Here is a 54506-nt window from a genome sequence, read left to right as displayed (position 1 = left end):
GGGACGGCAACAACAAGCCCCGGGACACGGCATGTCCTCGACATCCGCACCCCCACCGGACACCACTACCGATCAACAGCCCGGCCCCTGCCAGGCACCGAGTCATCTGCCACCGTGCCACCACATTCCAAACACCACCGGAGGCTACTACGCCACCAAGCCAAGGCGCTGAAATACGCCCACGTCACCGAACTCCGAGTCGCTTGAGACTCCAGGCCGCCGTTGCTGCCCGGCATCCCTGGCTTCCGGGTCCTGGTTAGCCGGCCGAAGTTTGCTGCGGACCATGCCCCCCAGCGCCAAAAGCACGGTGCCAAAAATATCCGCCAGGAAGGTGCGCGTCGGCTAAAAAGCCTGCGTCAAGAAGGGCCTAGTCCAGGGGCCAGTCAGGTCGGCGTGGACACATCTTCGTTCGCATCGGGCCCGGGCGGCCTCAAGCGCTCCTGGGGCGGCAATCCACCGGCCCGTGCCTACAACGGCTGCCAGTGTCCGGGCGCCATCAAACACCACTATGCGGCCTTAGGAACCCTGGGGTTTCATGCGCATCCTGCGCAGGGCGGCTACCGCGAACACGACGGCGAGGGGCAGGGCGACGACGACGGCGCTCAGCCACGCCCCCGTGCCCTGCCAACCCTGGACGGCAGCGTTGAGGGCCAGGACCCCGGTCCCCGCCGCGGCCAGCAGGAAAGCCGCGGCCGCGAGCGACGGCGCGAGGCCTTCCGGGAGCGCGGCGTCGCGCGGCAGGAGCCGCCAGATAAGCAAGAGGACCAGGCCAAGCACCCCGAGGACCACGCGGTATTCGACCACCTCGCCCCAGTGGTGTTCAGCAGCGGCCTGGGCACAGTCGAGGCCAGCGTAAGGAGCCTCCAGAACCGCACACCTCGCGGCCGTGTAGGCCACGCCCGGGAGATCGCCGGCCACGAAGCCTGCGCCCCAGATCCGGCCGAACAGCTCCGATACGACGCCGCTCACGCCCACGGCGATCGCGCCAACAGCCGCGAGGCCAACCAAGGGTCGCACGAACGCTCGCAAAGGCAGCCTGGCGACGTCGCGAAGTGACGGGCGCAGGACCGGCGTCACGGTGCCGACCGGGCCGAAGCGGCGGACGGCCTCGCGCTCAGCGTCCTCCGGGTCCAAGCCTTGCCCACGGAGCCGGGCTGCGCATTCGCGCAAATGCGCCTCGGTCTCAGCGAGGAGCCTGCGCGCCGCGGCGGGATCGCCGTCGCGCGCAGCCACGAACAGCTCGTCGAGGTATGCGTCGATGGGCCCCTCGTCGGCCCCGGCGCTGTTCCCCGCGTTCACGATGCCGCCCCAAGAACGCCCCGCACCGCCGCCGAGAAGCCTCTCCACTCCTCCACCTTGCGGGCAAGCTCGGCGTGCCCGGCCCCGGTGAGAGCATAGACGCGACGGCGGCCGCCGTCGTCGTCCGCCCAGCGGCTCGCGACGCACCCCGCCGCCTCGAGCTTGTGCAGCGCGGGGTAGACCGAGCCCTCCTGAAGCTCAATCCGTGCGCCGCTGCGCTCGTGAATGCGCGCGATGAGCGCATAGCCGTGTGCCTCGCCCGCTCCGAGCGAGCTGAGCAGAAGCAGGTCAAGCTGTCCGTTTACTGAACTTCGTCCCATACCTAGAGAGTCTAGGTATGGGACGAACTGCTGACAAGATCAGAGGACCGGGTTATCCGCGGCTGTGTACCCGGACCCCTGCTACCCCTTGAAGACCGGCGCCCGCTTCTCCTGGAACGCACGGAAACCTTCGGCATAGTCCTCGGTCTTGCACAGCCGGGCTTGTTCGTCGTTCTCTTCGGACATGGCAGTCCACAAGCCCAGGCGCTGGTCGCGGATATGGGCTACGAGCTCCTTGCTCGCGGTGAACGCGCCGGTGGCACCCGCCGCGACTCGCTCCACGATGATCCGGGTGGCCTCCAGCAGGGCGTCGTCGGGCATGACCCGGCTGAACATTCCCTGCGCCACGGCCTCTGCACCGCTGATCAGGTCCGCGGTGTAGATGAGGTCCAAGGTCCGGTGCATGCCCAGGCGTTCCGTGAAGTACCAGTGCCCGCCCGAATCCAAAGTGGCGCCCAGCTTGGCGAACGGCGAACCGAACTTGGCAGTCTCCGCCACGTACACCACGTCCGTGGCCAGCAACAGGCCGAGCCCGACGCCGAGGCACGCGCCGTGCGCTGCCGCGAAGGTCGGGGCCGGGAAGGCTGCCATCTTCTTGAGCAGCGGCTCGACGAGCCCGTTCAAGTACGCCTTCGCGTCGTCGCTCTCCGGGGTCACGCCGGCAATGTCACGTCCCGCGCAAAAGGCGCGGCCCTCTCCGCGGAGGAGCAGCGCCCGCACCATCCCGCGGGAGGCGGCGGCAGCGGCGTCGTCGTACGCTCGATCCAGTTCGGCAAGCGCCGCCTCGTCAAGCGAGTTCAGCTTTTCCGGGGCGTTGAGGACAATTTCTGCGATGCCGTTGGCGATGGAGAGCTCGATCATTCGTTTATTCCTTAGACGTCGAAATCGACCGTGACGGATTCACTGGTGGGGTGGGACTGGCAGGTCAGGACGTAGCCCTTGTCCAACTCATCCTGCTCCAAGGCGTAGTTCTCGTCCATGCTGACAGTCCCGGAAACCAGTTTGGCGCGGCACGTGCCGCATACGCCACCGGCGCACGCGAACGGAACATCCGGGCGGACCCGCAAGGCGGCGTTGAGGATGGATTCCCGTGCGTGGGTGGGGCTGGCGACGTCGCCGGTCAAACCATCCAGCGTGAAGGTGATCTTGAACGTGTCCTTCGAGTCGTCCTCCACAACGGGGCGCCCGGCGTTGCCCTCGGGGCGGTCCGGGCGGCCGGTGGTGAAGAGCTCGAAGCGGACATGCTCGGGCTCAACCCCGCGGGCTGCGAGGGTATCCCGGCACAGCTGGACCAGTTCAAACGGCCCGCACAGGAACCATTCGTCCACGTCCTGCGCGTGGATGGCGGTGCCCAACAGTTGCTGCAGCTTCTCGGCGTCGATACGGCCCGTCATGAGCGGCGCGATGCGCTGCTCGCGGGACAACACATGGTGCAGCGCCAGTCGCGAGGGGTACTTGTCCTTCAGGTCCGCCAGCTCCTCGAGGAACATGACGTCCATCGCGGCCTTGTTGGCGTAGATCAGGTCGAAGCGCGTCTCCGGGTTCGCGGCCAGCAGCGTGCGGGCGATCGCGATCACCGGGGTGATGCCCGAGCCGGCGGCGATGGCCACGAAAGAACCGGCGTCGCCGAACTCCCCTGCCATGTTCTCCGGATTGTTCATGGAATTCATGACATTCTGCTGGACAGTCTTGCCGTCCTTGCCATGCTTCGAAATGAACGCGCCCATCGGGCTCATGACATCCAGGGTGTCGCCGGCCTTGAGCTCCGCATTCGCCCAGGTGGAGAAGATGCCGCCCAGGTCCTTCTTGATCGCCACGCGGATCTCGCTGCTTCCGTCCGCGAAGCTGCGCGGCTCTGCGCAGATGGAGTAGCTGCGACGGACCTCGTGGGGCTCCCCGCTCTCGTCCGGAAGCGTGGTCCGGAGCGCCACATACTGGCCGGGAAGGTAGTCGTACTGGCCGGCGAGTTCCGACGGAACATCGAACGTGACCTCGATGGCGTCTTCAGTCAGGCGGCGGACTTCCGAGACGCTGAGGGAATGAAAAGACGCACGACGGCGGCCGGTGGCCTGCGCTTGTTCGGCTGCGGTCTGGCGGACAACGGGCATGTCGGATTCCTTACAGGACTTTGAAGTAGTCGAACGGTTCCTTGCAGTCCTGGCAGACGAAGAGCGCCTTGCAGGACGTGGAACCAAAGCGGGTGAGTTCCTTGGTGTTCAGCGACGAACACTGGGGGCATTTCACGGCGAGGTTGAGCCGCACTTTGCCGGCATGTCCCCCGGCTGCTGCCCTTCCGGACGGCGGCGCGATGCCGTATTCCTGCAGCTTGGCCTTGCCGCGCTCAGTCATCCAGTCCGTGGTCCAGGCCGGAGCCAGGACGAGCTCGACGTAGACGCTCGGGTAGCCCGCTTTGTGGAACGCGGTCTTGAGGTCGTCGCGGATGGCGTCCATCGCGGGGCAGCCCGAGTAGGTCGGCGTAATGGTGACCTGGACCGCGGGGACCAGGCCGCCGTCGTCGAACAGTTGGACGTTGCGGAGGATCCCCAGGTCCTCGATGGTGAGGACGGGAATCTCGGGATCGCAGACCGTGGCGGCAATCCCCCAGGCCTTTTGCTCGGCGGTCTGTTTGGCCTGGGTTGGTGTCTCGTGAACGAACATGTCCACCGTCACCAGCTTGCGCCGGGGTGTTCGCGGGCCAGCACCTGCATCTCGGCCAGCAAGTAACCCAAGTGCTCGGAATGCTTGCCCTGGCGGCCGCCGCCCAAGGACTGGGGAATGCGTTCGAGGGCGAGTTCGTCGTCGAGGCCGGCTTCGCTCAGGATTTCTCCGGTGAGCTGGTCGAAGTCCGCGCGGAGGCTGGAGGGCTGCACGCCTGCTCCGCTTTCCGCGAGGCGCCCCGTGAGCTCGTCGTCTTCGAAGAGTTCTTCGACGTAGGGCCAGACGAGCTTGAACGCCCGGACGATACGACGGCGGGACTCTTCCGTGCCGCCGGCAAGCCGGAGGACCCACTGTGCGCTGTGGTCGCGGTGGTAGTCGACCTCTTTGAGTGCCTTCGCGGCGATGGCCGCGATGGTGGCATCCGTGGAACCGGTCAGCCGCTTGTAGAGCTCGAACTGGTAGTGGCTCACGATGAATTGCCGGGCGATGGTGACCGCGAAGTCCCCGTTCGGCTGCTCGAACAGGTGCGCTGAGCGGAACTCGTGCTCCCGGCGGAAGTACGCCAGATCGTCCTCGGACTTGTCCCATGCCGCGCCGGCGTAGGTCAGGAAGGAACGGGCGTGGCCGAGCTGGTCGAGGGCGATGTTGCCCAGGGCGACGTCTTCCTCGAGCTCAGGAGCCCGGGATATCCAGTGCCCCAGGCGCTGGGCGAGGATCAGTCCGTCGTCGCCGATGCGCAGGGCGTATTCCGCGACGTCGTCGCTCGGCTTGACTTGTCCCTTGCGGATTTCGAGGGCGATGTCCTCGGGGCGCAAGGCGTTTCCGGGGGTGATGCGCGTGGCGCTTGCGGAACCGTCTCCGGAAGCACCTGCGCCCTTGACGCCGACGGAAATATCGCCGTGGCCTTCAATGGAGAAGTCTTTGTTTTCGTTTTCGTTTACGGGGGCGGTCACAGGTGCTTCACGCCTTCGCTCTTGGTGTAATACGTCGCATGGCGGTAGTCCTTGCCCTGCGGGGACTCGAAGAAGGAGCCCTTGGAGTCCGGGTCACTCGAGGAAATAGCGTCGGCCGGAACCACCCAGATGGACACGCCTTCGTTGCGGCGGGTGTACAGGTCGCGGGCGTTGCGCAGCGCCATCGCCGCGTCGGGTGCGTGCAAGGATCCAGCGTGGACGTGGGACAGGCCGCGGCTGGAGCGGACGAAGACTTCCCAGAGGCTCCAGGGAGTTTCGTGGGGTTCGTTGGCCTGGTTCGCCTCTGGCGTGGCTGGGGTGCTCATGCTGCGTATTCCTTCTCTGCTTGCTTGCGGGCGTACTCGGCGGCCGCTTCGCGGACCCAGGCGCCGTCGTCGTGCGCTTCACGGCGGCGCTCAAGCCGCTGCGCGTTGCAGGGACCCTTCCCGGCGAGAACGTCTTTGAACTCGTTCCAGTCGAGGGGGCCGTGCTCCCATTTCTTGGTTTCTTCGTTGAAACGGATGTCCTTGTCCGGGAGCGTGAGGCCCAGGACCTTGACCTGTTCCACCATCATGCCGACGAAGCGGCTGCGGAGCTCGTCGTTGCTGAACCGCTTGATGTTCCAGGCCATGGACTGCTTGGAGTTGGGCGAATCATCGTCGGGTGGGCCGAACATCATCAGCGCCGGCGCGTACCAGCGGTTGACGGCATCCTGGGCCATCGCCTTCTGGGCGGGCGTCCCGTTGGACAGTTCAAGGAGGATCTCGAAACCCTGGCGCTGGTGGAACGACTCTTCCTTGCAGATGCGCACCATTGCGCGCCCGTAGGGGCCGTAAGAAGCACGGCACAGGGGAACCTGGTTGCAGATCGCGGCACCGTCCACCAACCAGCCGATCGCACCCATGTCCGCCCAGGAAACCGCGGGGTAGTTGAAGATGGACGAGTACCGGGCCCTGCCGGCGATCAAGTCGCTGGTCATCTTGTCCCTGCTCTGGCCAAGGGTCTCCGCGGCCGAGTAGAGATACAGGCCGTGGCCCGCCTCATCCTGGACCTTGGCCATGAGGATGGCCTTGCGCTTGAGGCTCGGAGCCCTGGTGATCCAGTTGGCTTCCGGCTGCATGCCGATGATCTCCGAGTGCGCGTGCTGCGAGATCTGGCGGAGCAGGGTCTTACGGTAGGCCTCCGGCATCCAGTCGCGGGGTTCGATGCGCGAATCCTCGGAGATGATGCGGTCAAAGTACGCCTGACCGGCCTGTTCCCGCTCAAGCTCTTCTGGGGACAGCTCAGCGGGCACAGACTGCAGATTCTGCGATGCCATGGTTGCTCCTAAATATTTACCGACCGTTCGTTCAGAATATGCGGAAGGCGCGAGATGCGTCAAGCGTTCGGGTCGCTTGGGGGCGTCAACCGAACGCTCGCTCACCTATACGGCCCTCTCCCCCAACGCCCGCTCACATATATGGCTCACTTCCCCGACGCCCGCTCACCTATACGGCCAAACGCCGGAACGCCCGCTCACATCAAGTGAGCGAGCGTCGGCAGAAAACGCCTCAAAGGTGAGCGAGCGTCTGAGGGGAACGGCACACAAGGCGTGACGACGGCGAAACGGGACTGCCGCCGTCGGGCGCCAAGGCATTGTTCCCAGCGCATCAGCCCGGACGCTCGCTCAGATATGGGGCCAAATGCCTGAACGCCCGCTCACATCAAGTGAGCGAGCGTCCGGGGAAAACAGCCTAAAGGTGAGCGAGCGTCCGGGGAGGCTAGGCGCTTAGGCTGACGCCGACGCCGGGACGAAGGCGGGTCGCGGCGTCAGTTGCTTCCGCGCCCAGCGGGCCAGCTTCTTGCCTTTGCCTTTCCACCAGCTGTCCTCGTCCTTGTCCTGGTGCCAGCGGAAGATGATCATCACGATCACGAAAACGCCCATGACCACGTCGGTCCAATTCCATTGGATTGCCTTCGCCAGGACGCTGACGCCCATGACGAGAATCGACGGCACCGCCAGGGTCCTGAAGATGGTGTTGGCGACGTAACGTCGATGCGATCGAGGCACGGACACGGCACGGACCATGTCGAAACACACGCACACCACCACCATTGCCTGGCCGAAGTCCATCAGGATCAGCCCGGGCAACGACCCGGCGAACATCGCTGCCGCGCTCAACGGACTGCCTCCGTCGCTGTGGAACTGACTGTGAGACGCGGGAAGGGCACAACGGAATTGCAGAAAGCACACATACGGATAACCCCCAGAGACCAGGAACTGCGTTTGAGACCAACTGAGTTCCATTGAATCGGCTGCCTCTAGGGCCGGTCACGAGTAGTGGGTACTCTAATTTGCCCGGTCGGCTACTTGCACGGCTGGCCGCTACCCGGTCCGGGATCCGGTCTTGCGGTGCCGGACTAATACAGCGCCGGCATGTCTGTCTGGGACGGCTCCTGGGGCGGTCCAGCCGGCAGTGCCACCGTGAAAGTGCTTCCGCTGCCGGGCTCGCTGCGGCAGGAGATGCTGCCTCCGTGTCGCTCGACGATGGACTTGGTGATGGACAGCCCGAGGCCGACGCCGGGAATCGCGGCCTGACGGGCGGCGTTTGTCCGGAAGAACCGGGTGAAGATCCTGGCGGACTCGTCAGTGGTCATGCCCATTCCCGTATCTTTCACTTCAAGCCGGACCCAACCGTCGTTCCGCTCCGCCCTGACGGTCACCAGTCCGCCACCGGGCGAATACTTGATGGCGTTGGACACCAGATTGTCCAAGGCCTGTCCCAGCCTCAAGGGGTCGGCGTTTGCCCACAGGGGTGCAGGAACGTCGGCGACGAGGCCCACGTGGGCGGCGTCGGCCTGTGCGCGTGCAGAAACCAGGCTATTTTCGACCAACCCTGCCAAATCCGTGCGCCTCAGATGTACGCTCTCTACTGCCGCGGCCGACGAGAGCAGGTCCTCCACCAGGGCCCGGAGCCGCTCGGCATTCCGCTCCGCAATTTCCAATCCAAGCCTTGTTGCTGGTTGGAGTTCCTGGGCGCCGCGCAGCACAAGATCGATGTTGCCCAAGATCGATGTGAGCGGAGAACCGAATTCGTGCGAAACGTTGGCAACCAATTCGTCTTTGGCGGCAAGGGCATCGACAACATCCGTCACGTCTTTGAATACGATCACCGCACCGCCAAACCCGTCGTCGACGTCGCTCTTCATACCCCGCGCGGCGGTTGAGATGACCCGTTGGTCGGTTCCGGCGCCGAACCAAAGGAGATAGTCGGAGAATGTTTCCCCTTGAACGGCTCTCCGAACGGGGCCCTTTTCAAGCGGAATCGGCGTCCGCCTGTCCTGGCCAAAAACGAGCCAGTCGCGTTCCGCGGGACCCCGTGAGCCTCCCGCGGGCATCGCCATCTTGAGGAACGCCTTTTGTTGATTGTTGATCAGGAGGGTTTCGCCCTTCGAATCGACGGCGACAATTCCGACGTCGATCGTGTCCAGGATCGTCTTGAGCAGCGTTTCCCGCTCCCGGCTGGCAGCCAACAATTGCCGCAGGGACTGGTCGCGCTGGCTTACCCGCCGTTGCTGGAGACGGGCATTGGAGCCAGCCAAGCGAATGGACACTGCCATTGCGAACATCATCAGCGGTAATAGCAGTACGGAAGAAATGTCCGACGGCGTGGGACGTGGCAAGTGGGTAACCACTGGCGGAAACGCAATGACAAAAGGACCCACAAAACTGAGGACCAGGCTTGTCTTCGAAAGCATGCCTGAGGCAGACAACCAGATCACGGGAAAGATAGCCAAAGTGATGAGGCCCGGTATTGCGCTGAAAGCGCCGTTTCGGGTGAACCAGAGGGCGACAAAATCCAAAACGGGGATTGCCAGGCCCGCGCTCGGCGACAACCCCTCCCAGGGAACCAGCAGGCAGCCAAGGAACAGCGCCCCATGAAGGAAAACCCCGGTAACAAACAGCCAATTCTGGATTAACCCTGGCCAAACAGTTGGGGCTGCGATCGCAAGGCCGGCGACGATGAGCGTTAGTGGTAATTCGCAGACAGCCAGGCGGGCACGAGGTGTGAGTTTTCGGAAGAAACGGGCGGCCGCGCGGAAAAATGGCTGCTCACTCAAAGTCAAGACCCTTCCTTGGAGAATCGCGAACCAATTACCGCTCCACGCGCTTCCCGAAGGAAGCACCCGGAGCCCACTATTCCCCCAAGGAACCACAATACGACGGCCCAAACCATCCAACTGGAAGTTCGAAGCATGCGCTTAATCCACATATTAGATGCCAGATGGCTTCAATGCTTGTATCGTGAGTATTTGGGTGGCATTTACCGCATTGCGCTGGGCTGTGCGGCGATGTGCACCCTCGAGGATGTTCTATGAGCGAGCCTGGGGTAGCTGTAGTCATTGAGGATGACGAAGACGTGCGAAATCTGGTCGATGCCATCCTTAAAGAAGCTGGATTTGTGGTGCACTCTGCCGCCACCGGACGCGAAGGCGTGGAGGTCGTGCGGGACCACCACGCCACCGTGGTGACGCTCGACGTCGGGCTTCCCGATATGGACGGCCACGAGGTCCTCCGTCGGATTCGGCAATTCAGCGACGCATATGTGGTGATGCTGACGGCCAGGCGCGACGAGCCGGACACGTTAACCGCGTTCCTGACCGGCGCAGACGACTACGTCAAGAAGCCGTTCCTGCCGCGTGAATTGCGGGCCCGGGTCACGGCCATGATGCGGCGGCCCCGCGCGGACGGCAGGCTTGCGTTGCTGGAGGAGGATCGCTCTGGTTCGGTGCCCGACGGCGGTGCTAACGCCGGCGCTGTTTCGAGAGGCGCCGACGGCGGCTCTGCCGGCGTCGACCATGCAGTGATCAAGCACAATGGCTTGGCACTGAACCACAAATCACGCACGGTGACGCTTCAAGGTTCAGCCGTGACGTTGACGCGAAGCGAGTTCGATCTGCTTCTCGACTTGCTTCGGGCCAATGGCGAGGTGCGCACCCGGGCTGACCTGGTGCGGGCGGCGCGCGGTGAGTACTACGACGACGATGCGTACATCAGCGACGCCGATGAACGGGCCGTTGAGACCCACATCGGGAACCTCCGCCGAAAGCTTCGTGAAGATCCACAATCGCCGCGCTTTTTACAGACTGTCCGAGGAGTCGGCTATCGCCTGACGCCGAAAAGTTCGGATTAGGCTGCGGCCGTCAATCGTTCCTGAGTACGTAGCTGTCCTTGAGTTCCTGGACCGTTAGGTGCCCGCATTCTGCAACTTTCTTCAGGAGCGGCCTGGCTTCACGCAGTTCGCTCTTTCGAATGCGTTCCTCCAGTTGCGCAGCAAGTACCGCGAGGCGGACGCCGCCAACCATGATGGAAGACGTCCTGAGGCTAAGGACTGCGTTCAGGGCTGCGGCCATGTCGCCGCGCTCGACGGCGGTTGCCAGGATTTCGTATCGCTTCGCCCAGAGTTTCGCGAAGTCGCCAGCGAACGTTCGCGCGATCAGCGGATTGTCCACTTGATCTTCCAGGAGTTGGAATTCAGCCAGGTCCAGAATGGGAAGTTCGATAAGCGGGACGACTGGCAGCGCAGCGGAGTCCCCGACGGAACCCGTATGGCTGGGGTCTGAATCCTCGTTGACCTCGCTTGAACCTGAACTGAACATAGCCCAATGCTACTTTCTGAATTCCGGAAAAACCGAACTTATGCCTATCTTAAGGAAATCTTAGGCCTTTCTTGATTTAACTTCTTTTCATCCAGCACACCCATTCGGAGAATGTGATATTGCGCTTACCCTCCGCTGAAGGTGGCTATAGCGTTGATGACGGCCGGTCCCAGGATGGCGATGAACAACACAGGGAAGATGAAGAGCAGAAGAGGGAAGAGAACCATCACCGGAAGCTTCATCGCCTTCTCTTCTGCACGTTGCCGGCGCTTAACCCTCATAACCTTCGCTTGGACCCTGAGGACCCGGCTGATGGCAATGCCGTAAGTGTCCGCCTGGATCACGGCCTGTACAAAGCTTCGGAGCTCCGGAACGTTGGTTCGTTCGGCGAGGGCGAGATAGGACTCGCGGCGGCTCCTTCCGACCTGCATGTCCTGCAGCGTCCGTACCAACTCCTCGGCCAACGGCCCCCTCCCGTTTTCTCCGGCCCGGGCCATTGCTCCTTCAAAACCGAGGCCAGCTTCCACCGAAATCAGCATTTGGTCCATGGTATTTGCGAGTTCCAATTGCATGGCCTTTTGGCGCTCTTGCCCTTTGCTGTACAGCATTAGGTCCGGGATAAAGTATCCGAGTAATACGACAAATATCCCTACGAGCTTAAGGATTCCGCTTGAGCTGTTGGCACTGATGAGAAACCCGAAAAGTGCGCCGAACAATCCGAGCAGGGGTTTGGCAGCGAGGACGCGCCCCAAAGGGAGCGACGGCGGGCGGCCGGCCAGCGAGAGCAGCCGGTCCAGTTTCTGGACGTAGCCGCCGGGGGTCAAACGGTAGCCAATGAGCTCGAGTGCACTGCCACGACTTTGTGGACCAGCTTCGGCAATGGCTGCGCCTTGGGTCAAAAGATCCCGGACGGCACGTTGGGCTTTGCGGTCAACCGACAGGAATGACCAGGCGAGGTAGGCGATAGGCAGAGGAACCAGGACGAGGGAGATTAGAAGAGAGGGATTCACTCGTCACCTCAAAACTTCAAGTCGATGATCTTGCGCATCCAGAGACCGCCGATCGTCATGAGAATGACTGACAAGCCGATCATTCCCCACCCAAGCGGCTGGGTGAACATCACGTTCATGTAGCCGGGGTTGACAAGCAAGAGCATGGTGACGATGCCGAAGGGAAGCGCCATCAGGATGTATCCCGAGAACTTCCCTTCCGCGGCCAAGGATTTGATGTGTCCCTTGATCTCGCTGCGTTCGCGTATGGTCTCGTTGACTTGGTCCAGGACCTCCGCAAGGTTTCCACCCACCTCGCGGTTGATTTGGATGGCTTGCGCTATCCACACGAAGTCCTCGCTCCGCATCCGCTCCGCTGTGTCGTTCAGCGATGCCTCAAGATCGCGGCCAAGGCTTGTCTCTGTAATGATCCGGCGCATTTCCTCGGACGTCGGGCTGGCAGATTCCGTGGCGGCGGCATCGATGGCGCGGAGGATGCTGTGCCCGGCCCGCAGGCCGCCAGCCAGTAGTTGGAGCGTGTCCCCCAGCTGCTCATCGAATTTGGCGCGCCTTTTGCCGGCCAAGGAGCTCAAGATGACCCGCGCTACGAGGGGCGCCGGGAGAAAGAACAGGAAGGCCACCAACGGACCGCCGATGACCAGACCGATCAGGGCACCCACGAATGCACCGGCAATGACAAGGATGAAGAAATCCGCCTGGCTCATTCGCAGCCCGGCATTCTCCAGTTGTTCACGGTTGAAGAGCCGGACATTGCGCCTGGTCAACACCCCGTGGACTGCGTCGGCGGCAGAGCCTGCAAAACGCGTCAGCTGGGAGCCCGAACCTATGTGGTAGGGCCGGCGTCGATCGAACGGAACTTCCGGAGTTTTCGGCAGGATCACGGCCACGCCGAGGAGCAGGATGGCTGAAAACATCAGGGCCATTCCGGTCAAGAGCATCATTTTCCGCTCACGTCCTTGCTGCTGTTGCTGTTGCCAGGGGCGCGGCGAATACTCCGGGAGACACATGGATACCGAAGTCATCGAAGCGATCGATGAAGCGCGGACGGATACCCGTGGGGACCGGCCGTCCCAGGAACCTTCCGTGGGCGTCGACGCCTGCCGAGTAATCGAAAACAAAGGCGTCTTGAAGGGTGACAATGTCGCCTTCCATGCCCTGGACCTCAGTCACGTGGGTGATGCGGCGCGTTCCGTCCCGCAACCGGGAGATCTGGATGATGAGGTTCACCGCGGACGCTATTTGCTCGCGGATTGCCCGCAATGGCAGGTCCATACCGGCCATGAGCACAAGGGTTTCGAGGCGCGCCACGGCGTCGCGAGGGGAATTCGAGTGCACCGTGGAGAGGGAACCGTCGTGGCCGGTGTTCATGGCCTGCAGCATGTCGAGGGACTCTCCACCGCGGACCTCGCCGACGACGATCCTGTCCGGCCGCATACGAAGCGAGTTCCTGAGCAGTTCCCTGATGGTCACGGCACCCTTGCCCTCGGTGTTCGGTGGCCTGCTCTCAAGCCTGACCACGTGTTGCTGCTGGATCTGCAGTTCCACGGCATCTTCGATGGTGACAATCCGGTTGTCTTCCGGGATGAAAGACGAGAGGACGTTCAACAGTGTCGTCTTTCCGGTTCCGGTACCTCCGGAAACAATGATGTTCAGCTTCGCCTTGACGCACGCATTGAGCAGTTCCGCCATTTCGGGCGTGAGCGTTCCGAAATCGATCAGGTTCCTGATGGTCAACGGTATTTTGCTGAATTTTCGGATGGTCAGCGACGAACCGCCCACCGCAAGCGGAGGGATCACCGCATTGACTCGGGACCCGTCCTCAAGCCGCGCGTCAACAAGCGGGGACGACTCATCGATCCGGCGGCCCACTTTCGAAACAATGCGTTCGATGACTCTCCGGAGGTGCTCCTCTGAGCTGAATCCGGAGTCCGTGAGGGTCAGCTTTCCTTTTCGTTCGACGTAGATCTGGTCCATCCTGTTGACCATGATTTCGGTGACTTCCGGGTCGTCCAGCAAGCGTTGAAGCGGCCCATAGCCAAGGACGTCATCCGCCACGTCCGCGACCAGCCGGCTGCGCTCGTCCGCGGACAGCGGGACCTGTTCGGCGTCGATGATCCGGATGAGTTCTTCCCGGGCAGTTGACCGCAACTCGTGTTCGCTGACACCCGAGTCATTGAACCTCGCGCCCAGCCGTTCGAACAACGCGGTGGCGGCGCGCACCTTGAGGGCAGCGAAAGCGTCCACGGGTTGCTGGGCCCTGAGCTTCGGCGAGTCAGGGACGTCGGACAGCTTGACCGAAGTGTGGGGTTTCAGGGCGCCGCCGGGCTTCCCCGAGGGAAGTGGCCTGACCTGCTGCGTCGAGTCAGCGAATGTCGGTTTAGGGGTAGAGGGTGCGCTCGCGCCAAGATCCACCCCGGAGCCGGGAGACGCTTCGGTCTTGTCCTCGGCGGCATGCAGCCGTTCAGACAGCTTCATTAGACGACGACCCTTCTGTGCAGTTTTCGCTGTGCTGTGGCACGCCACGTGGGGTTGAAGCGGTCCACAAGTTGCTTGAGACCTTTGACGGCAGGGTCCTTCACTGAGTCCTGGAGCACGGGAATGCCGCGGTTGGTGGAGAACGCTACGGCCTTCGATCGGGGGATGCTCACGTCAACCGGGGCGCCGACTGTCGATTCGACGTCCTGGACCGACAGCCCCGACTTGGAATCAGCCATGTTCAGCACCACGTGGCGGGTTTCGGGAAGGAGGTTCAACCTGCGGAGGATGTCCAGCCCGGAGCGAAGGCCCCGGACGCTTGGAACGTCCATGCCGGTCACCCAGACCGCGTCCGAGCACTGCTCGAGGGCAGCGAGCCCGATTTCTGGCAGTCCAGGAGCCGTGTCGACAACCACGTACTGGAACTCATGAGCGAGCTGCTCGAGCAGCCTGCCCACTTGTTCCGGCGAGATTTCATCAGCTTCGACGGGGTCCTTCGGCGCGCACAACGCATAGATGCTCGCCGGGTGGACGGTGAGAAAGGCCTTGAGCACCAGCGAATCCTGGCTGGCCGACGGCGTGACGGCATCCGTAACGGTGTGCTCCGGGTTGAGGTAGAGCCCGGAGGCAACGTCACCGAATTGCAGGTCGAGATCCACGATCACCACGCTCATCGGCGCGATCTTGCCCAGGCCCACTGCGATGTTCGTGGCAATGGTTGTCTTGCCCACGCCACCCTTGGGCGAAAAGACGCCGATCACCAGGCCCTTCGGCGAACCCGATTGCTTTGGTTCCCCGGTGCGCTGTCGGCTGGCGAAAGACTGGCACGCGCGCTCAAGCATGACCCTTATCTGGGCCAGGTCAGCATCCGGGCTCATGATGTCGCGGATTCCCGAGCGCATGGCTTGGAGGACAAACGCGGGATCCAGTTCACTGACGAGGATCACGCTCAGTTCCGGCAACTGCACATCGAAGACCGTGGCCAGGCGAAGGGCGTCCTCCACGGGCACGTCGGGCCCGAGAATCAGCACTTCGAGTTGTTCCTGGTTGAGCGCACCGAACAGTTCTGCCGGATCGGCCGGCAAAATGCTCGTGAAGAAGGTCTGTACGCTTCCCGGCAGGCCACCTGCAACAGCTTGGCGCAACCGCTGGTCAAATTCGGTGTTGGGAGTTATGAGGACAAAACGGCTCACCTGTACACCCCGCTCTGCTGTATGACGATCGGTCCGCTGTCTTTGGCATCCAACGGCTCTTTGCTCAACCAGATCTTGGCGTACTCGGCAGCGAAGACAATCTTGGCTGCGTCCACATCACTTACCGCAACGGTGAGCAAGAGGGAACCGGTGGGAAGGCTCGTATCGCCCGGGTTGGCAGCGGCACCAGACCCGGGAGCCGGCGTCGGCTGCGCGCTTGAGGTCGCTTGGGGAGCGCGCTGCACCGCGGTCAGCAGAACTTTGGGGATAGTCAGTTGGGTGGTCCCTTTGTCCGACTTCGAGTCACTTCCGCCGCTGGATATCGAGATGAAGATGCCAACATGGTCTCCAGGGACGAGTCGTCCACCGACCACCCGCTGGGGTTCCAACTGGAACGAGACCTCCTGAAGCCCTGCGGGCACCTTGACGTCCCCGGGGGACTTGAGCGCGTCGGGGGCCACCAGTCTTTCCGACACCAGTGTCTCGCCGGGGACGAGGTCGACGGCGGCAACCTTGCCTGCTGCGTCCGCCAAGGTGTGTAGCGCCGTCTTGGGAACCGCCGATCCGGGGAGTTGCTGGGTGACCAGGGAATCCTTCATGGCATCGACTGAGGTGCCGGCCGGGATGGCCGTCTTGACCACCAACACGTCAACAGGGGCCAAGTTCTGGACTGCCCGTTGATCCGCTCCTTGCGCATAGGAAAAGACGAGAATCACCCCGACGAGTGCCAGCACTGCCGCTGCCGACCCGGCCAACAAGCGTGACTTCACTTACAACTCCTGTGCTCAAAGAACGGATGAAAACTAGGGGGTGAGACGGACAATGGTGGCCCCGTAGGCATCTACGGGCCCCAGCGAGTAGCCGTCCGCCAGCGAGACGTATTTGACGAAGCTCCCGATGATTCCGCGGCAACCTCCGGAGCAGGACACCGCTGGAGACACGTAGGGACTGATGTTATGGAAGCTGTCCGGGGGAGTGTTGTTGCCGCCGCTGAACTTCCACCCCGTCACTTTGAAAGCGGCGAAGGACACCAAATGGTAGATGGCGCCGGCTCCGACTCCTGTACCCGTTATGGCGTCGAAGACAGGGAGCAAGACGACGACATCCCGCCCGGCGTTGATGGTATCGGCCCACTTTTGGAGCGGACAGTTAGGCGGACTGTTCCCCTGGGAGCTGCCGGCTTCGCTCGTGGCGAGGTTGATCGTGGCGCCACACACCCCGGCATCCTGAGCGAGCCAGCCGAAACCCCCCGGCGCGACAGCGCCGGAAGGGCCGTAGTTGCAGCTGGGGTTGGCGCCTGAGCTGTGGTCCTGAAGAAGCTGGAGTGCTCCGCCGATGTATCCCTGCACTTGGCAGATGGAGAACGCGAGAGGGAACGCGGTCGTGCCCGCGACCGGGCTACCCCATTGAACGCTGGAGCTGGTCACAACGCTGGTGGAGTTGACGCCCAGCACACGCGCGAAGAAGAGCGAGACGGCGTTCGGCGCCCCGCCTGCTTGCTGGGCTCCGGCGGTCACGGTGACTTTCCGGTTTGTCAGGTCCAGATTGATCGACTTGATGTTGTTCAGGCCATCGTTAGCATTTTTGTTTGCGATGTCGCTGGCGATCTGGGAGGTGGTGGAGCAATTCGGATCGCTCGTATTCGCGGCGCATTTCTGGGCTACCGCGAGTGCCGCGGCGTCGGATCCGTTCTGAACTTGCGCCCGTTCCGAGTACAGCATGCCCGCATCCACGGCGAGGGCGGCAAAACCGAGCAGCACCACCAACAAGAGCGCGACGAGGACGGCAATCGCGCCGCGCTCGCCGTCGTCGTTTTTGGGGACCATCAGCCGCCGCATACCATGACTCCTACTCCTTGCATGGGGAAAGGCCCCGCGATTCCCGTGAGGGTGCTGAGGGTGTACTTGATCGTCACGGACATCTGGGCTCCGGCCGTGCAGCTGGCCGGGCTGAAGGTGAAGTTCGTGTCTGCCAGCCCTGGATTCAACGCCACCGCTGCGTTTTTTGCCGCTGTCTTCGCGGCCGTCTGGTCGTTTGAGATCGCCATGACCCGGACACCTTCGCGGGCCGCGTTCGAGAGCGACACCTGCACGTTGTAAGCCCTGCCGAATTCCATGATGCCCAGGAGCAGCATGATCAGGAGGGGCGCCAGGATGGCGAACTCGACTGCCACGGCACCGCGCTCTGAAGACCTCGGCATTGTGTTGCCCTTCCAGAGAACAGATGGTTCGGATCAAGCAGAGTGGCGGCCGCGTGAATGCCGCCGCCACTCGGTAATTGCCTTGCGTGCCGGTAGTGCCTCCCGGGCACTACCGGCGCGGCTCCTAGGAGCAGGTGGCAGCGGTGTGGACGCCACCTGTGGTGGTGCCAGCCGTGAAATGTCCGTTGCTGACGGAGCACTGGACCTGGGTGAACGTGTCGTTCAAGGTTCCGCCGAGAAGTGTGACGGCGGCGATGATGACCACAGCGATAAGGGCAACCATGATGCCGTATTCGACGGCGGTAGCACCCTTCTCGTCATGGCGGACGCGGGATGCGGACTTACGGAAAATCGAAAGCATTTAGGCTCCTGACTGAACGCAGACAAAGAAAATGGCCGGATGCGGGCTAAGTAGTGCCGCGTTGCACCTAGCTACAGGTGGCAGCGGTGTGGACGCCGCCAGTGGTGGTGCCAGCCGTGAAGTGTCCGCTGCTCACGGAGCACTGGATCTGAGTGAACGTGTCTTTCAAGGTACCGCCGAGAAGGGTGACGGCGGCGATGATGACAACAGCGATGAGGGCAACCATGATGCCGTATTCGACGGCGGTGGCGCCCTTTTCATCACGGCGGATCCGGGATGCGGCATTGGAGAAGAAAGCAAACATGTGAAACTCCTGAGCGAGTTGGGGTGGGCTGGTCCAGCACCAGCTCACAAGCAACTTAGCAACGCCCGATACCCCGTGGAGCAGTCCTTGGGACATCCTGTGTCAAGACTCGCGATCCTGCGCATTTCTTGGGTTAAACCTAGGGAAACCCGGCGATCTTGGGCATTCCCGCCGCCCCCGGCCATGGCCGGAAAACAGCGCAACCCGACTCCCGCCGTCGGGCTCTAACCGACCGGTCCGCGGTCCCTCCAGGACGCTCGCTCACATATACGTCCAAATCCCAAAACCCTCGCTCACATCAACCGAGCGCGCGTCCGCCGGAAACCCCACATACGTGAGCGAGCGTCTGTGGGGAGCACCCCCTGAGGGGCCGGAAACAGCGCAACCCGACTGCCGCCGTCGGGCCCTAACCGACCTGTCCGCGGTCCCTCCAGGACGCTCGCTCACATATACGCCCAAATCCCAAAACCCTCGCTCACATCAACCGAGCGCGCGTCCGCCGGAAACCCCACATACGTGAGCGAGCGTCGGCCGGAAACCCCACATACGTGAGCGAGCGTCCGTCGGAAACACCACATACGTGAGCGGGCGTCTGTGGGGAGCACCCCCGAGAGGCCAGAAAACAACCGCAAGCGGCCTGCCGCCGTCGGGCCCTAACCGACCTGTCCGCGGTCCCTCCAGGACGCTCGCTCACATATACGCACAAATCCCAGAACCCTCGCTCAGATCAACCGAGCGCGCGTCGGCCAAAAACCCGACATACGTGAGCGAGCGTCTGTGGGGAGCACCCCCGAGAGGCCAGAAAACAGCGCAACCCGACTCCCGCCGTCGGGCCCTAACGGACCTGTCCGCGGTCCCTCCAGGACGCTCGCTCACATATACGCCCAAATCCCAAAACCCTCGCTCACCTCAATCGAGCGAGCGTCCGCCGGAAACACCACATACGTGAGCGGGCGTCCGGGGAGGGGGCGCTCAGTTAGCCGGCCGGGTGTTCGACGGTCACGGTGCCGGCGTCGCCGTCGACGGTGATCTGTTGGCCGCTCGTGAGCCGCTGGGTCGCGACTCCGGTGCCGAGCACGGCGGGTATGCCGTACTCCCGGGCCACGATGGAGCTGTGGCTCAACGGGCCTCCGACGTCGGTGACCACGGCGGAGGCCATGGCGAACAGCGAGGTCCACGCGGGAGTGGTGATGCGCGCAACCAGGACATCCCCGGGCGCCATCTGGCCGAAATCCTGTGGCCCGGTCAGGACGCGCGCAGGAGCAGTGACCCGGCCCGCGCTGGCGCCGACCCCTTTGATGACGTCGCTCGGCTGGTCCTGGGAGCGCGCCGGCATCATTGATTCGAAGACGCCCTTCATCCAACGGGTCTCCGGCAGCAGTTGCGGGGCAGCCGCCTTGGCCTGGCCACGCCAAAGCATCTTGCGCTCCTCGACGACGTCGGCCCGGACGGGTCGGGCCGCGCCGGTAATCGCTACCGCCACCGGTGCTAGCGGCTCGGTCGTGCCCGGCGGTTGCGGCGCGGCGAGGCCGAACTCGACGGCGCTTTGCAGCTCCTGCTGCCGCAGCCAGAACACGTCGGCGGGACTGGCGATGATGCCGGAGTAGACCAGCCGTTTTCCCAGTTCGAGCAGCATCCGCCGGATCAGCGGCCAGGCCAGCCCGACGTCGGCGAGCGCGTCTTCGCGGACTGGCGCGGACTTCTGCGCCCAGCGGAGCAGGCGGATGAACGGGGCCCTCCGACTCCGCCCGAGCCGGGTCCGACCCAGCCGTGCGAGGATCCGATCGGTCTGGTCCTCTCGTCGGGCGGCCGAGAGACGCTGGCGCTCGTGCGGGTCATTTCCGTGCCCCCGCAGGTAGAACTTCACCGTATCCAGCAGCACCGAAGGATCGTCTGCCGGTACCGGGCTGAGGAAATCCAGGTTGTAGACCGCATGGCCGAAGCGATCGAGATGGGCCTGGAAACGCGGCCGCCACTGCTGCCAAAGGGCCGCGTCCATCCCGGCAGGCGGGAGCCAGTTTCTCTGCGACTCGGCCAGCGCCGCCGTCGGTTGATTGAGGATCGCCGGGGCCAGCCCCTCAACCTCCCGGGCCCATGCCGCGAGGTCGTACAACGACTTCTCCGCACGGATGGGTTCACTGTCATAGCCCAGGAGGAATGTCTCGGCTGGAGGATCTCCCGCACGCCGGATGAGTTTGTCGTAGAACGCCCGGAAGGAGATTTCGCTCGTGGCGGCGATCGGAATGACTGATTCCACGGCTGTGTAGTACACGGTTCCGGCGTCGAGCAACGTCCGGACACCCCCAAGCAGTTCCTCTCCCGAAAGCTCCCCCGCGGACTTCGCCGACCAGTCTTTGAGCACCTCCTTGTAGCGCGGATGCGAGAATTCCCGCCAACCGGTCATGCCCATGTGGGCCTTGCCGCGGGCCAGGGCGACCACAGCTCCAGGCGCCTTGCCCATCACTCGCCACAGTGCCATGGTGCGGTAGTAGTAATAGGCGTAACCGTTGATGGTGGGCAGTCCGACGTCGCCGTCCCTGACGACTTCGCTGCCCACGGCTTCGTTCATCAGGGCCTTGAGCGAGCGGGTCACCGAGCCGTCAATGAGGTCGGCGAAGAGGGGCGAGAGCGGATCCGGCAGTTGTTCCACGATGCTCGCTCGGAAATAGAGCCCCTTCGGGTAAGGCAGCGGCCAGGTGTCCGGAATGTCAGCCACGGGTTCAGGCAGTGCCGTGATGGGCCGGGATTGCAGCATGAAGAAATCACCGTCTGCCCGTGCCCATTCGATGTCCTGCGGAGTTCCGAAGTAGTCCGCAATCCGCGTTCCGTAACGCGCCAGCGCGGCGGCAGCTCCGTCGTCGAGCACGGCCCGGTTCCGAAGCGCCGCCGGGACCGGCTGCTCGGTCGTCCCTCCTTGAACCGGGACGCCCTGATCCGGGACGCCTTGGTCCGGGACGACGCCGGAGCCGCGGTCTGCCGCGTGCTCCGCGTAGACGGTCATGACCTCCTTGTCTGCTGTCCGGCGCGAGAGTACGCGGCCGGTTCCCGCTTCCACAACAAGGTCATCCGTGGTGACGGTTCCGCTGACCACGGACTCCCCCAGGCCCCACGCGGCACTGATCGCGATCTGGTCCCGCCGCCCGTTGGCCGGATTGGCGGTGAACATGACCCCGGCCGCCTCGGCCTCGACCATCCGCTGGACGACGACGGCGAGCCGGACATCGCCCGGTGCGATGCCTTCGCGGTCCCGGTAGGCCATGGCACGCGCCGTCCACAGGGAAGACCAGCAGTCAATGACGGCCGCATCCAGTGCTTCCGCGCCGCGGACGTTGAGGTAGGTTTCCTGTTGCCCGGCGAAGCTGGCCGAGGCAAGGTCCTCCGCCGTGGCGGACGAGCGCACCGCGACGGGCGCACCGGCGGACTCGCCGTCGCCGTCGCCGGGCCGGTCACCGGCGGACTCGCCCCCGTCGCGAAGGCGCTCATAAGCGGCGGCGAGCTCGTAGGCGATGGCGGCAGGCATGGTGCCGCCGGTGAAAAGGGCCCGGATTGCGGCTGAGGCGTCCTCGTAATCCTGCGGCGCAGGCTCGGACGTGAGCGCCGCCAACTCCTGGATGCGCGCCTGAATCCCATTGGCATCCACGAAGGCCCCATACGCCGCAGTGGCCAGCACGAAACCCGGAGGAACCGGCAGCCCGGCCCGAACCAGGTTCCCCAGCCCGACGCCCTTGCCGCCCGCCACGGCGACGTCGGCCGCTTGGACATCGGCGAAGTTGTAGATGTAGGTCATGACTGTCGCTCCTTATCGCGGAGACACCCTCATCGAGCCTGACTCACAACATACTGCCACGCTGCCGGGCGGGAGGCGATGGCTGCGCTGGCCGGCTTCCTACTCCGGGTCCAACTCCTACTGCGGGTCCAGGGCGCGGTTTATCGCCGCCTGGTCGCAAGCCTGGAGAACGCCGATGAACTCATCCATTGCTTCCGGCCCCTGATCTGTGTCCGCCACGCGCACAAGATGCGAGGCCAGGACTGCGACCTTGACGTTCGTCATGCTGCTGCAATTCACGAGCAGTTTGAAGGCGGCGTCGGAGTCAAGGAGCAACCGCCCCATCAGGATGCCGCGCGCCTGGTTGATGACGCCCCGCGTGGCGTTGGCGCCCGCGACGGCGTCACGCGCCGCTTGCTCGGTTTCCCGGCGCAGCGTGGACGTCAGGTCGATCACGGTTCCCTCGACCGCGACGGTCCCCGACGGACCCAGCTGCGCGTTCCCGGCCGTCAACACGCGACGGACATGTCCCTGCGCGTCAATGATCCGGTGGTAGATACAGAAGTGCCCGCCGTCGCGGAAGACTTGAGCTAGTATCTCCATAGCCCGTGGCCTGTCATCCGGGTGTTTGTGCGACATCAGCAGCTCAAGTGTGGGAACTACTTCCCCCCGCTGGTAGCCGTGGAGATTGAAGAGCCCGTCGGACCATTCCGCTTTCCCCGAGGGCGGGTCAAAGAGGAAGGTTCCGGCCAGAAAGCCGGGGGCGCCCAGTGCACTCGAGTACGTATGAGGGCTGTCCAACATGGCGCAAAGACTCACTTCCTAAGTGTGCTTACTAATTTAGCTAAGCGTACAGAATACAGCGGGCGCACGACGCTGGCGGCCCAACAAGCCCCTCTCTGCGTTCACAATAGGGGGTCAGTCCTTCACCACCACCTTGCCGGCCATTCCAAAATAATCATGCAGTGCGCAGATGTAGTCATACACCCCTGCCTTGTTGAATGTCACGGTGAATGTCACGCCCGGCGGCAAAAGGCCAGAATTGAGCTGCCCGCCCGTGTAATTCGTCGGATCGCCCAGCGGCGGGAACGGGTTGGCGGGCTCGTCGCCGAAGGTGATCGTGTGCGGCTCGCCCATGCCGTTGTTGACGAAGCTCACTTTTTCGCCAACGTGGATGACCACTTTGGGTTCGATGAACCGCATGACCATGGCGACGCCGTCGTCGGTTCCGGAAATGACCGTGTGATCGTTGGCTTGGTCGCGGGCGTCGCTCCATTGCTTGTAGCCGTCACGGATGATGGCCCGTTCAGCCCGATCTACCCGGTTGTTGTATTGCTCCTGGGTGTACGGGTAGTCCGTACCTTTGGCCCGCACATGTACGGTGCCCTTCTGGGCCGCGCCATGCACCAGGCAGTAATACGTGAAATCGCCGGCATCCGGGAACTTCAGGGTGTAGGAATCAACCTCGGCGAACCCGCTGTCCGAGACATTCGACATCACGCCGGAGTTGTAATAGGAGTGCCCGTCGTAGGACGTGCCGCCCTGCGCCGAGATATAGAGGGGGCTGAAAGGATCAAAAGGTTGCGTGGACTCGATGGTTTGCCCTGCGGCAAGGAACGTGACCGTGTGGATTTCGGCCGAGTTGGCCTCCCAGGTGACCTTGTCACCGGCATTGATGAAGATGTTATTCGGCAGGAAGGACATCCCCTGGATGGCCTGGTCCGACGATTCGGAGCCGACCTGGACAGTCCAGGTCCTTGCGGATTTGCCACTGTCCGCTGCTGCCGTGCCGCTGAGTGCCACCGGCAGGACCAAGGCAAGGAGCAAAATCATGAGCGCTCGAAGGCGCGGCAATAGAAGGGGTTTTGGATGAGTAGCCATAAGACTCATTCCTTAGGAAAATCATTGCTGACCGGCTGTTATCAGCCTGGAAATTTTGAGGCGCCGGAGACCATGGCGTCGTTTGACGGTGACTCGGATTCCTTGAACTTCCCTATGAACTTCAGCTCGCAGCTGCTGCCCCTCCCCCCGCATACGGTGCGGCGCCACGACGTTGGGGCCATGCAGGGTCCTCCTTTGCTCGGAGGGATAACGTCCGGTTCCGTGGGCAAAAGAGCCCCCCATTGCGGAACGGATAGGACACGGCAAAGCCGGCCCAGGTGAAGGCGAGAGATTTACCTCTCATCGTGCTCCTGGAATGTTATTTTGTCGAGATATAAGGACTACATTCGGGCTGTCTTTGTGCCCGAATTGAGGCTTTCCCGCAGGCGTTTTTAACCCAACTGAGTGGTATTTTCCGGACATGGACAGACGACGGCGACTGTGGCTATCGGCGGGGCTCGCAGTCCTGCTGGCGCTCGTCGTGGTCCTGGCGGCAGTCATCGCCGGCTCCGTCAGGACATCGTCCGGGCCATCGCCCTCAAGCGCCTCCGCCGGCGCCACGGCTACCCGTGCCCCGTCCCCCACTACGTCCCCCGCGCCAACCGCTGCAGCACCCGCACCGCCGATAATCCCCGAGCTGCCCGCGACACCCATGAACATCCTGGTGATTGGCAGCGACAGCCGGGCAAATGCGAGGGACCAAAACAACCAGACCGTCACAACAGGCCAGTCAGCGGACCAACGTTCGGATTGCCTGATGCTGATCCACGTTCCAGCGGACCGGCAAAAGGTCTACGGCATTTCGATCATGCGCGACAACTGGGTGAACATCCCGGGCTATGGCGCAGCCAAAATCAACGCCAGCCTGGAGGTGGGAGGCATCCCCCTGGTGGTCCGGACCGTTGAGACGCTGTTGGGCACGCACATCGACCACACCGTCATGCTGGATTTCCAGGGCTTCAAGGTCCTCACGGATGCCCTCGGCGGAATCGACGTCAATGTCACGCTGCCCTTCACCGCGAGCTTTGACACCCATCACACCTTTATTGCGGGCGTCAACCATTTGGACGGGGAAGCTGCCTTGGAGTTCGTCCGCGAGCGCTACTCGTTCGTGGACGGAGACTACCAGCGCGTCCGCAACCAGCAAACGTTCCTCCGGGCACTCCTGGGCAAGCTCAGGAGCGGAATCCAGTCTCCGGCCGCCGTCCTTGGCCTGGTCAACTTCGCCACAAACTATCTCACGGTGGACCAAGGATACGATCCGGCTTCCGTCGCGAGACTGGCCTACGCCCTCCGGACGGTGGATCCCGCCGCTTCCGTCTTCTTCACCCTGCCCACGGCAGGCACAGGTACTTCCCCGGACGGGCAGTCCATCGTGGTGCCTGACTACGCCGGGATCGGGCAAGTGGCCGGGGCACTGCGGGACGGAACCTTGCCGGAGTATGTGGCCGCACATGGTTACTGAGCTCCCGCTCAACACTCGCAAAGATCTTGATTGAATATTTAACTAATCTTGAAGGGAAGCTTGGGGAATCCTTGCGCCTTCCTAAAATTCCTGCCGGAAAGTAGAGGTCATCGGGCAGCAAAGTCCGTGAAATCCCGGTCTCAACGGGCTTCAAGAAACGGAAATCATCATGGGTCTCAACCTGAAAACCACCTCCGGTAAAGTCATTGCTTCCCTGGCCCTGGTCGGCACTGCTGCCGGCGTGGCGGGACTGGGAACCTACGGTGCCTTCACCTCCAGCACCTCGGCCAGCAACACCGTCGCCTCCGGCAGCGTGAGCATCGCCCTCGGCGCCACAGGCACCGCGAACCGGCTCAGCGTCGCCGCTTCCGGCCTGGTCCCGGGCGACACCGTCCAGCGCGTGGCCACCCTGAGCAACGCAGCCAGCAACCAGAACCTCTCCGCAATCACCCTGACCACCGCGGCCTCGCCCACCTCCTTGCTGGACACCAACACGACGATGGGCCTGCAGGTTGTTGTCGATGCCTGCTCCGTCCCCTGGACCGAAGCCGGCACCGCCCCCGCGTACACCTACACCTGCACCGGAACCACCACCAGCGTCCTCGCTTCCCGGCCCGTCATCGGCGCCAACGTTGCCTTGGCCAACCTGACCTCGGTCACCGCCGGACACGCCGACAACCTGCGCGTCACCCTGACCCTCCCCGCTACCGCGGACAACACCCTCCAGAGCCAGAGCAGCACCATCGCGTTCACCTTCACGGGCACCCAGCGCACCGCCACCGCCCAGTAACGCCGCCCCACCCCAGCCAGCCCTCCGCCGTCGAGCCCCCCTGAAAAACGACGGCGGAGGGCCTTCCACAGGAACGGAGACCCAACCATGACCGCACCACTGGTCCGCCGCCGGCGGGTCTCGACGTTTGTCCGGGCCATGGTCAACGTCATCACGACCACGGTGATGGTCGCCGCCGTCGCCGCGTTCCTGTTCCTCGCCGTCGGGCCCCGCGTCCTCGGCTACCAGACCAGCACGATGCTCACCGGCTCAATGGCTCCGCTGATCAATCCGGGAGACGTGGTTGTCACGGTTCCCGTCGCAGTCAAAGACCTGAAGGTCGGAGACATCATCACGTACCACATTCCGGTGGAGGACCAAAGGGTGGAAACCCACCGGATCATCGACCTGGCAGTGAACAGCCAAGGCACCGCCACCGTCCGCACCAAGGGCGATGCCAACAACGGCGCCGACCCCTGGACAGCGACATTGGCCGGCGGTCAGGTCGACCGCCAGGTCTTCACCGTTCCCTACCTTGGCAACGCGATCCGCACTCTTCGTGATCCCGTGGTCCTGAAGGTCCTGATGTACGGCGCTCCGGCCGCACTGGTGGTCATGGTGCTCGTCTCCATCTGGCGGAAAAAGCCCGAGGGCGACGACGCGGACGCCGGCGCTGCCCAACGCCCCCTGCCGGCCTTCGACCGACGCCCCCTCAAGCGCCTGGCCAGGGAGATGAAGAGCAAGGAGGCCGCCGAGAAGTTCGCGGCCGCCTACGCCAGGCTGTTGCCCCAGCGGGTGGACAAGATCAGCCACGCCCTGAGCAGCGGCGACAGCGACCTCGCGATGGACGCGGTGCTCAGCCTGAAAACCAGCTCCTCAATGGTCGGGGCGCTCCGGATGGAACAGCACTGCGTCCGCCTCGAACACGCCCTGGTCATGACCGACCACACCGCGGCAATCCAAGCCGGCGAACTTGTCCGCGAACACCAGCCGCAGTTGGAAAAAGCCCTGGGCGGCCACACCATGCGCCGCGTTGCATGAAAACCCCTTCAAAGAACCGAACCGGATCCGCTGCCCTTACCGTGTGAAAGTCGTAAGAATGGAATGGACCACCGGGCCCGACAGAAAGCCGCCGACCTTGCGTAGAAGCCGGAGCACCGCCGACGCCGGGCGGACGCCTGCGTCCGGACGCGTCGCCGCGGTCCTGGCGGCGGCTGCGGTATTGATCTTCGCTCCCGGTATCGCGCAGGCTGCGTTCAATGGGTCCGTCAGCGCTTCACTCCCCGTCTCCTCCGCCATGATCCCGGCATCCACGGCAACCGTCACCGCGAACTGCCAAGGTTCGAACCTCACCATCACCGTCACGTCCTGGGCGATAACAGATCCGCGATTCACAGGAGTCTTCACCGTTTCCAGCGGCGGAAGCACCGTATTCACGGGCACCAGCAAACAAAGCGGCGGCGCAAGCTACAAAGCGTCCATCTCGCCCCACACGGGCACCTGGACCTGGACCGTCCAGAACCAGTACCCGGTCCCCGGCACCAGCAACACCTGGACAGGTACAGCCACGACGGGCCAGTTCACCTGCACCTAAGCCGACGGCCACCCGCACGCCGCTACCCCCGCAGCGAACGCGGGCGCCGATGTCGCACTCCCTCTATATATTGAGAGGATGACGCAGACTTCCGGTTCCGCCCAGCCATCCCACGTCGACAGCCCAACGGCCCCGGTCGCCAAGAAGGTGCCGCACACCCGCGAGCACCACGGCGATGTTTTCGTGGACAACTACGAATGGCTGCGGGACAAGGAATCCACCGAGGTCATTGAGCACTTGAAGGCTGAAAATGCCTACCAGGAAGCCATCACCGCACACCAGGAACCGCTGCGCGAGGCGATCTTCCAGGAAATCAAGGGGCGTACCCAGGAGACCGACCTTTCGGTCCCCAGCCGCAAGGACGGTTGGTGGTACTACACCCGCTCCGTCGAAGGCAAGGAGTACGGCATCCAGTGCCGCGTCCGGGCTGCGAACTCCGGCAATCCCGTAGCGGACTGGACCCCGCCGGCGGTGGAACCCGGCGTCGAACTCCAGGGTGAAGAAGTGTTGCTGGACGGCAACACCGAGGCGGAAGGCAAGCCGTTCTTCTCCGTTGGCGGCACTGCCGTGACGCTGGACGGCAACCTTTATGCCTACGCCGTGGACAACTCCGGCGAGGAACGCTTCACGCTCCGCATCAAGGACCTGCGCACGGGTGAACCGCTGCCCGACGTCATTGAGAACATCTTCTATGGCGTGGCCTTCTCCCCCGACGGCACCCGGATCTTCTACACCGTGGTGGACGATTCCTGGCGCCCCTACCAAGTGAAGTCGCACGTCCTGGGCACGCCCGTCAGCGAGGACGAGGTCATCTACCAAGAGGACGACGTCGCCATGTGGCTCGGGTTCGAGCTCTCCTCCGACCGGAGGTACCTCGTGCTGAGCATCGGCTGCTCGGAATTCAGCGAGACGCGCCTGCTCCGCTTCGACGACTTCGACGCCGGCCTGTCCACCGTGCTTTCCCGGGACGAGCACATCCTTTACGAGGCCGAGCCGTTCCTCCTCGAGGGTGTCGAGACCATCCTGCTGACCCACAACAAGGACGCCATCAACTCGATGGTGTCCATCGCGGACCCGGCCGAGTTCGCCAAGCCGCTGGCCGAGCAGCACTGGCGCACCGTCGTCGGGCATTCCGACGCCGTTCGCGTCAACGGCGCGGGCGTCACCTCGACGCATCTGGTGGTGTCTGTACGGCAGGACACGATCGAACGCGTGCAGGTGCTCCCGCTCGCCGGGCTGGGCACCGCCGCCCAGGGTGCCGCCGTGGAGCCAGCCTTCGATGAGGAGCTGTACACGGCTGGTGTGGGCGGAACCGACTATGAAGCGCCGGTGATCCGCATCGGATACACCTCCTACTTCACGCCGTCGCGGGTGTACGACTTCGTGCTGCCCACCGCCGCGCTGCCGCAAGGCGAATTGCTGCTGCGGAAGGAAAGCCCCGTGCTGGGCGGGTACACCGCGTCCGACTACGTGGCCACCCGGGAATGGGCGACGGCGGCGGACGGCACGCGCGTGCCGCTGTCCGTTCTGCGGCACGCCTCCCTTGCGCAGGATTCGAGCGCCGCGGGCCTGGTCTACGGCTACGGCTCGTACGAGGTCAGCATGGATCCCGGCTTCGGTGTGGCCCGGCTGTCACTCCTCGACCGCGGGATCGTCATGGTGATCGCCCACATCCGCGGCGGCGGCGAGCTCGGCCGGCGCTGGTACGACGACGGCAAGAAGCTCAACAAGAAGAACACCTTCACGGACTTCATCGCGGCAACGGACTGGCTCTCGTCCTCCGGTTGGGTGGCGCCGGAGCGGATCGCCGCGATGGGTGGCTCCGCGGGCGGCCTGCTGATGGGCGCCGTGGCCAACCTTGCGCCGGAAAAGTATGCGGCAATCGTGGCAGCCGTGCCGTTCGTGGACGCGCTCAACACCATCCTGGACCCGGAGCTGCCGCTCTCCGCACTCGAATGGGAAGAATGGGGCAACCCCATCACCGATCCTGAGGTGTACCAATACATGAAGTCGTACACCCCGTACGAGAACATCCGCGCCGTGTCGTACCCGCGGATCGCAGCCGTCACGTCCTTCAACGACACCCGTGTGCTCTACGTCGAACCCGCCAAATGGGTCCAGGTATTGCGTTCCGAGACCACCGGCACGGCGCCGATCGTCATGAAGATCGAGATGGACGGCGGACACGGTGGAGCCTCGGGACGATACGTGCAGTGGCGCGAGCGCGCGTGGGACTATGCCTTCGTCGCGGACTCGCTCGGCGCCGTCGAACTCCTGCCTGGAGCAGGGCTTAAGTAGCGCCCTCGATAGTAGGCTCTCCCATGGGGGCCGAACCGAAACAGTAGGAGCGTAGTGGACAGTCGATTGACTAACGACGCATCGGCACCAAACCGCGCCTTGGTGGCTGACCCTGATCCCGGACGCCTTGCCGAGACGGTGGCGGCGCTCACCGCAGCAGGGTTCATGGTTCGTTCAGCGCACGACGCCGGTTCACTTGCTGCCGCGCTGAAAAGCGAACAGAGCGACGTGCTGGTGGTGGACAACGACCTCCGCGAGTTCCTTCCCCGGAATGACGCTCCGGTCTTGCTCCTGCTGGATCCCGAAGACGAGCTGGATGTTACGGCTCTGGAAGGGTGGACGATTGCTGATTTCACCTATCGGGGCCAGCCTCCCGCATTTCGGGTGCACCGGGCCTTGGTACTGATAGCCCGGGCCGCCGAACGCACGCGCCGCCGTTCGGAAGCCGAGTCGCTGCGGGAGAGCCTGCGGAAGGTGTCCGCGGCGATCCGGTCCACCATTGACCCGGACCGGATAGCGCAGCATCTGGTGAAGGGCATCGGCGAGGCCCTGGGCGCGGAACACGTCTGGTTCACGACGTTCCCGGACACGCGGGTTCCGCAAGTCAGCGCCGAATGGAACGCTCCGGGACTGGTACCGGGAGTCCTGCCGGGCGAACTCACCGGCGACATCGCCACGTTCGAACTCGCGGAACGGTTGTGGGCGGAAGCGGAGGTGCAGCCGCTGCCGAAACGGGCTCCCGCGGGTGAATCCGGTGGCGCGGGTGTACCGGGTGGTGCGGGGGCGCCGTCGGCGTCGGTTGTGGTGCCGGTAGGCGAGGGAGATCTCGTTCTGGGGGTCATCTGGATCGCGCGCCCGGACACGGCGCAGGAATGGACCCGCGCCGAAATAGGCCTGATCCAGCACGTCTCGGGGAACTTGGCGTATGGCCTGATGCAGAGCCACCTGATCGGCGCGCAACAGCAGGTCATGTACAAGCTCCAGGAGCTCGACCAGGCCAAGACAGACTTCCTCACCACAGTGAACCACGAACTTCGAACTCCCTTGACGTCCATCACGGCCTATCTGGACATGATGCGCAGCGGCGCCGGCGGACCTCTTCCCGCAGGTGTCGAGCGTATGGTCGACGTCATTTCACGAAATGCCGAGCGGCTCCGACGGCTGATCGAAGACATGCTCACCGTCTCGCACCAGGACACTTCCGGCGATCTCCAGTTGAGCCGTGTGAATGTGGGCACCTTGCTCAGGCTTGTTGTCTCGACGTTGCAGCCGCTCGCTGACTCCCGTTCACTGTCCCTCACCGTGATGCACGCGCCGGGAACCGTGATTGTCCAGGCCGATGAAGCCAAGCTCGAGCAGGTCTTCGCCAACATCATCAGCAACGCGATCAAGTTCACGCCCGACGGCGGCCACGTGGCGGTCAGCAGCGGGATCACCTCGGACCCAGGCACGGTTCCCAGCGTCGTGGTCAGCGTGGAGGACACCGGCGTCGGGATCCCGGAAACGGAAATCGAGCAAGTATTCACGCGGTTCTTCCGCGCCTCAAACGCCTCCACCGCGGCCATCCCCGGGAGCGGGCTTGGCTTGGCGATAGCCCACGACATTGTGGAACGCCATTCCGGCCGGCTCGATGTCGAATCCGCCCTTGGCGTGGGAACCACGGTTTCAGTCCGGCTCCCCCTGGATGCAGAGAGCTAAGGCGCGCCGCTGACTCCGGGGCGGTGTTCTATGTGCGTCTACCCAAGTAACTGGCAGTAGATGCCGTTATGAGGCGCCAAAACGGCATCTACTGTGAGTTAGTTGGGCCACCAACCGATCGAGGCGTAGTGGACAACAGTGCCGGTGTTAACCGTCGTTACTGTGGAGCTCGTGGTGCTCGTGGTGCTCGTGGTGTCGTGCTTCGGGGCGGCGTTGGCGGGGGTGACAAATCCACCAATAGCGAGCACGCCCGTCATGAGAAGTGTTGCGGCGAATTTTTTCATGCAGTGCTCCTTTGAGCCGTAAAAATCCGAAGTTGACTTTCCCAGCGTAAAGAGGCTCGTTAAAGGTTCGCTTAAGATTGGCTCAGTTTTCGGACGTCTTTGCTGCCAGCCGGTAACCGACGCCGCGCACGGTTTCAACCCAACGCGGCGACTGCGCCGAATCGCCGAGTTTCCGTCGCAGATTGGCGATGTGTACCTGGATCGCACGCTCTTCGGATTCGCTGACGTAGCCTCCGGTTTCGTACTCCCTGGCATGGAGCCAGCGGGCAAGCCCAGTAGTGCTTCGGACAACGCGTCCAGCCTCCATCAGGGCCTGAAGGAGGTCGAACTCGGTGCGGGTCAATTGCACCTCTTCGTTATCCACCCGGGTAGTCCGCGTGGCCACGTCAAGGAAGAGGCCGTTGTGTTCCAGCCCTGAGGGCTCAGCCCCCGAAATCACGGTTGTGGGTGCGGTTGGCGAGTTCAGCGCCTGGGCCGGCGGCAGCTCCGCCGTCGTGCTCCCCGCGGAACCGCTCAAAAGCTTGCTGCCGCGGGGCCGGCGGAGGAGCGTCTCAACCCGGGCCAGGAGCTCGCGGGGGCGGAAGGGCTTGGTGACAAAGTCGTCGGCGCCGACGGACAGCCCTTGCAGGGTGTCCACTTCGCGCGCGCGGGCAGTGAGCATGATGATGTAGGCGTCGCTGAACTCCCGGACGCGACGGGTGACCTCGATCCCGTCAATGTCCGGCAGGCCAAGGTCCAAGGTGATCACGTCGGGGTTGTGACGGCGGACGGCATCCACGCCATCGATGCCGTTTCCGGCCGCGTAAACCTCCAGGCCCGATGCCTCGAGGACGGCATGGACTACCTCACGGATGTCATCGTCATCCTCGATTACTACAGCCACGCCCGATGCGCCCACGTCAAGATCCCCATCTCTCTTATGCTCAGCCCACCTTAACACCGGCGGTACCGCTATTCTCGCGCATGTCGGCGTAAGTCCGCTTTGTCCGGGTAGCGAACGCTATTTCCGCGCGCGCCACTCCGAGTCGAGCATCGCGTAGATGACTTCAGTGGACCATTGGCCCTTGTAATGCCAGTTGTCCACAAGCTCCGCTTCCCGGCGCATCCCAAGTCGCTCGCACAATCCCGACGACGAGGTGTTCAGGGCATCCAATTTGGCGTCGATCCGGTGGAACATCAGCTTCTCAAAACCCAGGCGGAGGACGGCCTCGGCCGCCTCGGCGGCGTAGCCCTGGCCCCGGCTTTCCGGAGCGAGGATCCAGCCGATTTCGGCCTGCCCCGTGCCCGGCAGCCACTTGAGGACCACTTCGCCAAGCAGCCCCGGCGAGTCCGCGCGCTCTATGGCGAGGCACACCCAGTCACCCTCTTGCTCGAAGGTGAAGTTGGCGTAACGGCCGAGCGCTTCCATGGACTGCGTGAGGGTCAATTCCTGCCGGAGCAGGAACCTGGCAGTCCCGGGCAGTGACTGGTAGCCGTGGAATCGCTCCAGGTCAGTGGCCTCGAATCGGCGAAGCACGAGCCTCGCAGTCCGGATGGGCAGTTCGATGAGCGGCATGACTCGAGGCTACTACGTCGGGTTTCTTGGGGTCCGGATCGGGCCCGCCGGGCGGTCACCTCTTGACAGTTCAAGCAAACTGGGATTACCTAATGAACATTCGGTAAATAAAGCTGGAGGCAATGACGCATGGTTGAGACCACCCTTTCTGGCGCAGCGCAGCACCAGATCCTCAAGAACGACTACGCCTCCGAGTGGATGGGCCTGGAGGTGCTCAAGGTCGACGACGGCCACGCCACCGTCCGCATGAAGCTCCGGCAGGAAATGCTCAACGGCTTCGGAATGGCCCACGGCGGAATGATCTTCGCCTTCGCTGATTCAGCGTTTGCCCTGGCATGCAACCCGGCCAACCCCTCGCCGTCGGAAGCCGAGACCATCACCGTCGCCGCCGGCGTCGACATCAACTTCCTGAAGCCGGCCTATCAAGGCCAGGTGATCACCGCCGTCGCGAACCGCCGCGCCAACAACGGCCGCAGCGGCCTGTACGACATCCAAATCTTCGCGGCCGACGCAAGCCAAGCTGCCGCAGCCGGGTCGTCCGAGGATCCGGGCAGCTATGGCGAGCTCATCGCCGAGTTCCGTGGCCGCAGCCGCACCATCTCCAAGAAGTAGGAAGACCATGACACAGAACACCGTCGCCGCTCCCGACGCACCGCTTCACACCGCACAGCTGGATCGCGAAGAAACCATCTCCCGCGACGAGCTCGAGGCCCTGCAGCTCAGCCGCCTCCAGCACACCGTGGCCTACGCCTACGATCGCGTCCCGCTGTACAAGCGCAAGTTCGACGACGCCGGCGTCCACCCCTCCGATCTCCGCGAACTGTCCGATCTCGGCAAGTTCCCGTACACCACCAAAGAAGACCTCCGCCAGGAATACCCCTTCGGCATGTTCGCCGTGCCCCAGGACGAAGTAGCCCGCATCCACGCGAGCTCGGGTACCACGGGCCGGCCGACCGTCGTCGGGTACACCAAAAACGACCTCGCCAACTGGGCCACCCTGGTCGCCCGCTCGCTCCGGGCGTCAGGAGTCCGCCCCGGCATGAAGGTCCACAACGCCTACGGCTACGGCCTGTTCACCGGCGGCCTCGGCGCCCACGCGGGTGCCGAAGCGTTGGGGTGCACCGTCATCCCGATGTCCGGCGGCCAGACCGAACGCCAGATCCAGCTGATCCAGGACTTCAAGCCGGATGCCATCCTGGCAACGCCCACCTACCTGCTCACGATCGCCGACGCGATGGTCCACATGGGTGTCGATCCGGCGTCGACCTCGCTCAAATACGCGGTGCTCGGAGCCGAACCGTGGACCGAGGAAATGCGGCACGAGCTCGAAACCACCATGAACATCAAAGCGTGCGACATCTACGGGCTCTCTGAGGTCATGGGCCCGGGCGTAGCGGGCGAGGCCGTGGAGACCCAGGATGGCTGCCACATCTGGGAGGACCACTTCCGGCCGGAGATCATCGATCCGTTCGATCCCTCGCGCGGGGAAAGTGCCGTGCTGGCCGACGGCGAACCGGGCGAACTCGTCTTCACCTCGCTCACCAAGGAAGCGCTGCCGATCATCCGGTACCGCACCAAGGACCTCACCCGCCTGCTGCCCGGCACCGCCCGCCCCGCGCACCGCCGCATGGGCCGCATCACCGGCCGCAGCGACGACATGATCATCCTGCGCGGCGTGAACCTCTTCCCCTCGCAGATCGAGGAAATCGCCCTGCGCATCCCCGAGCTCAGCCCGCACTTCCAGCTCGAGCTCACCCGCCCCGAAGGCAAGCGTATGGATTCGCTCACGGTCAAGATTGAGCGCCGCGAGAACGTCTCCGTCGAGGCGGGCACGACGGCGGCACACGCCTTGCGCGAGCAGATCAAGATCCACGTGGGTTCTTCGTGCGTCGTCGACGTCGTGGAGCCGGGTTCGCTCGAGCGTTCCAACGGCAAACTGCGCCGCGTCTACGACATGCGACCCAAGAGGTAACGTGGCCCGGCGGATACACGGATCAACCGAACGTTCATGAGAAAATGGCCAGCATGCCTAGTGAAACAGTAACCAAGCGGGGACGCCCCGGATACGACCAGCAATCAGTGCTGCTCATCGCCGTCGACGTCTTCAACCGCCACGGCTACGACGCCACGTCCATGGGCATTCTGGCCGAAAACCTCGGAATCTCAAAGTCGGCCATCTACCACCATGTGCCGTCCAAGGGTGACCTCCTGAAGCTCGCGCTTGAGCACGCCCTCGGTGGGCTCGAGGCCATCCTGGAACAGCCCGAGGCTGTGACGGGGGCAGCGGATGCCCGTTTGGAATTTGTCCTCCGGCAGACCATCGCCGTATTGGTGGACCGGCTGCCTTTCGTCACGTTGCTCCTGAGGCTCCGCGGCAACACCGACATTGAGCGCGACGCCCTGGAACGGCGTCGTGCCTTCGACCACAAGGTGGCCGCGCTGATCTCGGCCGCCCGAGAAGAAGGCACGCTGCGCCAGGACATCGATCCCCGCACCGTGACCCGGCTCCTGTTCGGCACCATCAACTCGATCGTGGAGTGGTACAAACCGGGCGGCTCGCTCTCCCCGCAGCGCCTGGCCGACGACGTCATCACCATGGCGTTCGACGGCCTGCACGCCTCGGCGTAGGACGGTTCCGGGGCACCCCTCCGTCCCTCTCCCTGCAGCCCCCGGACGCCCGCTCACATATACGGCCCTTTCAACCGACGCCCGCTCACATATATCCCCAATTGGCAGAACGCTCGCTCACTAAAAAGTGAGCGAGCGTTCTGCGTGGTGCGGTGATGCTTTTCAGAGCTGGTATTCGGCCTGGATACCCAAGCTTTCGTGGACGCAGAGGACATTGTTTTCCGTGTCCATGAACCAGGCGCAACGATCGGCGTCGGTAGTACAAATGTGGTGTTCGGTCTTGAGCTCGGGGAGATCATAATCCCGGAATTCGACGCCGCTCGCCTCCATTTCGTCGACTGTCCGCTCGATGTCGCTGACTTCAAAGGAAAGGGCAGTGTGCGATGAATGCATGCCGTCCTTGATGGGCATCAACTGCAGCATGGGACCACCATCGATGCCGAACAAATCATTTCCATCCCAGGTCATGCCGCGATGAGGGAGGCCGAGTTTCTCTGCGTAGAAGCTGCGGGCTCGGTCCACGTCGTCGACGGGCAAGACGGTTGTGGCTGTTCTCAGTGCTAGGTTCACTTCGCCACCTCCTACGCAAAAAATCTTACGCCGCACGCGATCGGAAAGACCTCGTGAGCAAACTTTGGTCTGGCCCGTTGTCAGGGCGGCAGCCTCGGCCTACGATGTGCAAAGCCCCCTCGCAGGGGAACAACTCCGGGACCTTCCCTCAACGGGTGATGGGAGCACCGCAGGAGGCCCGAGTCCTGGACATCACGGGACGGGAAGACAATGACGAAATATCTGTTCGAAGCAAACTACGTCGGCGACGGAATCAACGGGCTGTTGCGCGAGGGCGGCACCAAGCGCCGCGATGCTGTGGTCGATGCACTCAAATCCGTAGACGGATCGCTCGAATGTTTCTACTACGCTTTCGGCGAGACCGACGTCGTCGGGGTCTTCGAAATCCCTGACGCGGCTAGCGCCGCCGCCCTGTCACTCATGATCAATGCGACTGGCGCAGTGCGCCTGCATTTGAAGCCGCTCATGACGGTTGAGGATCTCGACGAAGCGGCCAAGAAGACCCCGGCATACCGCGCCCCAGGGCAATAGAACTCCTCAGACACGGAACGCTCCCCAGTGCTGGGGAGCGTTCCACGTATGCAGGCACAGTGAGCGAGCGTCCGGCCAAACACCCCCATACGTGAGCGGGCGTCGGAAGGGGGTTACTTCTCGACGAGGGTCAGGACGTCGTAGGTGGCTACGATTTCGTCATTCTGGTTGGTCAGCACAGCGTCCCAGGCTACCTCGCCGTATTCGTCGGTCTCGCGGGGGGTGATCTTCTTGGCCGTGAGCGTGACGCGGATCGAATCCCCTGCGGCCACGGGCGTGATGAAGCGCAGGTTCTCCAGGCCGTAGTTGGCCAGGACCGGGCCCGGCGCCGGCTCCACGAACAATCCGGCGGCCCAGCTGAGCAGCAGGTAGCCGTGCGCCACGATTCCCGGGAAGAACGGGTTGGCTTCGGCCGCTTCCTGGTTGGTGTGGGCGTAGAAGGTGTCGCCGGTGGAGTTGGCGAAGGCGGTGATGTCGTCCAGGGTGACCTGCCGCAGTTCGGACCGCACGGCGTCACCGATCCGCAGAGTAGCAAGCGACTTCCGGAACGGGTGCGTACCTTCCGTCTCCACTGTGAAGTTGCGGTCCGCGCCTGCGTGCCAGACTCCGGTCACTGCGGTGAGCATGTTCGGCGAGCCCTGGATAGCGGTGCGCTGCATGTGGTGCATGACGGAGCGGATACCACCGAGTTCCTCGCCGCCACCGGCGCGGCCCGGTCCGCCGTGGACCAGGTGCGGCACAGGCGAACCATGCCCGGTGGACGAACGGGCGTCCTCGCGGTTGAGCATCAGGACGCGGCCGTGGTGCGCCGCGATTCCGGTCACCAATTCGCGGGCGACCGCAGGATCGTTGGTGCACACGGAGGCCACGAGGGAGCCGCCACCGCGGGCGGCGAGGCGGACGGCGTCGTCGAGGTCCGAGTACCCGATCACGGAAGACACCGGACCGAATGCCTCGAGCGAGTGGACTGCTTCCGAGTCCACGTCGGCCCAGCTCAGGACGACCGGAGACATGAACGCTCCACCCTCCACGACACCGACGGTGCCGTCGAGCGAGGTGACCGACGGCGAATCGAGCGTCCCGTACGCAAGCTCACCACCGGCGTCGAGCATTGACTGCACTGCGGCGCGGACGTCGGCGAGCTGCTCGAGGGACGCGAGGGCGCCCATTGTGACGCCCTCTGCGCGGGGGTCGCCGACCACGACGCGCTCGTCCACCCGCGCACCGATGGCGGCGACGACGTCGGACACCAGGGCCTGGGGCACAATGGTGCGGCGGATCGAGGTGCACTTCTGGCCGGCTTTGACCGTCATTTCGGTGACGACCGACTTGATGAACGCGTCGAACTCCGGGGTGCCGGGCACGGCGTCGGGGCCGAGGATGGCGGCGTTGAGGGAGTCGGTTTCCGAGGTGAAGCGGACGCCGCCCTGGACCACGTTGACGTGGGACTTCAGCGAGTTGGCGGTGGAGGCGGAGCCGGTGAAGGCGAGAATGTCGCGGTAGTCGAGGTGGTCCAGCAGGGTGCGGGCGGATCCCGAGATGAGCTGCAGCGAGCCTTCCGGGAGGATGCCCGACTCGACGATTGCCTTGACCACGACGGCGGCAACGTAACCGGTGGGGGTGGCTGGCTTGACGATGGTGGGGACGCCGGCGATGAACGCGGGCGCGAACTTCTCGAGCATTCCCCACACGGGGAAGTTGAAGGCGTTGATCTGCGCCGCGACGCCCGGGATGCGGGTGTAAATGTGCTCGCCGGCAAAGGAACCGTCCCTGGACAGGACTTCCATGGGACCGTCCACCACGACCTGCGAGTTCGGCAGTTCGCGACGGCCCTTCGATCCGAAGGTGAAGAGCACCCCGATGCCGCCGTCGATGTCCACCATCGAGTCGATCTTGGTGGCGCCGGTCTTGAAGGACGAGGTGTAGAACTCCTCGCGCCGGCCGTTGAGGTACTGCGCCAGTTCCTTGAGCTTGAGGGCACGCTGATGGAAGGTGAGCTTGCCGAGCTCGCGCTGGCCCACCGCACGGCCGTAGTTCACGACGCCGGCAAGGTCCAGTCCGTCGGTGTTGACCGTTGCGAGGATCTCGCCCGTGCTGGCGTCGCGGACGGGCACGCCCGCGGTGGCGTCGGCGCTGGGGGTCCACCACTCGCCCTGGACGAAACTGGGCACGGTTTCAACGGTTGTGGCTTCCGGAGCGACTGCGGTACTGGTCATCGTCGACGGGTCCTTCCAAGGCACGGGCACGAAATGGACAGAACGACCGCAAATTACTGACCGGCCGTTCGGTAATATCCCCAGAATACATGAGAGGCCCGTTCTGCACACTAGATGCCGCTTCGGGCGGCGTCCTTCTACCTCCCCGGAGCGTTGAGTTTGGCCCGGATGGCGGCAACTTCCGCACCGGAAACGCTGTTCGCCCGTAGGAAGGCGAAGGTGTCAAGGGAATGCGCGAATTCCAGGAGGCTGGCCGTGCGTACGGACAACATCGCTTCAAGGGCGTCTTCCTCGAGGAAAGGATCATGGGCGTGAGGGGCGCGATGGTGCCGGTGGCGCTCGTTGATTCCACGCATTCCCTGCTGATAACCCCGCACGAATTCCTCGTCGCTCGCTCCTGCCAGATTCTGCAGCATCACGGCGATGATCCCGCTACGGTCGCGCCCGGCCGCGCAGTGCACCACCACCCCGTCGGGTGCCGCGGCGATGGCCTTGAAAACTGCGGCGAGCTTGTCCGGGAAGAGCCGTACATAGTCGGCGTAGTGGGCAGGATCCTTCAAATACGGGCCAAAGAGCTCGGTGAATTCCTTGTCCTCCGGGTCCTCGGTGGGGCAATGGACGATGTCGAAACGCGCGGTCGCCTCCGCTGAAACCTCGGGATCGACCTCCCTGGGCTGCTGCTCACGAAGAGTCCGCAAGTCGATCACGGTGCGGATGCCGGCGTCGTACATTTGCTGCCACCCGGCGTCGGTGAGCCATTCCCGCCGCCCCATCCGGTACACGCTTCCGGCGATGTGCCAGGCGTTCACCGCACCGTCCCAATGGACGCCCCGCTGCTTGGCGGCGGTTGAGATCCCATCCATACCGGACAGCTAACCACATGCAGGATAGGTGAGCGAGGGTTTCCGGGGAGGCGGATATAGGTGAGCGAGCGTTGCCAGGAAGGGCGGGCCGTTAGCTGGCGACCAGGGACTTCGTCAGGATCGTCCCTCCGACGCCGATCAGGACCGTGCCGGATCCACCCGTGATGATCCGCGTCACGCGGGGTCGGGCCAGTGCCGTGGAGATTCTCTTGAGCGCATGAACCAGCGCGACATACCAAACCAGCGCAGTGAGCAGAAAGATGCCCGCCATCAACGCGTGCTGGCCCAGAGGGGGAAGCGGTGCGAGATTGAATTGGGGGAAAAGGGACAGATAGAAGACGGCGACCTTGGGGTTGAGCAGATTGCTCACCATTCCTTGAAGGAATGGTGAGTTACCTCGGAATCCAAGCCTGGGCCCAGGGGCCGCGGCGGGTAGATTCCGGGGGCGTCCGAAGGCCTCAAGCAGGGCTCGGGTCCCCAGGTAAAGCAGGTAGGCGGCACCGGCGATCCTGATGACGTTGCCCAGGACTTCCGACGCGCTTAGGAGCGCCGTGACGCCGAGCACGGCGAGAAGGGCAAGGATCGTGTTGCCGACCATGATTCCGATCGCGGTGGTCGCCGCTGATCCAGGTCCGCGGGGCGCGTTTTTCAGCACCAGGGCAAAATCGGGTCCTGGAACGAGGACCACGACGACGCAGGTCAGCGCGAAGGCCATGAGTTGTTCGACCATAAGGGACTGCTTCCGGAGGAGGGATGTGGCTCGGGCTAACCCAACTAACTCGCACTTAATGTCGTTATGAGCGCTCAAAACGACATCAACTGCGAGCTACTTGGGGAGGCGCTTCGCGAGCCTGAATTCGAGGCCTGTGCGGACAGCGGGCCACTCGTGTTCGAGGATCGAGAACACCACGGTGTCGCGGAGCACGCCGTCCACAGTCCGCGAGTGGTTGCGCAGCACGCCGTCCTGCTTCGCGCCCAACCGTGCGATGGCCTCGCGGGACTGGTGGTTGAGCCAGTGCGTCCGAAATTCGACGGCGGGGCAGCCAAGGGTTTCGAAGGCATGCCCCAGGAGCAACAGTTTGGAGTCCGGGTTGCTCCCGCTGCCCTGTGCCGAAGCCGCGTTCCAGGTGGAGCCGATCTCGACGCGCGGAGTGGCGGCGTCGATGTTCATGTAGGTGGTCATGCCGATGAGCTTGCCGTCCGCCTTCAACCGCGTGGCGAACGGCAGCATGGATCCTTGCTCCTGCAGCCCGAGCCTGCGGTCGATCTCCGCGGCCATGCCCTCCGGCGTCGGGACCGAGGTGTACCAGAGTTTCCACAACTCGCCGTCTTTGGCGGCATCCACAAGGCCGTCGTGGTGGTCGGTGCTAAGTGGTTCCAGGGTTACGAAGCGACCGTCCAGGGTCACGGGTGCAATGAGGGTCACCCAGCCAGCCTAACCGACCCAACTGACTCGCAGTTGTTGTCGTTATGGGGCCTGAAAACGACAACAACTGCGAGTCAGTTGGGGCGCCGGGGCAATTGCCTGTGGATAACTCAAAATGGCGTTCCAGGATTTGCAACGATAAGGCGATGAAGACCCCGCAACCGTTGCCGGCGCTGCTGGCGAACGCCCCGTTCACCTTTCAAGAAGCGGTCGACGCCGGTGTGAGCCGACGGCGGTTGCGGCACCAATCTCTGCCCTCGCCAAGCCGCGGCATCAGGATTCCAGACCAGTCACTGGTCCAAGGACAGCCGAGGGACGTCGGTTTCGTCCGGCCTTTCACTGCGGTGACCGAGTTCTCGGCTGCTTCGCATGCCACGGCTTTCGCCCTGTGGCGGTTCCCTGGATTTTTGCCCGGCACGGATGATCCGCGCATTCACATTTCACGTCCGGACACCATGGCCATTCCTCGGCGAACCGGGGTGGTGGGGCATGTAGGGCAGTTCTTCGACGACGAAATCACGAGCCTTGATGGCCTCCTGGTCACCACGCGCACCCGGACCTGGCTCGATGTGTCCAGGAGGATGACCGTGGATGAATTGACCGTTGTTGCCGATTATCTGGTGCGGATCCCGCGGCCGGAGTTTGAAGGCCGGACAGAGCCGTACGCAACGTTGGAACAGCTGGCCGACATGCTGGACCGGCACAAAGGCACGCCGGGAATCCGCAAAGCGCGCCTGGCTCTCGAACAGGCACGGATCGGCTCAGACTCCGCCCCGGAAACCCGGCTCCGGCTGGCACTCGAAAACGCCGGGCTGCCCGAACCGCAGCTGAACGTAGCCACTGAGCTAGGTGCCGGCGTCGTGCGTCAACCGGACCTGGGCTATCTCGAACACCGCGTGGCGGTCGAATACGACGGCGAGCCGCATTCCGAGCCGGCCCAGATAGTCCGGGACATCGCCCGCGAAGAGGATTTCGCCCGTGCCGGATGGCACTTGGTGAGGATCTCAAAACGGCACATGGAGAACGACGCACGGTCCGCCGTCGCGAAAGTCAGTGCCGTACTCCTGGACCGCGGTTGGGCGCCCAAGTAGCGGTTGGGCGCCCAAGTGACTCGCAGTTGGTGTCGTTTTGGAGCGTCAAAACGACATTAAATGCGAGTCAGTTGGGGGACCCGAGGCGCTAGTCAGTCCAGTCGAAGAATCCCTTGCCGGTCTTGCGGCCCAGTTCGCCGCGGGCAACCTTGTCGCGCAGGATCTGCGGCGGGGCGAACCGCTCCCCCAGCGTCGAATGCAGGTATTCGGCGATGCCCAGGCGCACATCCAGGCCTACGATGTCCGTGGTCTTGAGCGGTCCCGTGGGGTGCTTGTAGCCGAGCACCATGGCCGCGTCGATGTCCTCGGCAGACGCCACGCCTTCTTCAACCATGCGCATCGCCTCGAGCGCGATAGCAACACCCAGCCGCGAGGAGGCAAAGCCGGGTGCGTCGTTGACGACGACGGCGGTCTTGCCGAGTGCCTCGGTCCAGCTTTTCGCCGTGGCGGCGAGCTCCGGCGACGTCTCCTTGGCCAGGACCACCTCGATGAGCGTGGAAGCCGGGACAGGGTTGAAGAAGTGCAGGCCCACGAAATTGGCAGGCCTACGGAGCTGCGACGCGAGGCCGGTCACGGAGAGCGACGAAGTGTTGGAGGCCAGGAAAGCGTCAGCGGAGAGGTGCTCCTCCACAGCCTTGAGGGCCGCAACCTTGAGTTCGTAGTCCTCGGGCACGGCTTCGACGACGAGTCCGCAGTGGACGAAGGAGTCGTAGTCGGTAGAAGTGCTGAACCGGGACAAGGCTTCTTCGGCGGTTCCCGTCAGGGTGCCTCTGGCTACGGACCTGGCCACCGCCTCGGCAACGCGACCTTGCGCGGCTGCGGCGGATTCGTGGTCGCGTTCGACGACGATCACGGTGGCGCCCTTGATCAGGAAGGCGTGGGCGATACCGGCGCCCATGCGGCCACCGCCGAGGACACCGACAACATGCGGGATGGCGGACGTTGCTGTCATTTTCGGGTCCTGTCTGGGTTGTCGCTGGACGCGTTGTCGCTGGATTGCTTGGCGCTCTTCTTGTCCAGGAACGCCTGCATGCGGTCGAACTTGGCCTGCGATTCGAAAAGCATGCCTTGGGCCAGTGTGTCGATCACGGGATGCGCTTCGGCCGGAGCGTGGAACACGGATTTGGTGATCCGGACCGCCAGGGGGTCCTGCCGGCCGATCCGGTCGGCGAGGTTGTGGGCCGCTTCCATCAGCACGGGGGCATCATGGATCTGGGTGATGAGGTTGATGCGCAGGGCTTCCTCGGCACGGAGAACGGCGCCCGCCAAGAGGATTTCCTTGGCAATCGGCTCCCCCACGAGTTCCTTGAGGCGCCACGTTGCACCGGCCGCGGCCATGATGCCCAGTCCGGTTTCCGGGTTGCCGATCCGCAGGCTGGGCGTGCCGATGCGGAAGTCCGCGGCGTAGGCGAGTTCGGCCCCGCCGCCCAGGCAATAGCCGTCCAAGGCCGCGATGACCGGCATGGGCAGCTTCGCGATCCGCACGAAAATCGTGGAGTTGATGCCGCGCAAAGCGTCGTCGCGCCGGCGTTCCCTCAACTGGCCGATATCGGCACCCGACGCGAAAACGCCTTCGACGCCGGCAATGATCAGGATTTTCGGCTCGCGTTCAAGGTGATCGCACACCTGATGGAGTTCATCCACCATCTGCTGGTCGATCGCGTTACGCACCTCGGGCCGGTTCAGCAGGACGGTGACGCGGTCCTCGCGCTCCTCGATGAGCAGGGTTCCGAATTCCTCGGGATTCAACGCCATTACACGCCTTCCAGGAGGATGGCCGCGCCCTGCCCGACGCCGATGCACATCGTCGCGAGGCCGATCTTGCGGTCGGCGCTGCCCAGCTCGCGTTCCATGCGGCCCAGCAAGGTGATCGCGATACGCGAGCCGCTGGAACCGAGCGGGTGCCCCAGGGAGATCGCACCGCCGTCGAGGTTGACGATGTCCGGATCCAGGCCCAAGCGCCGCATGCTCGCGAGCGATTGCGTCGCGAAGGCTTCATTGAGTTCGACGGCGCCAAGGTGCCCGACCGTGAGCCCGGACCGGGCCAGGATCTTCTGGGAAGCCGGAACGGGGCCGATGCCCATGATTTCCGGTTCGCAGCCGGCCGAGCCGCCGTCGATGATGCGGGCCCTCGGGGTGAGGCCGAACTTCTCGATGGCAGCCTCGGAGGCAACGATGATGGCGGACGCGCCGTCGTTGAGGGAGGAGGAGTTGCCCGCCGTGACTACGGAGCCGCCTGCGACCACTGGGCGGAGACCGGCGAGGACCTCCATGGTGGTTCCCTCACGCGGGCCTTCGTCGGTGTCCACGATCGTCTCGCCCTTGCGGGTCTTCACCGTGACCGGCACGATCTCTTCCTTGAACCGGCCGCCGGCAATGGCGGCGAGCGCGAGTTCGTGCGAGCGGACGGCGAAGGCATCGGCGTCCTCGCGGGAGATGCCGTCCACACGGGCGACTTCCTCGGCAGTTTCCGGCATGGAATACGTCATCTTGCCGCCGCGGGACAGCTCGCCCTTGCTGAAGAGGGGGTTGGCGAAGCGCCAGCCAATCGACGTGTCGAAGATCTGGCCCGGCTTGGCGAAGGCTGCGGTGGGCTTCTCCTGCACCCAGGGGGCCCGGCTCATCGACTCGACGCCGCCCGCCACCACGATGTCCGCAGCGCCGGCCTTGATCATGTGGCTGGCCATGATGATGGCGCTCATTCCGGAGGCGCAGAGGCGGTTGACCGTGATTCCGGGGATGTGGAGGGGCAGTCCCGCGAGAAGGGTTGCCATGCGGGCAACATTGCGGTTTTCCTCGCCGGCGCCGTTGGCGTTGCCCAGGATGACTTCATCGATCGCGTCGGGGTCGACGCCGGCACGGGCCACGGCTTCACGGACCACAAGGGCTGCCAGGTCATCAGGCCGGACCGCGGAAAGCGCGCCGCCATAACGGCCTACAGGGGTGCGGGCACCGCCAACAAGAAAAGCCTCGACCATGAGAACATCCTTCGCGAAGGGAGCGGGGCCGGAGAATAATTTACCGACCGTTCGTTCTATAAAGATTACACGGCGCCGCGCCGCGGTCAACCGTCACCGGGTCAAGGGCGCCGCGGTCACCCGTCACTCAAATCACCCGGATACCCAGGTGTCCGGCCAACAGGGGTGCCAGCAGGGTGAGCTGGTAATCATCGATGACGACGCCGGAGAGTCCACCAAGTCCGTTGATCGTCCGGAAGTCCGAGCCACGCAGATCCACATCCTTGAGCTTGGCCCCTGAGACATCCAGCGTCCCGATGGTGCAATCCTTGAGCACCATCCTCGTTGCGGTGCAAGCCCCGAGGTCGAGTTCGTTGATGATGCAGCCCGTGATCACCACATCCATGAGCTTGGATCCACGCAGGTTCAGGAAGTCCAGCTTGCCGCCGTCGATCTTCACTGAGTGCCAGGCACCCTCGTACATCTCCGCCGAACCCCACCGCGGGTTGCTGATCTGCACTTCACGCCACGAGGTCCGTGCAGCGGTGAACACCGGGGCGTAAGGCTCATTCAGGATGCAGTCCCGGAAGGTCGCGCCACGCAGTTGTGCCTCGTTGAAGGAGACCTGATTGAATTCACACTCAATGAAGTCCGCCCCGCTCAGCTCTGCTCCGTCAGCCACGGCGCGGGTGAGGCGGACGCCGTCGTACCGTTCCCCGCGCTGGAAGTCCGGAGTGGGGTCGTCGCGAAGCTCGTCGAGCCTGATTGGGGAGATCCGGGGTGCCGTCACCTTGGCAACCGCCATCAGAGCGTCTCCGCTTTCGCCGCGATCTCGACGAGATCCTTCGCAAGCGCCTTGCGGGTGACGCTCATTCCGAGCTTTCCGAACGCGGCCATCATGACCCTGCTGAAGAATGTCGGCTTGAGGACTTCGGCGCCGAAGAACAACGCGAGCTCGGTCCCGCCGTCGCGCTCTTCGAGGGTGAAGCGGGTGGTGTAATCCGCGCCGCCCTGCCTGGCCTTGACCGTGGTGGCGCGCGGAGGATCACACTCGGCAACATGCATTTCCACGGTCTCCTCCCTGCCCATCATGGCGCGGGTTTCCCTCCACCGCGTGCCCACACCATAGGGTCCCTCGCTGAGCATCTGTATGGCTTTGACTCCGGAAAGGGTCCTGGCCGAGCCCGGAATGTCGGAAATGACGGCCCAGACTTTCTCCCGCGAGGCGTTGACGTGGTGGCTGAGCGTGGTGCTGTGGTCCATGCATCGAGCCTAACGGCGACCGCTGACAAAAGCCTCCGGCGAAGACATTCGCGTGGTCTGGCAGGATTGCACCATGGTGCACATCGACATGAGCGCTCAAAGCGCGCTGGCAGGAGGCTCGAAGACCCTGCGGGGTTACCTGGCCGAGCCCGACGGCGAAGGACCGTTTCCCGGCGTCGTGCTCATCCATGAAGCCTTCGGCCTCGACGAGGAGATGCACAGGCACGCGGACCGGCTGGCCGCCGCCGGTTACTTGACGCTCGCCGTCGACCTTTACAGCGACGGCGGCGCGAGGCGCTGCCTCGTGGCGACCATGCGCTCCCTTGGGTCGGGCGCGGGCCGGGCATTCACGGATGTGTCCACGGCACGCTCCTGGCTCCGCAGCGATGCCCGGTGCACAGGAAAGGTGGGGGTCATCGGATTCTGCATGGGCGGCGCCTTCGCCCTGCTCATGGCCCACGACGAGTTCGACGCGGCCTCCGTGAACTATGGCCAGTTGCCCCGGCACCTGGAGCAGGCTTTGGAAGGCGCCTGCCCCGTCGTGGCCAACTACGGAGCCAAGGACCGGACGATGCCGGGAGCGGCCGCGAAGTTGGAGGCCGCCCTGTCGACGCTCGGGATCGAGCACGATGTCAAGGAATTCCCGACGGCGGGCCACGCCTTCATGAACGACGTTGCGGTCGGACCCCGGCCTCTGCGGCCGTTGATGCGGGTGATGGGCATCAAACCCGATCCGGCCGCGGCTCCGGAAGCCTGGCAGCGGATCGAGGACCACTTCGCGAAACACCTGAAAGGCTGAGCCGGTTAAATCGATTGCTCCGTAAGTGCCGTTCTGAGAGCTCAAAATGGCAGTTACGGAGCAATCGATGGTGGGGACTAGCTAAAAAGCTCGCTCTTCGGCTCGTTGTTCTTGACCTTCTGCCAGCCAAGCCACAGCACCAGGGCGAAGAACGGGATGGTAGCCAGGGTCCAGAGGCCCAGGAGGAACACCTCGCCCGTGGCCTTGTCCGTCATGGTGTCCATGCCGATCAGCACGGTGATGGCCAAGAGGGCGATCAGGCCGGCCCAACTGGTCCACGGCGAACCCGGCATGGGGAGGCTGGAGACGTTGCCCTTCTTCTTGCGCAGCGCGATCTGGCTGGCGAAGATCGAGCCCCACGTGAAGATGACGCCGATCGATGCGGTGTTCAGCGCGAGGTCGAAGGCGTGCGAACCGCCCAACCAGATGTTGAGCAGGATGCCCACGAGATACACGGCGCCGATAGCCAGGATGGCCGCGTACGGCACGTGGCGGGTGGACATCTTGGTGAGCCACTTGGGGGCATGTCCATTGTTGGCCATGGTGCGGAAGATGCGGCCGATCGAGTACAGGCCCGAGTTGCATGAGGACAGCGCAGCGGTGATGACGATCATGTTCATGACGTCGCCCATCCATGGCAAGCCCATCTGGCCGAAGACCGTGACGAACGGAGAGGTCCCCGCGTGGTACTGGTCCGAAGGCAGGAGCATCGCCAGCAGGGTGACGGAGCCGACGTAGAAGACCACAATGCGGATCACGACGGCGCGGATCGCCTTGGGCACTTCGCGTTCCGGGTTCTGCATCTCGCCGGCGGTAATGCCGACCAGTTCAATGGCGTTGTAAGCGAAGATCACGGCGTTCAGGACCAGGATCATCACCAGTCCGCCCTTGGGGAACATGCCGCCGTCGGCAGCAAAGAGGTTCCCCACGGAGGCGTGGCCGGTGCCGACCTGCGCGTTCGTGACCACCATGAAGGTGCCCACGGCCAGGAAGATCAGGATCGCGGCGACCTTGAGGCAGGACGCCCAGAATTCGAACTCGCCGAAGGCTTTGACGCTGAACAGGTTCACGGCCACCAGCAGCACCAGCGCGGCGATGGCGGACAGTTCAACGGGGACGTTCGGGAAGAAGAACTGGAAGTAGAGGCCGATGGCAATGAGCTCGGCGATGCCCGTCATGGCCCAATTGATGAAGTACATCCAACCGGAGAGGAAGGCGCCCTTCTTGCCGAACATTTCTCCGGCGTAGCTGACGAACGAGCCGGACGTCTGGCGGTACATGATCAGTTCGCCGAGGGCCCGCATCAGCAGGTAGGCGATGACGCCGGCAATCGCGTAGGAGAAAATCAGTGCCGGACCTGTGGAGGCCAGGCGTCCACCCGCACCCATGAAGAGCCCGACGCCGATCGCGCCGCCCATCGCGATCATCGTGACGTGGCGGCGGCTCAGGGTCTTCTGGTAGCCCTCGGCGCTGAGGTTTGCGGAAGTTGTAGCGGTACTGGGCGCAGCCAGGGTTCCCGGCTCACGCTGAAGGTCGGTTGTGGTGTTTTGAGGCACAGCTGTTCCTTGTGGGTTGAGTAGATGCCGGCCCTGGCTTCCCGCGCATTGGCACAGAACAATTCGAGCTTTCGACCTCTTGGCGAGTCGAATCAATTGCGAAAACGCGGAAGCGTCGAAGGTAAATCCGGCAGAACCATCGTACCCGGTGAATTCCGCGGACCGTGACGCGGGCAACAAACAGGGGCGTTAAGCTGGACATATGGGCACCATTCCGCCAGCCGGCAGGCTATACCGTTTCACGGGCTTGGACGCCGCGGCTTTCGGACTCTATGTGTCATTGGCCGCTGTTCTGAGCCTCGCCACCGCGCCCGTGACGGCTTTCGTGCAACAGATTTTCCCCGACCCTGCCACGGCCGTCTTCGCCATCAACCTCGGGTTCTATGCTTCGGTGGGCCTTTTCGCGGTTGCGGCAGCGTGGCGCGTCATAGCCCGGGATTTCCTGATCCTGGCCACACGTCCATGGTTCACGCTGGCCATGATTCCACTGTCCATCGTCGCGATGCTGGTGATCACCGCCATCCTGGTGACAGTTACCGGATTGGCCAAGGAGTCGCAGAACCAGCTGACCCTCCAGTCGCTGGTCCTGCAACTGCCGCCGTGGTTCGTGGTGCCGTTGCTGGTGGTGTTGGGTCCCTTCGTGGAGGAGTACCTGTTCCGGCACCTGCTCATCGGCAAGCTGTCCCGCCGAGTCAATATTTGGCTTTGTTGTGTCCTGTCCGTGCTGTGCTTCGCCGCCATCCATGTGGTGGGACGCGAGGGATTGGTAGTTCCCGCGCTGGCCCCGTACCTCGGAATGGGCGTGGTCCTGGTGGCCGTCTACGTCTGGACGGGCAAGAATGTCATGTTCTCCTACTTCGTGCATGCCGCCAAGAACCTTCTGGCCGTCGTGCTGATCTACGCGATCCCGCCGCAACTCCTCGGCGGCTAGCCCACCCCACGCCCGCCCACCCAACTGACTCGCAGTAGATGTCGTTTTCAAGGCCCAAAACGACACTTACTGCGAGTTAGTTGGGCAACCCGGACCGGAACTGTCCGCTAGGCGCTTCCCCGGCCACGCGCCGTCGTCGTAGCTTCAGTCCATGGCACTGAACTTTCAGGTAGTGATCGACTGCAGGAATCCGCACGCCCTGGCCGATTGGTGGGCCGAGACGCTCGAATGGATCGTGGAGCCCCAGGACGAGGCGTTCATCCGGTCCATGGTGGATCAAGGCTTCGCCACGGAGGAAGAGACCACCACCCACAACGGCAAGCTCGTGTGGAAGGACGGCGCGGCCATCGGCCCGGAGGAAGACCAAGACAACGACACCCGCCGCCGCTTCCTGTTCCAGACCGTTCCGGAAAACAAGACCGTCAAGAACCGCGTCCACTGGGACGTCCGCCTCAACGGACAGGACAAGGACCACGTCCGCGCCGCGTTGGAAGCGCGGGGCGCGAAATTCCTGTGGACGGCCAAGCAAGGACCGCACGAATGGCACACCATGGCGGATCCCGAAGGCAACGAGTTCTGCATCAGCTGAGGGGATTACTAGACTCTGAGGGTGAGCAACGACTTCCCCGCCAAGGTATCCGACGTCTTTGACCCGTCTCGCTGGCGCACAGTGTCCGGTTTCGACGATTTCCAGGACATGACCTACCACCGGCAGGTCGAGCGCGACGCCGGCGGGAAGGTGACGAGGGACCTTCCGACCGTCCGGATCGCCTTCAACCGCCCGGAGGTCCGCAACGCCTTCCGTCCCGGCACGGTTGACGAGCTCTACCGTGCCATGGACCACGCCCGGATGACTCCCGATGTCGCCACCGTGCTTCTCACCGGCAACGGCCCCTCCCCCAAGGACGGCGGCCATTCCTTCTGCTCCGGCGGCGATCAGCGGATCCGCGGCAGGGACGGTTACCGCTATGCCGACGGCGAGACCCAGGAAAGCATCGACCCCGCCCGGGCCGGCCGTCTGCACATCCTGGAAGTCCAGCGGCTCATGCGGACCATGCCCAAGGTGGTCATCGCCGTCGTGAACGGCTGGGCAGCAGGCGGCGGCCACTCCCTTCACGTCGTGAGCGATCTCACCATCGCCTCGCGCGAGCACGGCAAGTTCAAGCAGACCGATGCCACCGTGGGAAGTTTCGACGCCGGTTACGGCTCGGCGCTGCTCGCCCGCCAGATCGGGCAGAAAGCCGCCCGCGAGATCTTCTTCCTGGCCCGTGAGTATTCCGCCGAGGACATGGTCCGCATGGGTGCCGTGAACGAGGCCGTGGACCACGAGCGCCTCGAGGAAGTCGCCCTGGAGTACGCGGCGGACATTGCGCGCCAATCCCCGCAGGCCATCCGCATGCTCAAGTTCGCCTTCAACCTCGCCGACGACGGCCTGGCCGGCCAGCAGGTGTTCGCCGGGGAGGCCACGCGCCTGGCCTACATGACGGACGAAGCAGTCGAGGGCAAGGAAGCCTTCCTCGAGAAGCGTGATCCGGACTGGTCCAACTTTCCGTACTATTTCTAGGACTCGCCCGTGAACATCGATCCCGTTCTCAAAGCCCTGGCCGCGGCCCTCCACGACGAGGGACCCGCCGTCGAAATCGTCGTCGCGGAAGACGGCACCCCGGTGGCCGTCCCCGTTGAAACGCCCGGTTTCGAGGACGCTGCAGTAGTGGTCCGCACGTCGGGGTCCACCGGCACGCCCAAGGCCACAGTGCTGACGGTCGATGAGCTCGCTGCTTCTTCCATGGCCACGGCCATCGCGCTCCGCGGTGAGGGCCAGTGGCTCCTGGCCCTGCCGCTGCAGTACGTTGCCGGAGTCCAGGTCCTGGTCCGCTCGCTCTTCGCCGGCACGCGTCCGTGGGTCATGGACCTCTCGAACGGCTTCACTCCGGAGGCCTTCACTGCCGCCGCCGAGGAACTGACCGACACCATCCGCTTCACCTCCCTGGTACCGACGCAATTGCAGCGGCTCCTGGACGCGCCGTCGCCTCAGACCCTCGCAGCCCTGCGCCGCTTCAATGCCATCCTCCTGGGCGGCGCTCCCGCGGCCACCGCACTGCTGGACGCCGCCAGCGAGGCCGGGCTGAAGGTCGTGACCACGTATGGCTCCGCCGAGACATGCGGCGGTTGCGTGTACGACGGAAACCCGCTGGAGGGCGTTCGGGTCACGCTCGACGACGACGGCCGGATCCTTCTGGGCGGCGACACCGTGGCTTCCGGTTACCTGGACGCGCCCGAGGCAAGTGCCGAGGCATTCTTCGACGAGGACGGCACCCGCTGGTATCGCACCAACGATCTTGGCGAGCTCGCCGCCGACGGCACGCTCACGGTGCTGGGACGGGCCGACGACGTCATCATCACCGGCGGCGTCAAAGCCTCCGCCGCGTTCATCCAGGCGGAGCTTGAAAAGTTCGACGGCGTCACGGCGGCTTTCGTGGCCGGGGTGCCTTCCAGGGAGTGGGGCCAGGCGGTGGCAGCGTATGTTGCCGTCGAGGACAGCTCCCCGGAAAGCGTCGCGGACTACAAGGCCCGCTGCCAGGAATCCCTAGGGACCCTTGCTCCCAAAACCGTGCTCACCACGGATGGACTCATCATGCTTCCCAATGGAAAGCCGGACCGGCTGGCGATGATCGAGCTTCTCACCGAGGTGCATCAGGGAGAATAGATAGGTCCTCCCTGACCGTCATTTGCCTTCCCCAACGCGAAACAACACGAGGTACTGAACGTGGCAACAGCTGCACAATGGATTCAAGGCGCCCGCCTGCGCACCCTGCCGGCGGCGATCGCGCCGGTGCTGATCGGCACAGCGGCCGCCTACGAGCTGCAATCTTTCCGGCTCTTGAATGCCATCCTCGCCGCCCTCGTGGCGCTGCTGCTGCAGATCGGGGTCAACTATGCCAACGACTATTCGGACGGCATCCGCGGTACCGATGAGGACCGCGTGGGTCCGCTCCGGCTGGTCGGTTCCGGCGCTGCCCGGCCGGACCACGTCAAGTGGGCCGCCTTCGGCGCGTTCGGCCTGGCCATGATTTTCGGCCTGGTCCTGGTGATCATCACGCAGAGCTGGTGGCTGATCCTGGTGGGCATCGGCTGCGTCCTCGCCGCCTGGGGATATACCGGAGGCAAGAACCCCTATGGCTACCTGGGCCTGGGCGACCTGTTCGTGTTTGTCTTCTTCGGCCTGGTGGCAACGCTGGGCACCACCTACACGCAGGCGGGGCAAGTGAGCCTCCCGGCCGTCATCGGCGCGATTGGCACCGGATTGATCGCGTGCGCCCTACTGATGGCGAACAATGTGCGCGACATCCCCACGGACATGCTGGCGGGCAAGCGGACCCTGGCCGTGCGACTGGGCGACCGCCATGCCCGCGAGAGCTATGTCCTGATGCTGGCCCTCGCCATCCTGCTGGTGGTGGTGCTCGCACCCACCAGGCCCTGGATGCTGATCGTATTGCTGTTGGTCCCGGCCTGCCTCATGCCGGCCTGGCTCATGGTCAACGGCCGGAAGCGAAAGAGCCTCATCCCGGTGCTCAAGCAGACCGGATTGATCAACCTTGGCTACAGCGTGCTGTTTTCCGTGGGCCTCATCCTGAGCCACGGCTTCTAACCCCCGCTCACATATAGCCCGGTTTTCGCCAACCCCCGCTCACGTGGGCTTCTAGCCTTCTTTGGGGCGTCGGTCGTTCTCGACCTTAACTACGGGGTTTTCATCCACCAGCCGGTCCTCGATCGCGGCATCTTCGATCTCCAGCGCCGAGCGGATGGGCTTGGCCCGCCCGGAGAAACGCTCGCGCATGGATGCCGTGGCGTCGTCGCGCTGCTTCTTGAAAAACAGGTAACTGATGGCGAACGCGATAAGGCCCGCGAAAATAGCCGCCAGCAACAAACCCGTGTGCAACAGGGCAAAGAG

Annotated in this window: 57 protein-coding genes and 1 pseudogene (1 of these 58 only partly in view); 20 read left to right on the top strand and 38 right to left on the bottom strand. The window is 63.9% G+C overall.

Features of this window, described 5'->3' with window-relative positions:
- Window positions 1-207 (top strand): annotated as a pseudogene (locus tag KNN17_RS12360) (hypothetical protein); the annotation flags it as partial.
- Between the two features lie 309 nt (window positions 208-516).
- Here KNN17_RS12360 and KNN17_RS12355 read toward each other — a convergent pair.
- The 10 genes from KNN17_RS12355 to KNN17_RS12310 all read right to left on the bottom strand — a co-directional run bounded on the left by KNN17_RS12355 (window position 517) and on the right by KNN17_RS12310 (window position 8830).
- Window positions 517-1347 carry a permease prefix domain 1-containing protein gene (locus KNN17_RS12355; protein WP_241709366.1) on the bottom strand — a complete coding sequence of 277 codons (831 nt, stop codon included), beginning with the start codon at window positions 1345-1347 and terminating at the stop codon, window positions 517-519.
- Window positions 1296-1619, bottom strand: coding sequence for a PadR family transcriptional regulator (locus KNN17_RS12350; protein ID WP_241709365.1), 324 nt, complete (start codon window positions 1617-1619; stop codon window positions 1296-1298). The genes KNN17_RS12355 and KNN17_RS12350 overlap by 52 nt, the downstream gene beginning before the upstream one ends.
- Window positions 1620-1700: 81 nt before the next feature.
- The gene (locus tag KNN17_RS12345; protein ID WP_241709364.1) at window positions 1701-2480 is read right to left on the bottom strand and encodes an enoyl-CoA hydratase/isomerase family protein; all 780 of its coding nucleotides are present in this window, start codon (window positions 2478-2480) and stop codon (window positions 1701-1703) included.
- 11 nt (window positions 2481-2491) lie between these two features.
- Entirely contained in the window at window positions 2492-3727 is a 1236-nt protein-coding gene (gene paaE, locus KNN17_RS12340) for a 1,2-phenylacetyl-CoA epoxidase subunit PaaE (protein WP_241709363.1), read from the bottom strand.
- A 10-nt stretch (window positions 3728-3737) separates the two neighbouring features.
- Window positions 3738-4277: a 1,2-phenylacetyl-CoA epoxidase subunit PaaD gene (paaD, locus tag KNN17_RS12335; RefSeq protein WP_078107749.1), complete on the bottom strand. Its 540-nt coding sequence runs from the start codon at window positions 4275-4277 to the stop codon at window positions 3738-3740.
- A gap of 8 nt (window positions 4278-4285) precedes the next feature.
- Window positions 4286-5230, bottom strand: a complete 945-nt coding sequence (gene paaC / locus KNN17_RS12330) for a 1,2-phenylacetyl-CoA epoxidase subunit PaaC (protein WP_241709362.1) — start codon at window positions 5228-5230, stop codon at window positions 4286-4288.
- The gene (gene paaB, locus KNN17_RS12325; RefSeq protein ID WP_241709361.1) at window positions 5227-5556 is read right to left on the bottom strand and encodes a 1,2-phenylacetyl-CoA epoxidase subunit PaaB; all 330 of its coding nucleotides are present in this window, start codon (window positions 5554-5556) and stop codon (window positions 5227-5229) included. The genes paaC and paaB overlap by 4 nt, the downstream gene beginning before the upstream one ends.
- Entirely contained in the window at window positions 5553-6548 is a 996-nt protein-coding gene (gene paaA / locus KNN17_RS12320) for a 1,2-phenylacetyl-CoA epoxidase subunit PaaA (RefSeq protein WP_241709360.1), read from the bottom strand. Before paaA ends, paaB begins: the two co-directional genes overlap by 4 nt.
- Window positions 6549-6998: 450 nt before the next feature.
- Window positions 6999-7391 (bottom strand): hypothetical protein, encoded by a 393-nt coding sequence (locus KNN17_RS12315; RefSeq protein ID WP_308196806.1) that lies wholly within the window; start codon window positions 7389-7391, stop codon window positions 6999-7001.
- Between the two features lie 239 nt (window positions 7392-7630).
- Entirely contained in the window at window positions 7631-8830 is a 1200-nt protein-coding gene (locus KNN17_RS12310; RefSeq protein WP_306874452.1) for a sensor histidine kinase, read from the bottom strand.
- On the opposite strand from KNN17_RS12310, the gene KNN17_RS22550 reads away from it, so the two are divergent.
- Together KNN17_RS22550 and KNN17_RS12305 are read left to right on the top strand one after the other, a co-directional pair.
- Entirely contained in the window at window positions 8817-9152 is a 336-nt protein-coding gene (locus KNN17_RS22550) for a hypothetical protein (protein WP_308196805.1), read from the top strand. The genes KNN17_RS12310 and KNN17_RS22550 overlap by 14 nt on opposite strands.
- A 433-nt stretch (window positions 9153-9585) precedes the next feature.
- Entirely contained in the window at window positions 9586-10404 is an 819-nt protein-coding gene (locus tag KNN17_RS12305; RefSeq protein WP_241709359.1) for a response regulator transcription factor, read from the top strand.
- 10 nt (window positions 10405-10414) lie between these two features.
- Here KNN17_RS12305 and KNN17_RS12300 read toward each other — a convergent pair whose 3' ends face one another.
- From KNN17_RS12300 to KNN17_RS12240, 13 genes are all read right to left on the bottom strand, one after another.
- Complete coding sequence (locus KNN17_RS12300) at window positions 10415-10870, bottom strand: Hpt domain-containing protein (protein WP_241709358.1); 456 nt, start codon at window positions 10868-10870, stop codon at window positions 10415-10417.
- 125 nt (window positions 10871-10995) lie between these two features.
- Window positions 10996-11880 (bottom strand): type II secretion system F family protein, encoded by an 885-nt coding sequence (locus KNN17_RS12295; RefSeq protein WP_241709357.1) that lies wholly within the window; start codon window positions 11878-11880, stop codon window positions 10996-10998.
- Window positions 11881-11888: 8 nt separating this feature from the next.
- Window positions 11889-12821: a type II secretion system F family protein gene (locus tag KNN17_RS12290; protein WP_241709356.1), complete on the bottom strand. Its 933-nt coding sequence runs from the start codon at window positions 12819-12821 to the stop codon at window positions 11889-11891.
- Window positions 12822-12828: 7 nt separating this feature from the next.
- On the bottom strand, window positions 12829-14355 hold the full coding sequence (locus KNN17_RS12285) for a CpaF family protein (RefSeq protein ID WP_241709355.1): 1527 nt from the start codon (window positions 14353-14355) through the stop codon (window positions 12829-12831).
- A complete protein-coding gene (locus KNN17_RS12280) occupies window positions 14355-15548 on the bottom strand; it encodes an AAA family ATPase (protein WP_078107731.1) in 1194 nt (397 codons plus the stop codon). Before KNN17_RS12280 ends, KNN17_RS12285 begins: the two co-directional genes overlap by 1 nt.
- The gene (gene cpaB / locus KNN17_RS12275; RefSeq protein ID WP_241709354.1) at window positions 15545-16318 is read right to left on the bottom strand and encodes a Flp pilus assembly protein CpaB; all 774 of its coding nucleotides are present in this window, start codon (window positions 16316-16318) and stop codon (window positions 15545-15547) included. Before cpaB ends, KNN17_RS12280 begins: the two co-directional genes overlap by 4 nt.
- A 33-nt stretch (window positions 16319-16351) precedes the next feature.
- On the bottom strand, window positions 16352-17386 hold the full coding sequence (locus KNN17_RS12270; RefSeq protein ID WP_241709353.1) for a Tad domain-containing protein: 1035 nt from the start codon (window positions 17384-17386) through the stop codon (window positions 16352-16354).
- Window positions 17374-17748, bottom strand: a complete 375-nt coding sequence (locus tag KNN17_RS12265; RefSeq protein WP_078107728.1) for a TadE/TadG family type IV pilus assembly protein — start codon at window positions 17746-17748, stop codon at window positions 17374-17376. The genes KNN17_RS12270 and KNN17_RS12265 overlap by 13 nt, the downstream gene beginning before the upstream one ends.
- A 124-nt stretch (window positions 17749-17872) precedes the next feature.
- Window positions 17873-18109, bottom strand: coding sequence for a Flp family type IVb pilin (locus tag KNN17_RS12260; RefSeq protein WP_241709352.1), 237 nt, complete (start codon window positions 18107-18109; stop codon window positions 17873-17875).
- A 67-nt stretch (window positions 18110-18176) separates the two neighbouring features.
- On the bottom strand, window positions 18177-18413 hold the full coding sequence (locus tag KNN17_RS12255; RefSeq protein ID WP_241709351.1) for a Flp family type IVb pilin: 237 nt from the start codon (window positions 18411-18413) through the stop codon (window positions 18177-18179).
- Window positions 18414-19389: 976 nt separating this feature from the next.
- The gene (locus KNN17_RS12250; RefSeq protein WP_241709350.1) at window positions 19390-22200 is read right to left on the bottom strand and encodes a PEP/pyruvate-binding domain-containing protein; all 2811 of its coding nucleotides are present in this window, start codon (window positions 22198-22200) and stop codon (window positions 19390-19392) included.
- A gap of 117 nt (window positions 22201-22317) precedes the next feature.
- Window positions 22318-22983 (bottom strand): PAS and ANTAR domain-containing protein, encoded by a 666-nt coding sequence (locus KNN17_RS12245; RefSeq protein WP_241709349.1) that lies wholly within the window; start codon window positions 22981-22983, stop codon window positions 22318-22320.
- Window positions 22984-23097: 114 nt separating this feature from the next.
- A complete protein-coding gene (locus KNN17_RS12240) occupies window positions 23098-24060 on the bottom strand; it encodes a plastocyanin/azurin family copper-binding protein (RefSeq protein WP_241709348.1) in 963 nt (320 codons plus the stop codon).
- Window positions 24061-24481: 421 nt separating this feature from the next.
- Here KNN17_RS12240 and KNN17_RS12235 point away from each other — a divergent pair, with 421 nt between their 5' ends.
- The 6 genes from KNN17_RS12235 to KNN17_RS12210 all read left to right on the top strand — a co-directional run bounded on the left by KNN17_RS12235 (window position 24482) and on the right by KNN17_RS12210 (window position 31884).
- Window positions 24482-25525 (top strand): LCP family protein, encoded by a 1044-nt coding sequence (locus KNN17_RS12235; protein WP_241709347.1) that lies wholly within the window; start codon window positions 24482-24484, stop codon window positions 25523-25525.
- Window positions 25526-25694: 169 nt separating this feature from the next.
- Entirely contained in the window at window positions 25695-26315 is a 621-nt protein-coding gene (locus KNN17_RS12230; protein WP_241709346.1) for a TasA family protein, read from the top strand.
- Window positions 26316-26402: 87 nt separating this feature from the next.
- Window positions 26403-27335: a signal peptidase I gene (locus KNN17_RS12225; RefSeq protein ID WP_241709345.1), complete on the top strand. Its 933-nt coding sequence runs from the start codon at window positions 26403-26405 to the stop codon at window positions 27333-27335.
- A 58-nt stretch (window positions 27336-27393) separates the two neighbouring features.
- On the top strand, window positions 27394-27888 hold the full coding sequence (locus KNN17_RS12220; RefSeq protein WP_241709344.1) for a hypothetical protein: 495 nt from the start codon (window positions 27394-27396) through the stop codon (window positions 27886-27888).
- A gap of 78 nt (window positions 27889-27966) precedes the next feature.
- Window positions 27967-30186, top strand: coding sequence for a S9 family peptidase (locus KNN17_RS12215; protein ID WP_241709343.1), 2220 nt, complete (start codon window positions 27967-27969; stop codon window positions 30184-30186).
- A gap of 66 nt (window positions 30187-30252) precedes the next feature.
- On the top strand, window positions 30253-31884 hold the full coding sequence (locus KNN17_RS12210) for a GAF domain-containing sensor histidine kinase (protein ID WP_241709342.1): 1632 nt from the start codon (window positions 30253-30255) through the stop codon (window positions 31882-31884).
- Window positions 31885-31982: 98 nt separating this feature from the next.
- Here the strand turns inward: KNN17_RS12210 and KNN17_RS12205 are convergent, their stop codons facing one another.
- The 3 genes from KNN17_RS12205 to KNN17_RS12195 all read right to left on the bottom strand — a co-directional run bounded on the left by KNN17_RS12205 (window position 31983) and on the right by KNN17_RS12195 (window position 33723).
- The gene (locus tag KNN17_RS12205; protein ID WP_241709341.1) at window positions 31983-32168 is read right to left on the bottom strand and encodes a hypothetical protein; all 186 of its coding nucleotides are present in this window, start codon (window positions 32166-32168) and stop codon (window positions 31983-31985) included.
- Window positions 32169-32250: 82 nt separating this feature from the next.
- Window positions 32251-33051, bottom strand: a complete 801-nt coding sequence (locus tag KNN17_RS12200) for a response regulator transcription factor (RefSeq protein WP_241709340.1) — start codon at window positions 33049-33051, stop codon at window positions 32251-32253.
- A gap of 117 nt (window positions 33052-33168) precedes the next feature.
- Window positions 33169-33723: a GNAT family N-acetyltransferase gene (locus KNN17_RS12195; RefSeq protein ID WP_241709339.1), complete on the bottom strand. Its 555-nt coding sequence runs from the start codon at window positions 33721-33723 to the stop codon at window positions 33169-33171.
- Window positions 33724-33852: 129 nt separating this feature from the next.
- Here KNN17_RS12195 and KNN17_RS12190 point away from each other — a divergent pair, with 129 nt between their 5' ends.
- Genes KNN17_RS12190 through KNN17_RS12180 form a run of 3 tightly spaced genes read left to right on the top strand, consistent with a single transcriptional unit; the run spans window position 33853 to window position 36351 of the window.
- The gene (locus KNN17_RS12190) at window positions 33853-34335 is read left to right on the top strand and encodes a hotdog fold thioesterase (RefSeq protein ID WP_241709338.1); all 483 of its coding nucleotides are present in this window, start codon (window positions 33853-33855) and stop codon (window positions 34333-34335) included.
- 7 nt (window positions 34336-34342) lie between these two features.
- Window positions 34343-35695, top strand: coding sequence for a phenylacetate--CoA ligase PaaK (gene paaK, locus KNN17_RS12185; RefSeq protein ID WP_241709337.1), 1353 nt, complete (start codon window positions 34343-34345; stop codon window positions 35693-35695).
- A 53-nt stretch (window positions 35696-35748) separates the two neighbouring features.
- A complete protein-coding gene (locus tag KNN17_RS12180) occupies window positions 35749-36351 on the top strand; it encodes a TetR/AcrR family transcriptional regulator (protein ID WP_078107744.1) in 603 nt (200 codons plus the stop codon).
- Window positions 36352-36513: 162 nt separating this feature from the next.
- On the opposite strand, the gene KNN17_RS12175 is transcribed toward KNN17_RS12180, so the two are convergent.
- Window positions 36514-36921 (bottom strand): VOC family protein, encoded by a 408-nt coding sequence (locus KNN17_RS12175; protein WP_241709336.1) that lies wholly within the window; start codon window positions 36919-36921, stop codon window positions 36514-36516.
- Window positions 36922-37131: 210 nt separating this feature from the next.
- Between KNN17_RS12175 and KNN17_RS12170 the strand changes: the two genes are divergently transcribed.
- A complete protein-coding gene (locus tag KNN17_RS12170) occupies window positions 37132-37452 on the top strand; it encodes a GYD domain-containing protein (RefSeq protein ID WP_078107704.1) in 321 nt (106 codons plus the stop codon).
- Window positions 37453-37565: 113 nt separating this feature from the next.
- Here KNN17_RS12170 and paaZ read toward each other — a convergent pair whose 3' ends face one another.
- The 4 genes from paaZ to KNN17_RS12150 all read right to left on the bottom strand — a co-directional run bounded on the left by paaZ (window position 37566) and on the right by KNN17_RS12150 (window position 41957).
- A complete protein-coding gene (paaZ, locus tag KNN17_RS12165) occupies window positions 37566-39668 on the bottom strand; it encodes a phenylacetic acid degradation bifunctional protein PaaZ (protein ID WP_241709335.1) in 2103 nt (700 codons plus the stop codon).
- A 137-nt stretch (window positions 39669-39805) separates the two neighbouring features.
- Entirely contained in the window at window positions 39806-40531 is a 726-nt protein-coding gene (locus KNN17_RS12160) for a tyrosine-protein phosphatase (protein ID WP_241709334.1), read from the bottom strand.
- A gap of 91 nt (window positions 40532-40622) precedes the next feature.
- Window positions 40623-41261 carry a LysE family translocator gene (locus tag KNN17_RS12155; RefSeq protein ID WP_241709333.1) on the bottom strand — a complete coding sequence of 213 codons (639 nt, stop codon included), beginning with the start codon at window positions 41259-41261 and terminating at the stop codon, window positions 40623-40625.
- A 96-nt stretch (window positions 41262-41357) separates the two neighbouring features.
- Window positions 41358-41957 carry a GNAT family N-acetyltransferase gene (locus KNN17_RS12150; RefSeq protein ID WP_241709332.1) on the bottom strand — a complete coding sequence of 200 codons (600 nt, stop codon included), beginning with the start codon at window positions 41955-41957 and terminating at the stop codon, window positions 41358-41360.
- 146 nt (window positions 41958-42103) lie between these two features.
- On the opposite strand from KNN17_RS12150, the gene KNN17_RS12145 reads away from it, so the two are divergent.
- Window positions 42104-43048: an endonuclease domain-containing protein gene (locus KNN17_RS12145; RefSeq protein WP_241709331.1), complete on the top strand. Its 945-nt coding sequence runs from the start codon at window positions 42104-42106 to the stop codon at window positions 43046-43048.
- 88 nt (window positions 43049-43136) lie between these two features.
- Here KNN17_RS12145 and KNN17_RS12140 read toward each other — a convergent pair whose 3' ends face one another.
- The 5 genes from KNN17_RS12140 to KNN17_RS12120 form a co-directional block, all read right to left on the bottom strand.
- The gene (locus tag KNN17_RS12140; protein ID WP_241709330.1) at window positions 43137-44000 is read right to left on the bottom strand and encodes a 3-hydroxyacyl-CoA dehydrogenase family protein; all 864 of its coding nucleotides are present in this window, start codon (window positions 43998-44000) and stop codon (window positions 43137-43139) included.
- Window positions 43997-44803 carry an enoyl-CoA hydratase/isomerase family protein gene (locus tag KNN17_RS12135; RefSeq protein WP_241709329.1) on the bottom strand — a complete coding sequence of 269 codons (807 nt, stop codon included), beginning with the start codon at window positions 44801-44803 and terminating at the stop codon, window positions 43997-43999. Before KNN17_RS12135 ends, KNN17_RS12140 begins: the two co-directional genes overlap by 4 nt.
- Entirely contained in the window at window positions 44803-46026 is a 1224-nt protein-coding gene (locus KNN17_RS12130) for a thiolase family protein (protein WP_241709328.1), read from the bottom strand. The genes KNN17_RS12135 and KNN17_RS12130 overlap by 1 nt, the downstream gene beginning before the upstream one ends.
- Before the next feature lie 127 nt (window positions 46027-46153).
- Entirely contained in the window at window positions 46154-46810 is a 657-nt protein-coding gene (locus KNN17_RS12125) for a pentapeptide repeat-containing protein (RefSeq protein WP_241709327.1), read from the bottom strand.
- Window positions 46810-47268, bottom strand: coding sequence for an SRPBCC family protein (locus tag KNN17_RS12120; RefSeq protein WP_241709326.1), 459 nt, complete (start codon window positions 47266-47268; stop codon window positions 46810-46812). The genes KNN17_RS12125 and KNN17_RS12120 overlap by 1 nt, the downstream gene beginning before the upstream one ends.
- A 73-nt stretch (window positions 47269-47341) precedes the next feature.
- On the opposite strand from KNN17_RS12120, the gene KNN17_RS12115 reads away from it, so the two are divergent.
- The gene (locus KNN17_RS12115) at window positions 47342-48067 is read left to right on the top strand and encodes a dienelactone hydrolase family protein (RefSeq protein WP_241709325.1); all 726 of its coding nucleotides are present in this window, start codon (window positions 47342-47344) and stop codon (window positions 48065-48067) included.
- Window positions 48068-48144: 77 nt separating this feature from the next.
- On the opposite strand, the gene KNN17_RS12110 is transcribed toward KNN17_RS12115, so the two are convergent.
- Window positions 48145-49623, bottom strand: coding sequence for an amino acid permease (locus KNN17_RS12110; RefSeq protein WP_241709324.1), 1479 nt, complete (start codon window positions 49621-49623; stop codon window positions 48145-48147).
- A 202-nt stretch (window positions 49624-49825) separates the two neighbouring features.
- On the opposite strand from KNN17_RS12110, the gene KNN17_RS12105 reads away from it, so the two are divergent.
- The 5 genes from KNN17_RS12105 to KNN17_RS12085 all read left to right on the top strand — a co-directional run bounded on the left by KNN17_RS12105 (window position 49826) and on the right by KNN17_RS12085 (window position 54203).
- A complete protein-coding gene (locus KNN17_RS12105) occupies window positions 49826-50554 on the top strand; it encodes a CPBP family intramembrane glutamic endopeptidase (protein WP_241709323.1) in 729 nt (242 codons plus the stop codon).
- 151 nt (window positions 50555-50705) lie between these two features.
- A complete protein-coding gene (locus KNN17_RS12100) occupies window positions 50706-51143 on the top strand; it encodes a VOC family protein (RefSeq protein ID WP_241709322.1) in 438 nt (145 codons plus the stop codon).
- Between the two features lie 21 nt (window positions 51144-51164).
- On the top strand, window positions 51165-52118 hold the full coding sequence (locus tag KNN17_RS12095; protein WP_241709321.1) for a 1,4-dihydroxy-2-naphthoyl-CoA synthase: 954 nt from the start codon (window positions 51165-51167) through the stop codon (window positions 52116-52118).
- 9 nt (window positions 52119-52127) lie between these two features.
- Window positions 52128-53261, top strand: a complete 1134-nt coding sequence (locus tag KNN17_RS12090; RefSeq protein ID WP_241709320.1) for an AMP-binding protein — start codon at window positions 52128-52130, stop codon at window positions 53259-53261.
- Window positions 53262-53321: 60 nt separating this feature from the next.
- The gene (locus KNN17_RS12085) at window positions 53322-54203 is read left to right on the top strand and encodes a 1,4-dihydroxy-2-naphthoate polyprenyltransferase (protein WP_078107687.1); all 882 of its coding nucleotides are present in this window, start codon (window positions 53322-53324) and stop codon (window positions 54201-54203) included.
- 51 nt (window positions 54204-54254) lie between these two features.
- Here KNN17_RS12085 and KNN17_RS12080 read toward each other — a convergent pair whose 3' ends face one another.
- Window positions 54255-54506, bottom strand: the 3' portion of a protein-coding gene (locus KNN17_RS12080) for a DUF4229 domain-containing protein (protein WP_241709319.1). The gene runs 57 nt beyond the window's last position; only the last 252 of its 309 coding nucleotides appear in the window; the start codon falls outside the window, past its right edge — the gene reads right to left on this strand; the stop codon is at window positions 54255-54257.

Origin of the sequence: Arthrobacter bambusae (genome assembly GCF_022606295.1) — a bacterium.
Taxonomy (GTDB): domain Bacteria; phylum Actinomycetota; class Actinomycetes; order Actinomycetales; family Micrococcaceae; genus Arthrobacter; species Arthrobacter bambusae_A.
The sequence above is the reverse complement of the archived record's forward strand: the minus strand, read 5'-3'. Positions and strand labels throughout refer to the sequence as shown.

Coding starts and splice junctions, on each gene's coding strand:
- KNN17_RS12350 (WP_241709365.1), bottom strand. CDS start 1,619: ATGGGACGAAGTTCAGTAAACGGACAGCTTGACCTGCTTCTGCTCAGC.
- KNN17_RS12345 (WP_241709364.1), bottom strand. CDS start 2,480: ATGATCGAGCTCTCCATCGCCAACGGCATCGCAGAAATTGTCCTCAAC.
- paaE (WP_241709363.1), bottom strand. CDS start 3,727: ATGCCCGTTGTCCGCCAGACCGCAGCCGAACAAGCGCAGGCCACCGGC.
- paaD (WP_078107749.1), bottom strand. CDS start 4,277: ATGTTCGTTCACGAGACACCAACCCAGGCCAAACAGACCGCCGAGCAA.
- paaB (WP_241709361.1), bottom strand. CDS start 5,556: ATGAGCACCCCAGCCACGCCAGAGGCGAACCAGGCCAACGAACCCCAC.
- paaA (WP_241709360.1), bottom strand. CDS start 6,548: ATGGCATCGCAGAATCTGCAGTCTGTGCCCGCTGAGCTGTCCCCAGAA.
- KNN17_RS22550 (WP_308196805.1), top strand. CDS start 8,817: ATGGACACTGCCATTGCGAACATCATCAGCGGTAATAGCAGTACGGAA.
- KNN17_RS12310 (WP_306874452.1), bottom strand. CDS start 8,830: ATGGCAGTGTCCATTCGCTTGGCTGGCTCCAATGCCCGTCTCCAGCAA.
- KNN17_RS12305 (WP_241709359.1), top strand. CDS start 9,586: ATGAGCGAGCCTGGGGTAGCTGTAGTCATTGAGGATGACGAAGACGTG.
- KNN17_RS12300 (WP_241709358.1), bottom strand. CDS start 10,870: ATGTTCAGTTCAGGTTCAAGCGAGGTCAACGAGGATTCAGACCCCAGC.
- KNN17_RS12290 (WP_241709356.1), bottom strand. CDS start 12,821: ATGATGCTCTTGACCGGAATGGCCCTGATGTTTTCAGCCATCCTGCTC.
- KNN17_RS12285 (WP_241709355.1), bottom strand. CDS start 14,355: ATGAAGCTGTCTGAACGGCTGCATGCCGCCGAGGACAAGACCGAAGCG.
- KNN17_RS12270 (WP_241709353.1), bottom strand. CDS start 17,386: ATGCGGCGGCTGATGGTCCCCAAAAACGACGACGGCGAGCGCGGCGCG.
- KNN17_RS12265 (WP_078107728.1), bottom strand. CDS start 17,748: ATGCCGAGGTCTTCAGAGCGCGGTGCCGTGGCAGTCGAGTTCGCCATC.
- KNN17_RS12260 (WP_241709352.1), bottom strand. CDS start 18,109: ATGCTTTCGATTTTCCGTAAGTCCGCATCCCGCGTCCGCCATGACGAG.
- KNN17_RS12255 (WP_241709351.1), bottom strand. CDS start 18,413: ATGTTTGCTTTCTTCTCCAATGCCGCATCCCGGATCCGCCGTGATGAA.
- KNN17_RS12250 (WP_241709350.1), bottom strand. CDS start 22,200: ATGACCTACATCTACAACTTCGCCGATGTCCAAGCGGCCGACGTCGCC.
- KNN17_RS12245 (WP_241709349.1), bottom strand. CDS start 22,983: ATGTTGGACAGCCCTCATACGTACTCGAGTGCACTGGGCGCCCCCGGC.
- KNN17_RS12240 (WP_241709348.1), bottom strand. CDS start 24,060: ATGGCTACTCATCCAAAACCCCTTCTATTGCCGCGCCTTCGAGCGCTC.
- KNN17_RS12235 (WP_241709347.1), top strand. CDS start 24,482: ATGGACAGACGACGGCGACTGTGGCTATCGGCGGGGCTCGCAGTCCTG.
- KNN17_RS12230 (WP_241709346.1), top strand. CDS start 25,695: ATGGGTCTCAACCTGAAAACCACCTCCGGTAAAGTCATTGCTTCCCTG.
- KNN17_RS12225 (WP_241709345.1), top strand. CDS start 26,403: ATGACCGCACCACTGGTCCGCCGCCGGCGGGTCTCGACGTTTGTCCGG.
- KNN17_RS12220 (WP_241709344.1), top strand. CDS start 27,394: ATGGAATGGACCACCGGGCCCGACAGAAAGCCGCCGACCTTGCGTAGA.
- KNN17_RS12215 (WP_241709343.1), top strand. CDS start 27,967: ATGACGCAGACTTCCGGTTCCGCCCAGCCATCCCACGTCGACAGCCCA.
- KNN17_RS12205 (WP_241709341.1), bottom strand. CDS start 32,168: ATGAAAAAATTCGCCGCAACACTTCTCATGACGGGCGTGCTCGCTATT.
- KNN17_RS12195 (WP_241709339.1), bottom strand. CDS start 33,723: ATGCCGCTCATCGAACTGCCCATCCGGACTGCGAGGCTCGTGCTTCGC.
- KNN17_RS12190 (WP_241709338.1), top strand. CDS start 33,853: ATGGTTGAGACCACCCTTTCTGGCGCAGCGCAGCACCAGATCCTCAAG.
- paaK (WP_241709337.1), top strand. CDS start 34,343: ATGACACAGAACACCGTCGCCGCTCCCGACGCACCGCTTCACACCGCA.
- KNN17_RS12180 (WP_078107744.1), top strand. CDS start 35,749: ATGCCTAGTGAAACAGTAACCAAGCGGGGACGCCCCGGATACGACCAG.
- KNN17_RS12170 (WP_078107704.1), top strand. CDS start 37,132: ATGACGAAATATCTGTTCGAAGCAAACTACGTCGGCGACGGAATCAAC.
- paaZ (WP_241709335.1), bottom strand. CDS start 39,668: ATGACCAGTACCGCAGTCGCTCCGGAAGCCACAACCGTTGAAACCGTG.
- KNN17_RS12160 (WP_241709334.1), bottom strand. CDS start 40,531: ATGGATGGGATCTCAACCGCCGCCAAGCAGCGGGGCGTCCATTGGGAC.
- KNN17_RS12155 (WP_241709333.1), bottom strand. CDS start 41,261: ATGGTCGAACAACTCATGGCCTTCGCGCTGACCTGCGTCGTCGTGGTC.
- KNN17_RS12145 (WP_241709331.1), top strand. CDS start 42,104: ATGAAGACCCCGCAACCGTTGCCGGCGCTGCTGGCGAACGCCCCGTTC.
- KNN17_RS12140 (WP_241709330.1), bottom strand. CDS start 44,000: ATGACAGCAACGTCCGCCATCCCGCATGTTGTCGGTGTCCTCGGCGGT.
- KNN17_RS12135 (WP_241709329.1), bottom strand. CDS start 44,803: ATGGCGTTGAATCCCGAGGAATTCGGAACCCTGCTCATCGAGGAGCGC.
- KNN17_RS12130 (WP_241709328.1), bottom strand. CDS start 46,026: ATGGTCGAGGCTTTTCTTGTTGGCGGTGCCCGCACCCCTGTAGGCCGT.
- KNN17_RS12125 (WP_241709327.1), bottom strand. CDS start 46,810: ATGGCGGTTGCCAAGGTGACGGCACCCCGGATCTCCCCAATCAGGCTC.
- KNN17_RS12120 (WP_241709326.1), bottom strand. CDS start 47,268: ATGGACCACAGCACCACGCTCAGCCACCACGTCAACGCCTCGCGGGAG.
- KNN17_RS12115 (WP_241709325.1), top strand. CDS start 47,342: ATGGTGCACATCGACATGAGCGCTCAAAGCGCGCTGGCAGGAGGCTCG.
- KNN17_RS12105 (WP_241709323.1), top strand. CDS start 49,826: ATGGGCACCATTCCGCCAGCCGGCAGGCTATACCGTTTCACGGGCTTG.
- KNN17_RS12100 (WP_241709322.1), top strand. CDS start 50,706: ATGGCACTGAACTTTCAGGTAGTGATCGACTGCAGGAATCCGCACGCC.